Source organism: Prosthecobacter sp. Pr1, from assembly GCF_057652315.1.
Genome location: NZ_JBYFBS010000020.1, coordinates 1 through 57,671, shown reverse-complemented (window position 1 = coordinate 57,671; position 57,671 = coordinate 1). Strand labels below are relative to the sequence as shown.

At 61.3% G+C, this 57,671-nt stretch carries 41 protein-coding genes and 3 pseudogenes (1 of these 44 running past the window's edge); 34 read left to right on the top strand and 10 right to left on the bottom strand.

Annotation, left to right across the window (positions count from 1 at the left end; genetic code table 11):
* The 8 genes from AC24GY_RS24490 to AC24GY_RS24455 form a co-directional block, all read right to left on the bottom strand.
* Positions 1–9,718, bottom strand: the 5' portion of a protein-coding gene (locus tag AC24GY_RS24490) for a filamentous haemagglutinin family protein (RefSeq protein WP_487688298.1). The gene continues 1,715 nt to the left of window position 1, outside the view; only the first 9,718 of its 11,433 coding nucleotides appear in the window; the start codon lies at positions 9,716–9,718; the stop codon falls past the left edge of the window.
* 17 nt (positions 9,719–9,735) lie between these two features.
* A complete protein-coding gene (locus AC24GY_RS24485; RefSeq protein ID WP_487688296.1) occupies positions 9,736–10,569 on the bottom strand; it encodes a peptidylprolyl isomerase in 834 nt (277 codons plus the stop codon).
* Complete coding sequence (locus tag AC24GY_RS24480; protein ID WP_487688294.1) at positions 10,566–11,255, bottom strand: phage major capsid protein; 690 nt, start codon at positions 11,253–11,255, stop codon at positions 10,566–10,568. The genes AC24GY_RS24485 and AC24GY_RS24480 overlap by 4 nt, the downstream gene beginning before the upstream one ends.
* Positions 11,256–11,257: 2 nt before the next feature.
* Entirely contained in the window at positions 11,258–13,138 is a 1,881-nt protein-coding gene (locus AC24GY_RS24475; RefSeq protein ID WP_487688291.1) for a putative porin, read from the bottom strand.
* A 129-nt stretch (positions 13,139–13,267) separates the two neighbouring features.
* Complete coding sequence (locus tag AC24GY_RS24470; protein ID WP_487688288.1) at positions 13,268–13,975, bottom strand: TonB C-terminal domain-containing protein; 708 nt, start codon at positions 13,973–13,975, stop codon at positions 13,268–13,270.
* Between the two features lie 22 nt (positions 13,976–13,997).
* Positions 13,998–14,402: an ExbD/TolR family protein gene (locus tag AC24GY_RS24465; protein WP_422321003.1), complete on the bottom strand. Its 405-nt coding sequence runs from the start codon at positions 14,400–14,402 to the stop codon at positions 13,998–14,000.
* A gap of 12 nt (positions 14,403–14,414) precedes the next feature.
* Positions 14,415–16,262 (bottom strand): DUF2341 domain-containing protein, encoded by a 1,848-nt coding sequence (locus tag AC24GY_RS24460; RefSeq protein WP_487688285.1) that lies wholly within the window; start codon positions 16,260–16,262, stop codon positions 14,415–14,417.
* Between the two features lie 27 nt (positions 16,263–16,289).
* Entirely contained in the window at positions 16,290–17,891 is a 1,602-nt protein-coding gene (locus AC24GY_RS24455; RefSeq protein ID WP_487688283.1) for a ShlB/FhaC/HecB family hemolysin secretion/activation protein, read from the bottom strand.
* A gap of 326 nt (positions 17,892–18,217) precedes the next feature.
* Between AC24GY_RS24455 and AC24GY_RS24450 the strand changes: the two genes are divergently transcribed.
* The 18 genes and pseudogenes from AC24GY_RS24450 to AC24GY_RS24365 all read left to right on the top strand — a co-directional run bounded on the left by AC24GY_RS24450 (position 18,218) and on the right by AC24GY_RS24365 (position 41,469).
* A complete protein-coding gene (locus tag AC24GY_RS24450) occupies positions 18,218–18,400 on the top strand; it encodes a YezD family protein (RefSeq protein ID WP_487688280.1) in 183 nt (60 codons plus the stop codon).
* Positions 18,401–18,463: 63 nt separating this feature from the next.
* Positions 18,464–19,426, top strand: a complete 963-nt coding sequence (cysK, locus tag AC24GY_RS24445; protein WP_487688277.1) for a cysteine synthase A — start codon at positions 18,464–18,466, stop codon at positions 19,424–19,426.
* Between the two features lie 51 nt (positions 19,427–19,477).
* Positions 19,478–20,449 (top strand): ABC transporter substrate-binding protein, encoded by a 972-nt coding sequence (locus AC24GY_RS24440; protein ID WP_422320998.1) that lies wholly within the window; start codon positions 19,478–19,480, stop codon positions 20,447–20,449.
* A 15-nt stretch (positions 20,450–20,464) separates the two neighbouring features.
* Entirely contained in the window at positions 20,465–21,262 is a 798-nt protein-coding gene (locus AC24GY_RS24435) for an ABC transporter ATP-binding protein (RefSeq protein ID WP_487688273.1), read from the top strand.
* Entirely contained in the window at positions 21,259–22,020 is a 762-nt protein-coding gene (locus tag AC24GY_RS24430) for an ABC transporter permease (RefSeq protein WP_487688271.1), read from the top strand. The genes AC24GY_RS24435 and AC24GY_RS24430 overlap by 4 nt, the downstream gene beginning before the upstream one ends.
* Positions 22,021–22,031: 11 nt before the next feature.
* The gene (locus tag AC24GY_RS24425) at positions 22,032–23,000 is read left to right on the top strand and encodes a CNNM domain-containing protein (protein ID WP_487688269.1); all 969 of its coding nucleotides are present in this window, start codon (positions 22,032–22,034) and stop codon (positions 22,998–23,000) included.
* 220 nt (positions 23,001–23,220) lie between these two features.
* Positions 23,221–23,442, top strand: coding sequence for a hypothetical protein (locus AC24GY_RS24420; RefSeq protein ID WP_422320994.1), 222 nt, complete (start codon positions 23,221–23,223; stop codon positions 23,440–23,442).
* Between the two features lie 158 nt (positions 23,443–23,600).
* Positions 23,601–23,810, top strand: a complete 210-nt coding sequence (locus AC24GY_RS24415) for a transposase (protein WP_422320993.1) — start codon at positions 23,601–23,603, stop codon at positions 23,808–23,810.
* 522 nt (positions 23,811–24,332) lie between these two features.
* Positions 24,333–30,770, top strand: a complete 6,438-nt coding sequence (locus tag AC24GY_RS24410) for an autotransporter-associated beta strand repeat-containing protein (RefSeq protein WP_487688265.1) — start codon at positions 24,333–24,335, stop codon at positions 30,768–30,770.
* A 118-nt stretch (positions 30,771–30,888) separates the two neighbouring features.
* The gene (locus AC24GY_RS24405) at positions 30,889–31,014 is read left to right on the top strand and encodes a hypothetical protein (RefSeq protein ID WP_422320991.1); all 126 of its coding nucleotides are present in this window, start codon (positions 30,889–30,891) and stop codon (positions 31,012–31,014) included.
* A gap of 23 nt (positions 31,015–31,037) precedes the next feature.
* Positions 31,038–33,617, top strand: coding sequence for a PSD1 and planctomycete cytochrome C domain-containing protein (locus AC24GY_RS24400; RefSeq protein ID WP_487688262.1), 2,580 nt, complete (start codon positions 31,038–31,040; stop codon positions 33,615–33,617).
* 14 nt (positions 33,618–33,631) lie between these two features.
* Entirely contained in the window at positions 33,632–34,996 is a 1,365-nt protein-coding gene (locus tag AC24GY_RS24395) for a DUF1501 domain-containing protein (RefSeq protein ID WP_487688260.1), read from the top strand.
* Positions 34,997–35,200: 204 nt separating this feature from the next.
* Positions 35,201–35,674 (top strand): helix-turn-helix domain-containing protein, encoded by a 474-nt coding sequence (locus tag AC24GY_RS24390; RefSeq protein WP_422314970.1) that lies wholly within the window; start codon positions 35,201–35,203, stop codon positions 35,672–35,674.
* A 393-nt stretch (positions 35,675–36,067) separates the two neighbouring features.
* Positions 36,068–36,949 (top strand): annotated as a pseudogene (locus tag AC24GY_RS24385) (family 2A encapsulin nanocompartment shell protein); the annotation flags it as partial.
* Positions 36,930–38,702, top strand: a complete 1,773-nt coding sequence (locus tag AC24GY_RS24380) for a SufS family cysteine desulfurase (protein WP_487688257.1) — start codon at positions 36,930–36,932, stop codon at positions 38,700–38,702. The pseudogene AC24GY_RS24385 and the gene AC24GY_RS24380, both read left to right, overlap by 20 nt.
* Before the next feature lie 6 nt (positions 38,703–38,708).
* Positions 38,709–39,239, top strand: a complete 531-nt coding sequence (locus AC24GY_RS24375; RefSeq protein ID WP_487688255.1) for a rhodanese-like domain-containing protein — start codon at positions 38,709–38,711, stop codon at positions 39,237–39,239.
* A gap of 3 nt (positions 39,240–39,242) precedes the next feature.
* Positions 39,243–40,190, top strand: a complete 948-nt coding sequence (gene epsC, locus AC24GY_RS24370) for a serine O-acetyltransferase EpsC (protein WP_422320664.1) — start codon at positions 39,243–39,245, stop codon at positions 40,188–40,190.
* A 274-nt stretch (positions 40,191–40,464) separates the two neighbouring features.
* A complete protein-coding gene (locus AC24GY_RS24365; protein ID WP_487688252.1) occupies positions 40,465–41,469 on the top strand; it encodes a cysteine synthase A in 1,005 nt (334 codons plus the stop codon).
* 115 nt (positions 41,470–41,584) lie between these two features.
* Here AC24GY_RS24365 and AC24GY_RS24360 read toward each other — a convergent pair.
* Positions 41,585–42,112, bottom strand: a pseudogene (locus tag AC24GY_RS24360) (IS630 family transposase); the annotation flags it as partial.
* 114 nt (positions 42,113–42,226) lie between these two features.
* Here AC24GY_RS24360 and AC24GY_RS24355 point away from each other — a divergent pair.
* Entirely contained in the window at positions 42,227–42,442 is a 216-nt protein-coding gene (locus AC24GY_RS24355; RefSeq protein WP_487688248.1) for a helix-turn-helix domain-containing protein, read from the top strand.
* Positions 42,443–42,580: 138 nt separating this feature from the next.
* On the opposite strand, the pseudogene AC24GY_RS24350 reads toward AC24GY_RS24355, so the two are convergent.
* Positions 42,581–43,772 (bottom strand): annotated as a pseudogene (locus AC24GY_RS24350) (CobW family GTP-binding protein).
* 137 nt (positions 43,773–43,909) lie between these two features.
* On the opposite strand from AC24GY_RS24350, the gene AC24GY_RS24345 reads away from it, so the two are divergent.
* The 15 genes from AC24GY_RS24345 to AC24GY_RS24275 all read left to right on the top strand — a co-directional run.
* Entirely contained in the window at positions 43,910–44,137 is a 228-nt protein-coding gene (locus AC24GY_RS24345; RefSeq protein ID WP_422320666.1) for a hypothetical protein, read from the top strand.
* 105 nt (positions 44,138–44,242) lie between these two features.
* Complete coding sequence (locus AC24GY_RS24340; RefSeq protein WP_487688246.1) at positions 44,243–45,031, top strand: type II secretion system protein; 789 nt, start codon at positions 44,243–44,245, stop codon at positions 45,029–45,031.
* A gap of 128 nt (positions 45,032–45,159) precedes the next feature.
* On the top strand, positions 45,160–45,768 hold the full coding sequence (locus AC24GY_RS24335) for a hypothetical protein (RefSeq protein WP_487688243.1): 609 nt from the start codon (positions 45,160–45,162) through the stop codon (positions 45,766–45,768).
* Positions 45,765–46,814: a prepilin-type N-terminal cleavage/methylation domain-containing protein gene (locus AC24GY_RS24330; RefSeq protein ID WP_487688241.1), complete on the top strand. Its 1,050-nt coding sequence runs from the start codon at positions 45,765–45,767 to the stop codon at positions 46,812–46,814. Before AC24GY_RS24335 ends, AC24GY_RS24330 begins: the two co-directional genes overlap by 4 nt.
* Positions 46,811–48,148, top strand: coding sequence for a hypothetical protein (locus tag AC24GY_RS24325; protein WP_487688239.1), 1,338 nt, complete (start codon positions 46,811–46,813; stop codon positions 48,146–48,148). The genes AC24GY_RS24330 and AC24GY_RS24325 overlap by 4 nt, the downstream gene beginning before the upstream one ends.
* Positions 48,145–48,744, top strand: a complete 600-nt coding sequence (locus tag AC24GY_RS24320) for a hypothetical protein (RefSeq protein WP_487688236.1) — start codon at positions 48,145–48,147, stop codon at positions 48,742–48,744. The genes AC24GY_RS24325 and AC24GY_RS24320 overlap by 4 nt, the downstream gene beginning before the upstream one ends.
* A gap of 8 nt (positions 48,745–48,752) precedes the next feature.
* Positions 48,753–49,913, top strand: a complete 1,161-nt coding sequence (locus AC24GY_RS24315; protein ID WP_487688234.1) for a CobW family GTP-binding protein — start codon at positions 48,753–48,755, stop codon at positions 49,911–49,913.
* Positions 49,914–49,933: 20 nt separating this feature from the next.
* Complete coding sequence (locus tag AC24GY_RS24310; protein WP_487688231.1) at positions 49,934–50,608, top strand: hypothetical protein; 675 nt, start codon at positions 49,934–49,936, stop codon at positions 50,606–50,608.
* A 12-nt stretch (positions 50,609–50,620) separates the two neighbouring features.
* Positions 50,621–51,124: a Fur family transcriptional regulator gene (locus tag AC24GY_RS24305; protein ID WP_487688228.1), complete on the top strand. Its 504-nt coding sequence runs from the start codon at positions 50,621–50,623 to the stop codon at positions 51,122–51,124.
* Positions 51,121–52,260 (top strand): type IV pilus twitching motility protein PilT, encoded by a 1,140-nt coding sequence (locus tag AC24GY_RS24300; protein WP_487688226.1) that lies wholly within the window; start codon positions 51,121–51,123, stop codon positions 52,258–52,260. Before AC24GY_RS24305 ends, AC24GY_RS24300 begins: the two co-directional genes overlap by 4 nt.
* Positions 52,257–53,780: a GspE/PulE family protein gene (locus tag AC24GY_RS24295; protein WP_487688224.1), complete on the top strand. Its 1,524-nt coding sequence runs from the start codon at positions 52,257–52,259 to the stop codon at positions 53,778–53,780. Before AC24GY_RS24300 ends, AC24GY_RS24295 begins: the two co-directional genes overlap by 4 nt.
* Positions 53,781–53,787: 7 nt before the next feature.
* Positions 53,788–55,008: a type II secretion system F family protein gene (locus AC24GY_RS24290; protein WP_487688221.1), complete on the top strand. Its 1,221-nt coding sequence runs from the start codon at positions 53,788–53,790 to the stop codon at positions 55,006–55,008.
* A gap of 7 nt (positions 55,009–55,015) precedes the next feature.
* Complete coding sequence (locus AC24GY_RS24285; protein ID WP_422319036.1) at positions 55,016–55,387, top strand: hypothetical protein; 372 nt, start codon at positions 55,016–55,018, stop codon at positions 55,385–55,387.
* Positions 55,384–57,219: a hypothetical protein gene (locus AC24GY_RS24280; protein ID WP_487688219.1), complete on the top strand. Its 1,836-nt coding sequence runs from the start codon at positions 55,384–55,386 to the stop codon at positions 57,217–57,219. The genes AC24GY_RS24285 and AC24GY_RS24280 overlap by 4 nt, the downstream gene beginning before the upstream one ends.
* A gap of 211 nt (positions 57,220–57,430) precedes the next feature.
* The coding region (locus AC24GY_RS24275) for a transposase family protein (RefSeq protein ID WP_487688217.1) at positions 57,431–57,671 on the top strand (241 nt) is incomplete at its 3' end.

The window sequence follows — 57,671 nt, the reverse complement described above, 5'->3', positions numbered from 1 at the left end:
TCCTGGCCGTGCCCCAGGTGATGAGCCCGGTGCTGGTGTTCATGCCCAGCGGCTGCAGACCATTGACCGCGCCGCGTGCGAGGAGATCCAGCGTGCCGGTGGCGGAGGGAAAGAGGGTGACGTTGCCAGCCAGCTTGATGTCCCCATTGTAGGCGGTGGCGCGCAACGTCGGTGGCAGCAGGGAGACGATGGTGCTGAAGGGCGTCACGTCCGTCTCTGCCAGACGCAGCCAGGGCTGGGAGAAGCCGGAGGAAGTGGCAGCGACACCCAGCAACTGCTGCGTGCTGGCCCATGCCTGCAGGAGCGGAGTGACGGCCCCCTGCACATAGGCGCTCTGGCGCAGGGTCAGTGTGCCGCCGAGGCTGGAGACATTGACGTAACTGTTTGCCGCATAGGTGGAGAAGTAGGTCTTGTTGTAGTAGCTGTTGCCCACGCCCTGTGGAAGGAGGAAGACATTGGCCACGGGCCCGAGCAGAAGATCGCCACGCGCTGTGACATCAAAGCCGCCTTTCCCCACAAACAAGGTGGTGGGCAGCCAGGCGTTGGAGTTCAGCACCGCATTGGCACCGGTGCTGGTGTTGATGACGCCGAGAGAGCGTGTGGCATTGGTGGTGATCTGGCCGCCAGCGTCGAGCACGCCCTGCCCGCGCTCGACGTAGTAAACTCCGGCGTCGATGTTGTTCCCGGCGCTCACAGTGAGATTGCCTCCACCAAGTTCGAGCATGGTTTGATTCACTGCGAGAGCCTGGGGAGAGGTGGCTGGAAATGCGGAGCCGTTGCTCATGCGCGCATTGGTGGGGGCCACGGCATCGATGTTCACGATGTTGTTCCCTGCGGTGAGCGTGACGTTGCCGCCGCCCAGCGCGCCGACGCCTTCAAAGAAGTTGCTGTAATCGACCCACCAAGTGGTGGAGCCCACGATGGTGGTGCTGGCTCCGGTGGGGCGGAACAGGCCGGTGACGGGATCGACATAACCACGGCGGTAGAGCCAGTTGTTGGGCAGTTCGCGGGAGGAACTGACGCCGGTGCGTTCGATGTTGGCCCCGGCTTGAAGGGTGACATTGCCGCCTGCCGCGCTGTAGAAAGCGCCGTAGTTCTGCTGGGCGGCCCCCAGGGTGTCCGTGCCGCCGACCTGAGTGAGACCCTGCACCTGGAAGGTTCCGCCGAGCGTGGGATCGGTGACGCGGGTGCCGGCGCTGTAAATGGTGGCAAACTGATTGGCCAGCTGCACGCTGAGCCCCGCCGAGATGTCGATGTCTCCGCTGCCGGTTCGGATGACCTGGTACAGCCCGTTGCCGGAAGCGATGACGTTTCCGGTGAGCGCATTGTTGCCGCCGCTGGCGACCATGGTGCCGCCGCTCTTGCCGACCACGACCGAACGGCCAAAGGTGATGGTGGTATTGGCTGGCATGGCGGCGGTGACCGAAAGGCTGAGGGTGACTTGGTTGCCATTGATGGCGGTGACGACAGCGCCGGAGGGAATATTCAAGCCGACCACGCCCTGGCCGACGGCCACGCCCGTCACATCACTGACCGTGATGACATTGCTGCTGCCAGCACCGGTTTTGGTGATGTTTGGCAGAACGGCGCGGAAATTGGCCGCGGAAAAATCAGCTCCAGCGGTGATGCGGTAGCTCCAGCTCTGGGTGTTGAAGGGCAGCAGTGCGGAGGCGGTCATCGGACGGCCCTGCCACAACTGCTGGCCGGCGGGCGCGGTGGCAAATGGCGTGAAGCCATCGCTCAAGGCATTGAAGAAGGTAATGCCGCCTGAGGCACGCAAAGTGAGGACACCGGGGGCGCTGTTGGGGCCGAAACGGAAGGTGGAGAGATCCCAGTCAGAAACGGAAGTACTCGTGGCTGTGCCCAAGCTGATGCTGCCGACGGTGTTGCTGATTTCGATGCCGGGCACGATGACCGACACGCCCTGCAGCGAGGTGTTGTTGGCCAGCAGTGCATTGAACATGGTGGTGTAGTTCACATTGCCTGCGCCAAACCACGAGGTGGCCTGGGTCTGCAGCGTCGTCGTGTTGATGGCCTCCCCCGCGATGGTGGTCGTGCCGGCGCGGATGATGGCATTGGCGCTGGTGAAATTGTAGAGGCGGTAGCCCTCGATGACGATGCTCGAAGGATCAATGAGGGTGCCGTTGATCGGATTGATGAGCACGTTGTTGAATGTAGTGTTCTGCGGTGCACGAATGTGCAGCTTGCCGCTGTACTGGCCCTGGTAGGCGCTGGATCCCACGGTGGATTCGGAGCCTGCGACTTTGGCGGCGACGGAAAGATTCAGGGTGGAGCCTGTGCGAATGTCCACGCGGCCTGTGCCGACGACTCCGTTGAGCTGGGTGCCGGATTCCAAGTTGATCTGGCCGCCTTTGCCTGCGCTGTCGAATTTCTGGGCCGCCACGGTGAGAAGAGAGCCGTTTGTCAGGACGAGATCGCCACGCGAGGCGAGGCTGATGGTGCCGCCGGTGGTGCCGGAGGCATTGATGGTGCCGCTGACGGTGATGCCGCCCTGATCCGCCGCCAGACTGAAGCTGGAGGACTTCACGGTGCCGTCCACAGCGACATCGCCAGTGCGCACGCGAAGATTCTGGCTGTAGGTGAAGGACGCGGCGGTGAGCGCTGCGCTCAAGCTGGCAAGCGAGGGCAGTGCAGCGACATCGAGCACAAACATGCCGTTTTTTCCACCCGCGCCGCCCTGGCCGGACAAGGTGCCGCCGATGGTGAATGAGCCGGTGGGCGTGGCAACGGCGAGCGTGCCGGCATTGCCAGACAGCGGATTGGCAGAGACGTTGATGCTGCCCTGCGAGGTGATCACGACATTGCCGGTGTTTGAAGTGAGACTGACGGCTCCGGCATCTGTGTACTTGGTGACATCGAAGAAGGACTGAGCGGAACCGGACACATCCAGCGCTGCGGCCACCGTCACGTCTCCGGCGGTGGCGAGCGCGGAGAAGGAACCGCTGGGCAGCCACACCGGCGTGGCGATTTGCACACTGGCCCCAGTGATGCTGAGCGTTGATCCCAGACCGCCCGCAGGCACCACCACTCCGCCGGAAGAAAGCAGTGAGAGGCTGCCAGTGGCCGCCAGGGTGCGAACCGCGCCGGAGGCACCCACGACCAGCGGTGTGCGAGCCACCAGCGCGCCCTGCACGCTGAGTCCGCCGGCGCCCTGTCCCGTGAGGCTCTGCGCGGCGTTTAAATTCACCGTGGTAAACTGCTCGATGGAGAGCTGATTCACACCCAGACGCAGGGTCGTGGCTGCAAAGGTGAGCTGGCCCGTGGCCGCCGTCACCCCACCGGCAGCGACGGCATTGGCGGCGTTGTTGAGCAAGATGTCGCGGGCTTGAATCACCGCCGTGCCACCGGCCTGGTTGAAGCCGCGTATTTCGCCAGCGCTCAGATTCAGCGAGGCGAGAGCCGCACCGCCCATCGTGCCGGTGCCGTAGATGTCGATGGAGGAATAACTCAGCAAGGAAAGTGAGGTGGCACCGCCGAGGCTGCTGAGCAGCGCGGAATTCACCACGAGGCCGGGGGAAGACTGCAGCGCGCCGGGATTGTCAAACTGGAGGCTGATGCGCGCATTGTTGAGGGCGTAGCTGCCGGCACTGAGCGTCGCGGCGGGATCAAGCGTGGTGATGCCCGTGGTGTCCAGCACGATGCTGGAACCTGTGAGCTGGACGCCTGAGGCGATGTTCACCGCAGGCCCAGCGGCGTTGGTGGTGCCGGTGCGGATGACGGGAGCGGCCGTGCTCTGGGAGACACGCACGAGAGAGCCGTTGCCGCTGAGATTGAAAGTATCGGCGGTGCTGGAAGCCGTGCCGCTGGAAGAGATCTGAGCACTGGCGGCCAGATTCACGACTCCGGTGGTGGCCAGGGTGACATCCTTCGCACGGAGAGCCGCGCCTGCATTGTCCACCGTGACACTGGTGCTCTGCGTGGTGATGCTGAAGCCCGTGGCATCCCGCGTGCGGCGGCCACCGATGAGCAGGCTGTCTGCGGCGAAAGCGCTGAGCACGCCGGCATTGAGCGAGATGGTGCCTGGAACTGAAGCACCCACGCTGCTGGTGATGGAGATGTTCAGAGGCGCGGTGATGTCGATGGAGGCACCACGCGCCGCGGCATTGAGAGGCACGGAGGCCACGCTGCCGAGCAGGCTCATGGATTGCGCCGCCTGGAAGAGCAGGTAGCCGGAATCCTGCGGGAGTTGCGGCACAGTGACATTCAGGCTCAGGGCGCTGTTTTGGAGGAAGGTGTTGGCGGAGAAGAGATCGTAATCGGAGCGGGCATTGATGACGGACTGGCCGATGACTTCGTAGCGCGAGGCAAGCGTGGGCACCGTGCGCGAGGTGTTCAAATCATTGAACTGATAACCGGAGACGAGGCTGACGTTGCCCGGCAGCTCCTGGGTGCCCACGGGCGCGGCGCCCGCCTTGGGCGTGACAAGCACGGCACCTGGCAGCAGCGCGTAGCGCGCGGGCAGCAGAGTGTAAACACCCGCTGCCAGATTGTTGCTGGCAGTAAGGTAGATGCGGTCTCCGACATGAAGCGTGCTGTTGGCATACCCCTTGCCTGCGGGCAGGATGAGATTGGGCGTTTGCGTGCTGCCTTTCACATCGTTGTTGAAGGGGGCAAACGGGGCGTAGTCGGCCTGGTAGCCGGGGATCACGGCAAAGCTGCCTTCGGTGGCGAGGATGTCGAACGTGCCGCCGTTGCCTTGAATCCAGCGATAGGCCATCAAATCGCCACCGCCGCGCAGATCCACCAGTGATCCGGCATTCGTGGTGATGTTTTTGGCGGAAACATGGATGATCTTCTCCGGCAGTCCGCTGGCAGTGATGTCCACACCACGCGGGTCGATCCATGAGGTGCCGTCAAAACTCACGCCATAGGGAATGACCACGCCCTGGCCGCTGATGGGATCAATGGCGGAAACGGAGGTGACGCTGCCTGCCGCGAGCGTGAGCTGCGTGGTGACCGGCATGGACAGCGTGCCGCCGGTGAGCAGATCCACCGGAGCCGTGCCGGTGCCGTCCCAGCCGAGATTGATCGTGCCAAAAGGTGCACGCAATACGCCGCCTTGATTGATGGTGGTGGCATACAGGCTCAGGATGCTGCCGGCGGAAAGCGGAAGCTGCCGCGTGGTGCCGGAAAACAAGGTGGTGATGGAGGAACTCGCACCATAAGCCACGGCCGTGAACTGCGATGCCGTGGGTGCGTAAATCTGACCAGCAGTGAGCGTGAGTTGGCCGGCGATGGTCAGCACGCCATTGCCCACGATGTCCCCTGCATTTGCGGAGATGCTGGCGGTGCTGATATTGCGCAGCGCGAGTGAACCCACCTCCACATGCCCGGCATTCACATTCAGGCTGCCGGTGCCGGAGGTCGGCGGTGTACCGGTAAACGGCACCTGGGAGGCGGCATCTTCCGGCAGCACCGGCACCACGAAGGAAGCGCCCAGAATCACGGATGATGCATTGATTCCCACTGCCGCATCGGCGACGAGGAATCCTGCCGCGCCCACCGACACTGTGCCGCGCGCATTGATGGTGACGGCACCACTGAACTCAGTCTTGCCAGCGAGAATCAATGAATCCATGCCGCTGGAGTTGAACGAGTCGGCGGTGAAATACCCACGGCTGAAAAGGGCGGAGCCGCCCGCGCCTTGCAACGCACGGCCGATGGCGGTGGCGTTGTCAGGCAGCAGTGTCTGGATGGTGAGTCCGCCCTGCTTGACGATCAAGTTGGTGTCCAGCAGCGGCTGCGGATCCAGAGGGATGTAAAAGCGGCCGGATGAGACGGACAGCGTACCGCCCAGCGCGGTGGTCCCGCCTGCGAAGCCGCGCAGCGTGGCATCTGATGCCAGCAACTGCCCGCCTTCCAAGCTGATGCTGCCGCCGTCACTGTCCACCCGGACAGACACTGGCTGGATGGTAAAGAGAGGGGTGGTGAGGCCGCTGGTGGGTGGCACCAGATAGGTGATCTGTGGATTGGCGGCGGAGGGATGAAAGTCCAGCACGTCGCTGGAACCCGACACATCCATCACCGCGCCGGCAGCGGCAACGATGTTTCCGTGGATGGTGATGTCACCACCGGCGAGAACGGAGCCCACCTTGCGGCCAAACTCGTCCGGCACCAGCACCGTGGTGCCTTTGGCGGAGAGCACGCTTTGAGAGCCGATGTAAACGGTGGTCAGCGCGCGGGTCTGGTCAGGAAACAGCAGGGGGAAGGAATCGCTGCTGCCTTTGATGGTGATGTTGCCACCGGAGGCTTCGATCCTGCCGAGCACAGTCACCGTTTGTCCGTTCAAAGTCACTGAGGCGTGCGGGTCGGTGATGATGGCGGCATTTTGATCGAGGAGGATGTCACCACGCACATCGAGGCCTGCGACGCCGGACACACCGGGGGCGGCGAATTCAAGGCTCATCGCGCTGCGCAGTCCCACAGGCTGACGCACGAGGGTGGTGCCCAGAACCGGCCCCTGCGACAGGGTGAAGCTGTCTGCGACAGGCTGAATGACCGCACCGGAAGCGATGTAAACCGCCGGCAAAAACTGACCGGCTCCGCCGCCAGACGGCGCACCCAGTCCGGAAAGCTTGTAGTGTGAAAAGCCGCCGCGCGTGAAGAACTCCGGCTGCAGCACGAGCGAGTCGGCGCGCAGGGCTGCGCCCCCAACCTGCAGCAGCGGTGCCAGCACATCCAGCGTGCCTCCTTCCGCGCCGGAATAACCCAGCAGGGTGGAGCCAAACTGCGTGAAGCTTCCGCCGCGCACATATTGCACGATGGGGTCCTGGCCGACGTGGATGGTGATCGCTCCTGCATCACCAAACGAAACTTCGTCCTCTGCGTTTCGGTACACTCCGCCGGAAACATCCACCACGCTGCCGGTGGTGAGACTGGCGCTGTAGGCCTTGAGGCTGATCACACCACCGGTGGTGACATACGCGGAGCGCGTGACGTCCAGATTCGTGGTGCTGTCATCCGTTAAGGTGCCCGCCGTTGTGAGCCGAGCCTTTGCTCCTAGCAGCAGCACGCCGCGCCCTGGATTCGGCGGCGGCTCCACGGCCAGATCTCCGAGCAGGCTCAGATCAGCCGCCTGCGCGGGTGAGATGTTCAACGCCGTGAGATGGATGCTGCCACCCGGTGCGCTCAGGGAACCCAGGATGTCCAGATTCGCGCCGGTGAGAGTGATGTCTCCGTGCAGCGCGGCGGCAAGAGACACGCCTTCAGGAACGATGATGCGCCCTTCCCCGTTGCTCACGGTCAGGCTGCCAAAGCCGGACGTTGTCAGCAATTCCGGTGAGAGAAAAACATCCGCCAGACGAGCCGCGCTAAGGGCCAGCGGCCTGCCTGTGCCGTCCAGAGCAAAGGCGGCGGCAGGTGCCTGCACCACGCCGGATTGGAAAGTGACCGTGGGTGGTGTGGGCGAAAACACCGGATAGCTGCTGCGGGTGAGGCGCTGGGCTTCAAACTTCAGGCTGAACTCACCTGGCGCGGGCCCGATCCCACGCTGCGCAGGGCCGGAAATCGTGACGCCGAGAAAACGCCCGTCAAGCGCAGCCGATGCAGCCGTGATGTGGAGCCGTCCTCCGTCCGCGCCCTGCACATTGCCCGGGTCCAGGTAGGACGTGGAGGGAATGATGGAGTGATTGAAGGTGGTGGAGACGGCCCAGGTGAGATCATTCACCATCGTGGCGCTGTCGAGGATGCCATCATATACCAGATTGGGAGTGGCATCCGAAATGTCGATGATGAGGCCGCCGGTGATGACCTTCGTGGTCTGGACGGTGCCGCCGGTGAAGTTGATCCAGCCAGCCGAGGTGTTGATCTCCGCCCCGTTCTGCACCACCACCGAACCACCGGCGTGCAGATTGACCGTGCCGCCTGCGGTGGTGAGTTCACCCACGGTACGCTGGATGAGGTTCACATACCCGGACACATCCGCCAGCGGCGTGCCCACCCAGGCTTTTCCGTTGTAGATGCCGGTCTCGCGGATGTCCACCGTGATGGTCTGGCCGCGCAGCACGCCGTTGCGCTGCAGGGGTGAATTCGCAAGCTCCGCCGCGCGCAGCTGCAGCGTGATGAGATTTTGCGTCACGGGCACATTGACGTCAGACGAACCGGCCACGTTGATCACGGCTTCAGCATCCAGATAAATCTGACCGCCATTGTGGATGAAGAAGCTCTGCGGCGGAGTGCCGGGCACGTAGTCCCACACACCTGCCTCCACGCTGACGAGTGCATTGGGTGCCAGCACGGTGGCATTGGCTCCAAAGTAGGCGGTGAGGCCCTGGATGTTGATCTGGGAACGCAGCGCCAGCTCCGTGCCGACCACGGTCTCCGTGCTGGCCCACTCTGGCAGGATCTGCATCACACTGCCTGCGCCGATGGTGACGTGGCCGGAGTTGTTAAAGAGGAAGGGATTCGTCGCCTTCGTCTGTGCGTTGGTATTGGAGAGCGCGCCGTAATTGGCCAGCAGATCAATGCGTCCGTTCAGCGCGACGGAGGTGGTGCTGGTGATCGCGCCGGTCTGGTTCACTTCCTTGCCGGTGACGGTCACATTCCCGCGTGGTGTATCGACCACGCCGCTGTTGGTCGCTGTTCCGGCATAGGCCGGAATGAGCGAGGCCGGATCCACCACGGCACCGACATACACATCCAGTCCGCGCAGGCTGGCGTCCGTGCTGGCATGGGCGGTGAAACCCACCTGCAATCCGGCGGCGAGAATGGTCTGGCCGTCTGGCGTGGAAATGGAGCCGTTGTTTGTCACGTTCGGTCCCACCAGCATGACACGACCACCCACGTTGGCATCGGTGGTGGGAGCTTCGATCTGCGCGCCGGCCTGCACGGTTACATCGCCGATGCGCCCGCCCGCAGGCGCGGCAGGCGGCGTGAACGCGGGAGTGCCATCACCACCCGCGGGCAATGCCAGTGCGGTGAAGAGAAACTGCGCGTCGGGATTGTTGAGCAGACCACGGCTGATGAGGTTTGTGTTGATGGGCAGTGAGGAGGCCACCAGCGTGTGGGTGTTCACCTGGCTGCTGCCGCCGAAGATGATGCCGTTTTGATTGATCACATACACCTGCCCTGCGGCCTCGATGGAACCTAGAATCTGCGTGGGATTGCCGGTGGGATCATTGATGAAATTGAAGGCGATCCACTGACCGACGTTGGCTCCGCCGGCGCTTTGATCAAACTTCAGCGTGGTGTCCTTGCCGATGTTGAAGGTCTGCCATTGCAGCAGGGCCTGCTGCGCCGTCTGCTGCACCGTGACGGTGGTGTGGCCTGCACTGGTCGCTTGAGTGGGCTGGTTGGCACCGGACCACAGGGCTGCATTGGCAGCCACTGCAGGATCTACGACAAGGCCGCCGGTGGTGAGGCCATTGGGGACGTCCGGCAGCGTGGGGGCAAGATGATTCGGACCGCTGACCGCCAGCGCACGCGCGGCCTCCTGCATGAGCTGCATGGAGTGAGCAGCCTCTGCGGCGCGCACGAGGATGTCGCTGGCATTGGCGCGCCCGGCATTCACCGCCTCGGCAGTGGCTACGGGATCCACGCCCGGCGTAGTCACTGCGGGCGAGGCCCCTGCCCCGCCGCCACGCAGAATATCCGCCTGCACCGGCTGCAAGGCCACGAGCATTGAGATGATGAAAACGCCGACCGTGTGAGACACGGCATGGCGCTTCCTGAGACGTCGGAAAGTGGCAAAAGGTGTCATGACAAAAAATGGGAAGTTCAGTTCGCCTGAGCCGGCAGCACGCGCTGGAGCGCCGCCTGATCGAGAACGATGGGGGTTTCTTTGAGCAGCCGGGCCAGATAGGCCTGGGTGTTTTCGCGGAGGCGCTCGTTGCGTAACGTCACGCGTAACTGGGCGCGAACCTGATCCAGTGTGGGGGTATAGGATTCGCGCGTTTCCAGCACCTTCAGCAGGTGCCAGCCGTCATCGAGCCGGATGGGCTGAGACGTGATGTTCGACTTCAGCACGGGCATCTTCGTTCGAATTTCGGGCTGGATTTGATTTTCCGTGAGCCAGCCAATCTCCACGAAATTTTTTCCGTCACGCACTGAGCGCTCTGCGGCCTTGATTTTTTCCTTCGCCTGCTGCTGCGCGTTTGCATCCGCATTGGGAGCCACCGGCACAAAGACCTGCGCCATGCAGTAGCTGCGCGGCACCAGTAGCGAGGGCTTGCGCAGTTCGTAGGCGGCTTTGAGTTCGTCCTCGTCAGGAAAGTGGGCGGGCGGCTGCGACACGGACTCCAGATAGCTCTGGGTCAGCGCGGTATCGCGCGCACGTTTCAGCCGTGCAACGACCTGAGGCTCTTCATCCCACTTCTTCTCCAAAGCCTGGTTCAAAACGAGATGCTGGGCGATGAATGAACGCACCACCTGCTCCAGCAGCACTTTGTCTTCGCGCACAGCGGCAAGCTGGCGCGCATCCAGCGTCTCCAATGAGGCGCGTATATCCTCGACCGAGATCTCCACACCGCCTGAACTCACCAGCAGTTTTGCTTCATCGGCCGGTGCAGCCGTGAATGCCAGCAGGAACAGGAGATGACGCGCGTGGGTCATGGCTTCGTGGCGGGTGGCGCGCCGGATTTGACGGCATCGTCATGAAAGGGGCTGTGCTTGTTGTCCTGCAGCTTGTCCGCGTAGTCCTGCACGAGGGCTTGCAGCTTCACCTTGTTGGTGCCGGTGAAGGGCTCGCGCGCCAGCAGGGCTTTGCCGAGGCCGTAGTTTTTGTAGCGTTCGAGGATCTCGCTGCCGATCAGGTAGAGTTCCAGATTTTTGCGTTCGCGGTCGGCCACTTTGTTTTGCAGATCGGTCACGCTGGCCACGGCTTTGGCGCGTTCGTCTTCCTTGGCACGGGCGATGATGGCGGCTTTGTTGAAGCCTTCTTTCCATTTCTCCAGGGCCTTTTTGTACTGGGCGTTTTCGTTTTCACGCACTTCCAGTTTGGCATTGAGTCCGTCGATGGATTTGCGCGCGGCATCCTGATCTGCCGCCGCCTGCTTCGTGGCGGCAGCGAGCTTTTTCTTCAGAGCTTCAATCTCATCGGCCTGCTGCTTGATGGTGATGTCGTTCTGCGACTGCACCGCCTGCAGATTGGCACGATCTGTCTCCACGGCGCGCAGACGCACGGCGATACCTTTCAAGGACTGGCTCAGGCGCTGCTCCGTGGGAGTGAGGTCTTCCGCATGCAGCAGGCCTGCGGCCCACAGCAACAAGACAGGGAGAATGAAGTGAGTGTGTTTCATGATCAAAACTTGGCGTTGATGTCGAACATAAGGATGTCGGCCTTGAACTGCGGACCGGCGATCTGATTGGCGCTCATCCAGCGCAGCGCGGCATTGACGCGAGGAGAGAGAGCGATGGCGCCGCCGATGGTGTAGCCTTCGAGATTGGTGCCGCCGCCGCCGAAGTTCTGGTCGTTGAAGCCGTCCACCACGGAGTCGGATTCGCGATGCGTGTAGCCAAGGTAGGTCATCCAGTCGCCGCGCTTGTGCATTTCTGGCGTGCCAAAGCGCAGGTGGATGTCCCATGCCTTGTTGCCACCGGCGAATCCGCCGGAACTGCGATTGTTGACCGCAATGGCATTCATGGCCGACCGGTTGAATGCGAGGTTTTGCAGATACTCGGCCATCAAAGAGACCTGGAAGGGCTCGAAGCCGTTGTAGTCGAGGCGGGCGGTGACGGCGGCCACACGGAACGGTGTTGCGAGGCCGTAGTACTGAAACTGATTCGTGGTGCCGAAGCCGTTGGTGGCATTGGCGACGATGTTGCGGATGGGGCGGTAGGTGTTTCCCTTCTGCGCAAAGGTGGGGCGGGAGCTGTCGGTGTTGCCCTGGTCTTCCGCATTCTGGGGTGCGTAAGGACTGGAGAGCACGCCTTCGATGTTTTGGAAGTGGTAGTAGGCGGCTGCGACTTTGGCATGCCAGTCCTTGCTGATCTTCCAGTCCACACCCACCTGGCCTGCGTGCAGCCATTTGTCCCGGCTTTGAAACTTGGAGGGCTGATTCGAGGCGAAGTTGAGATCGGTGTTGAAGATGGGGAAAGTTCCCAGCGTGAGGAAGGGCTCAAGGCCGTCATGCACGTTGTAGCGGCTCTTCAGCACGACGCCGTCGAAGCCGATGTCTTCGGACCAGATGGCGGCGGTGGAGAAGAAGGGATTGTCAAAGCGGCCGATGGTGAACGAAAAAGCGTCCACGGGCTCCCACTTCAGGAAAGCGCGATCAAGCCAGATGGCATACTTGGAGAACTGGCCGCCCTGCTGGCTGAAATTTCCCCCGGGCGCGGTGTTGGTGCTGCCAAGAGATTGATTGCCTGAGACCGGGGAATTGCTGTCACCGGTGCCGACACGCACGCCCATGGTGAAGTGATCCCCGAGATCAATTTCGGTGCCCAGACGCAGACGCAGACGCACGCGCTCGCGATCCTGGTCGGCATTGATCTGCGGAGCAAACTGCGTGCTGCTGGTGTCGTAAGGCGCCCCGGTGTTGATGATGTTGAAATTCGGGAAGGCCCCGCTCACATCATTGCCGGCAGGAAAGCTGTCATACTCATACCGCATGCGGAAGTCGACAAAGGGATGCCAGGCACTGACCCACTCCGGCAGAAGAGTGGGGGAAAGGATGCCGCCCTTTTTGGCTTCGAGCACGAGTTCATCTTTGATCTGCTCGCGCAGCTCATTCTTCACAAACTCCGGCACGTAGGTGACGCGGATCTTTTCACTGTCTGCGGCGATGGCTCCGGCTGCACCGCCTGCGGCAGCGGCTGCGGGGATGCCCGTGGCGCGCGCAAACTCCTGCTCGGCGGCTTTGCGCTCCCTGCGCTTCGCTTTGGCGGCGGCCACGTCTGCCTCGGCCACGCGGAAGAGATCCTGTGCATCCTCCTTGGTCATCATGCCGCGCTCCACCATGCGCTTGACCAGATTCACCGCGAGGCTTTCGGCCATGCTGGGTTCGTCTTCCTCTTCTTCCACGGGTGGTGGTGCAGCAGGCGCCTCAGTGGGGACGGGCATTCCACGGGGATCAAACAACTCATTCGGCGGCAGATCCTTGTAACTGGGTGCAGGAGGAGCGGCGGCGATTTGTTGGGGCAGCGGCAGAGAGGCTTCGACGAGTGCGGGGTCTGTCTGCACGGGGGCTGGTTTTGCGGGCGCCGCTGTTTGTGACCACGCTGTGGCAGCGAATGCGAACAAACCGGGAAGGACCAGATGATGGATGCGAGTGGGCAGCATTGGGAAAAGTTTTGCGCGTGGGTTCATGCCTCAGTTCGGTTTGCGGGCGGAGAGTCGGAGGCTGATGGGCATGGGCATGCCGTCGGGGGGCGGTTCGCTGAGCACGAGTCCGCGAAGAACTTCGTTTTCGATGGCGGCATCCACGGCTCTGTCTCCCGTGCTGCTGCTCAGCTTTACGCGGGTGATGCGTCCGGTGGCATCGCTCCAGACTTTGACCACGTTTGAGAATCCGGCCTGACGTGTCAGCGGATGAGCACGCAGGGCATCGGCGATGCGGTTTTGCACCGCGCCTGCGTACCAGCCCCATTTGCTGCCGCCTTTGCCACCACCACCGCCGAGCATGCCGCCGCCACCTCCGCCGCCGCCAAGACCGAGTCCGCTGCCATCGCCACCGCCAAGGGCTGTACCGAGAGGTTCATCCGAAGGCTTTTCGGCAGGTTTGTCATCGGGCTTTTGTTCGTCAGGCTTCACCTCCTCCTGCGCGATCATTTCCTCCTCCTTCTCAGGCGGCGGTTCTTCCTTGGGAGGAGGCGGCGGCGGTGGAGGTGGGGGCGGCGGCAGCACCGGCATCACCATGACCACGTCCACCTTCTTCCTGGGTGCGGACTTGGACGGCTTGTGATTGACCGCAAAGTAAACACCGCCAGCCAGCACGAGCCCGCCGAGAATCAGCAGCACGAAGTAGCGCCGGATGAATCCGGGCTCTTCGTCTTCGTCATCTATGTGAGGTGATGCCATGGCGTGGTAGATCTGTGCGGGATTATTTCTTTGCCGCCTGCGTGGCCAGACCGATGTTGGTGATGCCTGAGCGGCCCACGGCGGTGAGCACGTCCATGATGGTCTGGTACTGAGTGGCGCTGTCGCCTCGGATGACGACGGGCACGTCCGGGGTCGCGGCCTTGATGGCTTCCAGCTTGCCGGAGAGTTCATCGATGGTGACGGCGGTGGCGTTGAGCTTGATGTTGCCCTGGTTGTCCACGGTGATGGCCTGCATCTTTGGCCCTTCGATGGGCTTGGAGGTGGAGGGGCCGCCGCGCGGCAGATTCACCTTCACGCCCTGCACGCCTGCGGTGGTCATGATGATGAAGATCAGCAGCAGCACGAGGTAGAGGTCCACCATCGGCGTGACGTTGATGTCATCGTAGGATTTGTTGTCGGCCTGCATGGTGGTGCGCGGTTATTCCTTGTAGTGTTCGGCCATCTTGGTGACGAACTCGTCGATGAAGGTCTCCATGTTGGAGACGACATCCTTGATGCGTGAGCTGAGGTAGCTGTAGATGAACAGGGCTGGAATGGCGACGGCGAGGCCGGCCACGGTGGCGAGCAGCGCGCCTGCAATGCCGGGGGCGATGGAGTTCACCTCCACCTCGCCGGATTTCGCAATGACGGCGAAGGTGATCATGACCCCGATGACGGTGCCGAGGAGGCCGAGGTAAGGACCACCCGCGATGCCGATGGTGAGGAAGACGAGCTTGCCATTGAGCTTCTGCACCTCGCGCACCATGCCGCCGTGCAGCACCGCCTTGATGGCCTGGATGGAACGGCCCGAGAGGCTGAGCACCTGGAGCTCCTTCTTTTCAGCAGGATTGAAGGTCACCTGGCGGAAGGATTTCATGCGGTTGCTGATCTCCTGCGAGCCCAAGTGATAGAGCTGATACAGCGGCGACTGGCGCATGAGCTTCTGCATCCTGGCGCTCATGCTGCCCCCGATGTTTTTGATGCTCTCCTCATCCTCGGTGTCGATGGCGGTGAGATCTGAGGAGATCTTTTCCCAGCGCTTCATGAACTCCTTGGAGGCTTTCTCAATCGTGTTGAGGTACATGATCTTCCCGGCTGCAATGATCCAGCCGACGATGGCCAGCACTGTGCAGAGGAAAATCACCACCCAGCCGTCGAAGGTGAGGTCCTTGGAGATGTCCGTGATGAGGGAGAGATGCTTCATGATCTCCCCTTCCTCTTCGTGATCCGAAGCCTCGTCTGCGCCGATGGTGATCAGCTTGTCCTTGTCCGCCGAGGTGCCCTGATTCACGGCGGCAAAGCGGATGAAGCCGGCAGGCCGTGCTGTTTTGGCGATCTGAAATTCATCAATTTCTCCCGTGAAACCGACAGCACCCGATGAGGTGTCCTTGTCGATCTCGGCAGGTGTTTTGAGGCTCGGCAGGGCGGCGGTCAAAGCGCCATAAGATTTGCCATCAAGATACAAGGTGACCGTTCCTGCATCCGCCACTGCAGCCACATGATGCCAGCCACCGGCGACGATGGGCGCACCTTCGCTGCTGCGCTGCTTGTTGAGTTCCACAAACGGAATCCCGTTGTTGAGACCGAGGATGAAGGCATTCGCGCCATCGCGGCGGCTGAAGATGACGGCATTGGGCTGCAAGGCGCTGGGCTTGATCCAAGCGGAAACGGTCAGCGGTGCTCCGGGTGCAAACTCCGGCAGCGGTGGCGCTGGCACTTTGATGGGGGCCTGTCCGAACACGCGCAGACCGCCGCCAATGAGCGAGCCGGTGGCGGGTGGTGGTGTGCCTTCGGCATTCGCCCCCGTGGCGGATGAGTCTGCGCCAGCTTTGGAGGTGTCGGCAAAGTGATACACCAGCGTGGTGTTTGCCTCATAGGTTTCCTTGGCCGGCTCACCTGCCGCTGCTTCGGTGTTGCCGTAGTAGAGCCAGATGCTGGTGGCGCTGGCGGGCTTAAGCTCTGGCACCTGCACCCAGACGTAGGCTTCATTGAGCAGCGCGTCCCATTTCTCGATGTGGTGTTTGAGCAGCGTCTTGTGATCATCCGCCACGAAGCGCAGATCACTGCCATCTTCCTTGGCGGAGAGGAAACTGAACACGCCCTCATGCAGGCGCACGAGCACGGCCGTGGTGCCGATGGGTTCGGCGATGGCCACGCCCTTGCCGGTGGTGTCGATGTCGATCTTCTTGCGAGTGGTCCACTTCGCATCCCACCAGGCGGTGTCAGCAGACGATGCGGTCGCGGCAAAGAGCAGCAGGGCAAGTGATTGAAGCAGAGGTTTGATCATGCGCGTTGGTTTGGAAGAAATGGAAAATTAAAATTCCGCCCAGAAGCGGAGCGTCACGAGGACTTCGCCGACTCGCGTGATGCCCTGGGTGGTCAGCGGAATGCCCACGTCGGCGGAGCCGTTGAGATGATTCAGCACGCGGAAGCGGCTGCCGGCCCCGACGCTGAAAAGATCGAAGGTGGACTCCTGCCCGGGCAGCACATTGCGTAACTTGAGACGGCCACCATCGGCAAAGACGTAGAAGCGCCACTGGTTGGCTTTAGCATCGCTGTCAGACAGCAGCGAGGGCGAGCGCAGCTCTGCTGAACCAAAGACACCGCCATCTCCCAGCGCAGTGGATTCAAGGTAGCCGCGCACCGTGGCCAGGCCACCGCCTGCGAGCTGTTCGTTGTTGATCAGCGGGCCGGAACTGAGCTGGCCTTGAATCTTGCCATAGGCTTCAAAACCGCCTGGCAGCTTTTGCGTGTGCGCCAGATCTCCGCGGTAGTAGATGAAACCGTCGTCCGCATTGAAACGACGACGATTGAAATTGGACTGGTCCGTCCCCATCCGGCGCAGGCTGAAGACGATGGCGGTGTTCAACTCGGTGGTGTGTGCGGTCTCCGTCCACGTGGCCGCATGGCTCAGGCTGAATGGAAAGTAGGTGACGGGTGCGGAGGTTTTGGCACCGGCCACGGTGATGTCCTGGTCAAAGCGCTTGTAGTCCATGCCGAAGCTCAGCGACTGGTAGAATCCCTCCTTTTGTGGCAGGGTGAAGAGCAGGCGCATGCCGACCACCTGACCACGACCCGCCACTGCGGCCCCGCCAAGAGTGGAAACATCACTGTCCTGCTTTGATCCCTGCAGCAGCAGGCTGACGCCCTCGACGTCGGGGATGCGTGCGAGATAAAAAGCGGAGAAGACGCGCGCGTCATTGAGGCGCTCCGGCGCGATCTGATAACTCACGCCCAGCGAGTGGCCGAGCTGCCAAAGGTTGTCATAGCGGAGGGAGCCGTTGACGCGCCAGGGCGTCGTGTTGTTGTTGTGGCGGTTGTTGACCTCCAGGCTGCCATGCAGCGGGCACTTGTCTTTGACATCCAGATCGATGTCCACCGTTCCCGGACGCACACCGGCGCGCAGGGCCGGCGACACACGCAGATCCGCCTGGCGGTTCAGCGCGATGATGTCCTTGTTGATGTTGTTAAAATTCGGCAGGCTTCCCTCCGCCAGCGAGGGCGCCTTTTCCTTGATCTTGTCGATGTCGTAATAGCGCGAGCCATGCACCCGGAGACGTCCCACGACGGTCTCCACGACGTGGAGCAGCACGATGCCGCTGCTGGCGTTTTGCCGCGGGATCTGCACGGACACGGTCTGGTAGCCTTTGTCCTTGTAAGCTTTCTCAAGCGCCGCACGCGCCTGCTCCACATCGTTTGCCGTGCGGCCCGGACCAAGAAAGGGATACACGGCCTTCTCCACTTCAAGACGAGGCAGATGCTTCACCCCGGTCACTTCGTACTCCTGGATGTACATCCTCTGCGGAGAAGCGGAAGCCTCCTGTGCTGGCAGTCGCGCAGTCGACACCGACAAGAACCAGGCAACGCCGATGAGGCGCAGCAAAGCAGGCATGATGGATGTAGAAGCATGGGACATGATGTGACGGGCTCCGTTGAAGGCGGTCGCCAGTTCAGCACACCTCTGCCATTCAGCGGGAAGTGCCTTCCTGGGCCGTATGAACTGCGGGCCTCAGGCCCGCGACCGCTGGATTCGTGTCCTCACGGTGTTTTCATACTCTGTAGATGTAGATTAGGAGCACGTGGATTTTGAATGTCGAGAAATAATTGACAAATACTGACATGAAAAAATTCTTTATTCCTACTTGCCCTGTGTATATTCGCATATAATACATGTTAATTGAAAGCAATCAGGATCCACTCCTAATCCGGCATACCGCAACACGAATCCTCACCTCACACACCATGTCTCAGCCAACCGCAGAAATTGAAGTCGAGTCCTGGGTCGACATCGTCAAACAGAAGGTCTCCGCCCTGCGATTCGGATCTGTGCAGATCATCGTGCATGAAGGACGTGTGACGCAGGTCGAAAGCACCGAGAAGACCCGTCTGGCCAGCGAGCCGCTGGCCACGCAAAGCCGGAAGTAACGCCGCTTCGCCGCTGAACTTCTTTTCTCTCCCCACCCATCAACCATAACTCCGATTCAAGCCATGTCCTACCATAACAGCATCATTGAAGCCATCGGCCACACCCCTCTGATCAAGCTCAACCGCATCGCAGCAGGGGTGAATGCCACGATTGCAGTCAAGGGAGAATTCAAGGAACCGCTTGGCAGCGTGAAGGACCGCATTGGCCGTGCCATGATCGAAGCGGCGGAAGCTGATGGCAGGCTGAAGCCAGGCACCACCATCATCGAGCCGACCTCCGGCAACACCGGCATCGCGCTGGCCTTTGTAGCCGCCGCCAAGGGCTACCGCATCATTTTGACCATGCCTGAAACGATGAGCCTGGAACGCCGCACGCTGCTGGCGCTGCTGGGTGCCGAGCTTGATCTCACTCCCGGCCCGAAGGGCATGAAGGGCGCCATTGAAAGAGCGAACGAACTGCACGCCTCGACGCCTAACTCCTGGATTCCCCAGCAGTTTGAAAATCCGGCCAATCCAGAGATCCACCGTAAAACCACGGCGGAAGAAATCTGGGCCGACACCGAGGGCAAGATCGACATCTTCGTCGCTGCCGTTGGCACGGGCGGAACGATCACGGGCGTGAGCGAAGTAATTAAATCGCGCAAGCCGGATTTCAAATCCATCGCGGTGGAGCCCGCGGCATCACCAGTGATCACGCAGACTCTGAATGGCGAACCGCTGGTGCCAGGCCCCCACAAAATTCAGGGCACCGGTGCCGGCTTCGTGCCGAAGAATCTCAACATTAAAATCCTCGATGAAGTCATCAAGGTCACCAATGAAGACGCGATCCACACGGCGCAGCGTCTTGCCCGTGAAGAGGGCCTGCTGGTGGGCATTTCCACCGGAGCCAACGTCTGGGCCGCGCTGCAAGTCGCGGCACGACCGGAGAATGCGGGCAAGCTGATCGTCACCGTGGGGTGCAGCACGGGAGAACGTTACCTCTCCACGGCACTCGCCGACGAAGCTCGCAACAAAGTCGGGGCCTGATGCTCCTGCTGCTGACCCACTCTCCCGATTTCCCGACAACACCCACCACCTATGAACAGACGCGACTTCCTCCAACTGAGCACTCTGTCCGCCGCCGGACTCACGGCCTGCGGCAAACAAAAAATCGATCCCAAGGCGCCGCTGCGCTTCGGCCACTTCCCAAACATCACGCACATTCAGGGACTCGTGGCCCATCAGCTCAGCCGTCAGGGCAAAGGCTGGTTTGAGCCGCGTCTCGGTGTGCCGGTGGAGTGGTTTGTGTACAATGCAGGCCCCTCCGCGACGGAGGCCATCTTTGCCCGTGCGCTGGATGTGACGTACATCGGCCCCAGCCCGGTGCTCAATGCCTACGCCAAATCCAAAGGCACGGAACTGCGCATTCTCTCCAGTGCCGCCACTGGTGGCAGCGCTCTGGTCGTGCGCCCGGCGGCCAACATCAACACACCCGCTGATTTCAAAGGCAAGCGCATCGCCACGCCCCAGCTTGGCAACACGCAGGACATCGAGCTTCGCGCCTGGCTTTCTGACAACGGCCTCAAAGTGACGCAGACCGGTGGCGATGCCTTCGTGCTCCCCACGCAGAATCCGGATCAACTTGCACTGTTCGTCAAAGGCGAGATCGACGCCGTCTGGACCGTGGAGCCCTGGGTCTCACGCCTCGAACTCGAAGCCGGTGGCAAGATCTTCGTGGAAGACAAAGGCACTTTTGCCACCCTGCTTGCCTCAAGCGCCGCCTTCGTGACGGAGCGTGCTGAGCTGGCGAAGAAACTCGTCGCTGCGCACATTGAACTCACCGAGTGGATCAAAAAGAATCCGGCTGAAGCCCGCGAATTGATCAAAGCTGAGCTGAAAGAACTCACCACCAAGGCCCCGGGCGATCCCCTGCTGGATCGTTCACTGCCGCGTGTGGTGCTGAACACTGAAGTCTCTCGTCCGGCGCTGGACGAGATGGTGGAATCCGCCAAGAAGGCCGGCTTCCTCCACGACATCCCTGCCCTCGACGCCCTGCTACCCAAGCTCTGATCCAGCGCCACCTGAATGACTTTAGACGAAGCACTCCACAATCCGCAGCCGGCCAAACTCCAGGTTCAAAACGTTTCCAAAACCTACCATGGCGCACGCCAGACGGTCGAGGCGCTGCAAGACATCAACCTGCAGGTGGCCGAGGGCGAGTTTGTCTGCCTGCTCGGTGCCAGCGGCTGCGGCAAAAGTACCCTGCTCAATCTCATCGCAGGTCTGGAAGCGCCGACCTCCGGCAGCATCCATGCCGATGGCCAGCCCGTCACCGGGCCGGGGCGTCAGCGCATGGTCATGTTTCAGGAGCACGCGCTGTTTCCCTGGCTGGATGTCATCAACAACGTCCTGTTTGGCCTGAACTTGAAACCGGGCCTGACAGATGCTGATCGCAAGCAGCTGGCGATGTACTATTTGAAACTCGTCGGCCTGGAAAACTTCGCGCATGCCAGCATCCATGAGCTGTCCGGTGGAATGAAGCAACGTGTCGCACTGGCACGCGCCCTGGCTCCCAATCCGCGCGTTCTGCTGATGGACGAACCCTTTGCCGCGCTCGACGCCATGACGCGCGAGCAGCTCTACGCCGACCTGCAGGACATCCAGCAGAAGCGCTGCAAGACCATCGTCTTCGTCACTCACAATGTGCGCGAAGCGGTCTGCCTCGGAGATCGCGTGGTGCTCTTCACGCCACGCCCCGGCCGCATTCATGCGGAGTATGTGGTGAAGCTGCCACGCCAGCGCGACATCAATGATGTCGCCGTCGCCCAGATCGCCAGCGCCATCACGGTGGAACTCAAAAAACACTCCCCTGCTGCGCTATGAAACGGTTTCTTCGCTCCTTCGCTTTTTTCGCCGTCGTCGTCGCCCTGTGGGAAGCCGCATCGCGCGCAGGCTGGTGGTCGCCCGTGCTGGTGCCATCCCCGCTTTCCATCGGCCAGTACCTTTGGACTGCCGCGCTGGATGGCACCCTGCTTGCCGCCGGGATGGTGACTATGACCCGGCTCATGATCGGTTACATCATCGGCCTGCTGGTGGGCATCCCGCTGGGCCTGCTCACGGCGCGCTTTCGTTTTGCCGAAGACACCATCGGTGTTCTCGCACTTGGACTGCAAACTCTGCCGAGCGTCTGCTGGGTGCCGCTGTCGCTGCTGTGGTTCGGGCAAACCGAAACCGCCATGCTCTTCATCGTCATCATGGGCACTCTGTGGGCGGTGCTGCTGGCCACGGATCATGGCATTCGCCAGATCCCGCCGATCTACCGCCGCGCTGCCACCACCATGGGCTCCAGCGGTTTTCATCTGCTGTGGAATGTGCTGCTGCCCGCCAGCCTGCCTCACCTTGTCAGTGGCATGAAGCAGGGCTGGGCCTTCGCCTGGCGCTCTCTCATGGCGGCTGAGATCTACGTCACGGTGCTCACCGGTTTTGGCCTCGGCCATCTGCTGCATTACGGGCGCGAGCTGCAGGCCATGGATCAGGTGGCCGCCATCATGCTGGTGATCCTTGTCGTTGGTTTTGTGGCGGACAAGGCATTGTTCAGTCCATGGGAACGCTTCCTGCGCAAGCGCTGGGGGCTGTCCTAGCCTGCCCCCCCATGCTGCTGTTCTTCCTGATCATCTGCGCCGCCAGCCTCGGTGTGTCGTTCTTCTGCTCGCTCACCGAGGCGGTGCTGCTCAGCCTCAATCCGCTGGATTTGAAGCTGCAGGAGAAGAAGGGCGTTGCGCATGCGGCGCGCTGGCTTCTGCTGAAGAACCGCATCGAGCGGCCGATTTCCGCCATCCTCGCCTTCAACACACTGGCGAACACCGGACTGGCCACTCTGGCCGGGGCGCTCTTCACCGGGATCTACGGGGCGGAGTGGCTGGGGCTGTTTTCCATCGTCATGAGCGTGGCCGTGCTCTTCGGCGGTGAGATGGCCCCCAAGATCATTGGCGTGCATCATGCCGCGCGCTTCGCCCCCCGGCTGATTGTTCCGCTCACGTGGATGATGTTTGTCTGCCATCCGCTCATCCTGCTGATGGAGAAATTTTGTGAGAAGCTCAAGAGCGGCGCGGGCGACGGCCGCGGCCAGAGCGACCACATCATGGACATCATCACTCTGGTGCAGTCAGCGCGGTCTGAGCAGCTGCTGCACAACCACGAGGAAATCATCATGATCCATGCGGCCACGCTGAGCGCCCGCCGCATCAAGACCGCCATGGTGCCGCATGGGGCGGTGAAAATCTTCGATGCGCGCAAATCCCTCTTGGAAAACGTACAGGCGCTCGGCCCCAAGCTTCACCGCAGCTACCCCGTGAGCCGCACGGGAGACGCGAGCCAAATCACCGGCTACATCCGCGTGCGCGAGCTGTTTTTGCAGAACCTCACCGAACCCGGCGCTGACTGGACCACGCTGATCCGCCCGGTGCTGCACATCCAAAGCATGGCGTCTCTGACTCAGCTGCTGACCTTGTTTCTGGAGCAGAGCGAAATCGCCTCCCTGGTAGATGATGCCAGCGGCAAAATGACCGGCTGGATCACCATGGATGATGTGATGAAGGTCCTCATGGGCGCGAGGGTCTGAGCTTTCATGCGCACGGTGGATCCAAATCAGCAGGACCTTGTTTTGAAGGTCAGGTCAGCAGCATTGCACGCCCGTCTCCTGGATATGAACGAAAAATATTCACAGGCAGATCTTATTCATATTGACATAGTATAGTTTAAAGCTCATCATCGTCTCCTTGACCGACTCATGACCTTGGGAGGTACCTGATAAAGCATGCAATCTCACACCCATTGTTCTCATGTCTTTCTTCAAACAGAAAACACCCGATCGTTCGGCATCCAAAGACCAGTTCGGCCGCATCCACCAGCCTGAAAGCAGAGGCCGTTTTTACTGGCGCTTCGTCCCCGGTTCCAAAGCCGCCCTTGAACTGGCCTATGACGCCGAGGCTTTCGACGACACCCATTTTTTGCCTGCCCCAGTGGTTGGAAGTGTGCGCCGCAAGGCGAAAAATAGCAGGTAAAAACGCAGAAAAGGCAGCTCCTCATTCATGGGGGATCTGAGGAGCTGCCTGACCCGCTGTTCCATCCTGCGCTCAATTACTCAGCGCCGCCGATTGTGACTGCCATCCCTGGCGGAAGATAATTTCAACCTCCTCACCTCACCAACACATCCACGATCATGCCTCCTCCTCCGCGTTATTCACCTGCTGAAAAGTCGGCTCTTGTAGCCGCAGCCCGTTCCCAAATCCGCCAAGGCATCAGCCGCAAAGAAGTTGCCCACAGGCTGGGCATCAACCCGCACTCCCTGGGTGGCTGGCTGCGCGAATCGACGATCAACATGCTCTACCCACCCTTGCCGCCATCGATGCCGCGGAATCGCTCTGCCTAGCCGATTCCATACTCCAGCAAGCACCACAGCCGCGCTTTGACACAACCACGTCGCATCGCTCCCGGCGAAAAAGTTTCTTATACCTACTGGACAAGAGTGATTTAGAGTTTAATAACCTACTATCACGATATGCTTTTAAAGCGGCGCCTCAAAAACGCCATCCTGCACCGATCCGGCAAACGGAAGGTTCCACCTCAAAAGCAATCCCCGCCCTGATCCTTCTTCATGGGAAAGACAGCGGGGTCCCTGGAAAGCCTTCATGAAAAACCCACAGCCATCTTCAATCATCCCAGCATCAGCTCCGGAAACGTTCCGGCTTTGTTGAGGCTTTTGAGAGCTTGCCAGGACGGCTGCACCATCCGTCCTGGCAGCACTGATGACCTGACCTGCTGACGCGACCATCGACGAGGTCCGCAGCACCCCGATCCGTTTGCACGGAAGGATTCTGCCACCATGCCCTGATCAGCTGATCGCGAAGACGAAGGCTGCGGGCGCACCTGAGACCAGAGGTTTCACAGCCCCATGTTTATTTCAAAGAACACATCTTCATTCAAGAACACACTTTCCGCTCTGTTCGCCCTGCTCCTGCCCCTTGCCGCTCTGTCACAGACGAGCTCATCATGGAACTCTGATGCCTTGGGCAACTGGAACGATGGCACAAAATGGCTGGGCGGCACACCTGCCAGCGGGGCCGATCAACTGGCCGACTTCAGCCTGCTCAACATCACCGCTGATCGCACGGTGACCGTCAATGCCGCGTTCACCATTGGGTCGCTCAAGTTTGCAGACACGACGCAAAGCAACATCTGGACGCTTGCCAGCAGCGGCACCAATGTGCTGACTCTGCAGACCACCACCGGGCTTCCCAGCATCAATGTGGTCGGCGGAGGAACAACGATCATTTCCGCCAGGCTGGGTGGAACGCAGGGCTTCGACTTCACCGGTGCAGGCATATTGCGCCTGAGTGGTGGGACCAACAATTCCTTCACCGGCAATGTCAATCTCGTCACCACGGGAGGCACTTTGCAGTTTACAACTGGTTCGCTCAACTCCGCGACAGGCGTGGTTTTTCAGGCGGATTCCGCCCTCTCCTGGCAGGCGAATCACACCAATGACCTCTCCGCGAAGATCAAGATCAACGACGGAGTGACAGCCACGCTGAATCTCGGCTCAGGCAACGTCACCTTTGCGTCCGCCTTGCAAACCGGCGCCTCCGCCACGGGCGGGATCATCAAGAATGGCGGCGGCACCCTGACCATCACCGCCGCAAACACCTTCACCGGACTCTTCCGTGCCCGTCAAGGCCGCACCGTGCTGTCAGGCGGTGACAATCGCCTTTCCGCCTCAGGCACCATTGCCATCGGTCAGGCAGCTCAGAGTGGCATTCTGCAACTCGGCGACAGCAGCGGCGCCAGCAACCAGACCACCCTGGGCCTGACCTCAGCCGGTGCGGGAAACACAGGGAACTATGTCGTCGGCGGCAATGCGGCCGTTTCCACCCTGACGATCAACAACGCCGATGCGAACACTTATGGTGGGCAGATCGGCGGTGCCGGGACGAATGAAAACAACATCGCCATCGTCAAGGGCGGCGCGGGAGTGCTCACGCTGTCCAGCACGGCGAGCACCTTCACCGGCGGCGTCACGATCAACACAGGCACAATCAGCTTTGCCTCCGGTGCACTGGGCAGCGCGGGCTTGATCACCTATGCAGGCACGTCATCGCTTCAGTGGGCCACAGGAAACACCAGCGACCTTTCCGCTCGAATCAAAATCAATGATGGCGTCGTCGCCACCATCGATACAAATGGCAACAATATCACTTTCGCCACCGCCTTGCAGACCGGCACGCTTGGCTCCGGCGCGCTCACGAAAGGCAGCACCGGCACGCTCACCATCACGGGGGCCAACACTTACACCGGCGCCACCCGCATCAATAACGGCCGGGTGATTCTCACCGGCGGCGATGGACGCCTCTCATCCTCCACGACGCTTCAACTGGGCAACGGAGCCAACAGCGGCGTCCTTCAGCTCGGCAATGCCACGGGAGCCAGCAACCAGACGGTGGTCGGCCTGGCTGTTTCTGGTAATGTTAACAGCCAGTCGAATGCAGTCGTCGGTGGCAATGCCGCGATCTCCACACTGACCATCAACAATGCCGGCACCGTGACCTGGGCGCAGATGCTTGGTGGCACGGGCACGAATGAGAACAATCTGGCGCTCGTCAAAAGCGGCGCAGGCACGCTCACACTTTCAGGGGCCTCCAACACTTTTGTCGGGGATGTCGGCATCACGGGTGGCATCCTGGCCATCACGAAATCCGGCGCACTGGGTGCAAGCCCGAAGACCATCACGATCAGCGGCACTACTGACGCCCCCACTTTGAAACTCGACGGCAGCAACGGTGACATCAGTTTGGCCTCAAATCTCAGTTTCATCACCAGCAATGACAGCGCCACGGCACCCGCCATCCTGAGCAGCGCAGGAAACAACCTCATCGCAGGAAACATCGCTCCGACAACGGGAGGCTTTGGCACAGGCAACACCCGCATCAAGGTGACGGCTGGTACGCTGACCTTGAACGGCGGCATCGCACCTGCCACAAGCGCCACAGGCCCGGTCAGTGTGATCTTCGATGTCACCACCAGCGGCAGCGCCAATGGCGTCATCTCCGACAATGGCAGCCATGTTCTTGGCGTGACCAAGGAAGGCGCGGGCACATGGTCTCTGACTGCTGCCAACAGCTACACGGGAGCCACCACGGTGGATGCAGGGCAGCTCAATATCACGACTTCGCAGACGGGCGGCGGTGCTATCACGGTGGCGGATGGCGCCGCATTGGGCCTCACCTTGAGTGCGGCAGGACAGACATTGAACACTTCAGCCCTCACCCTGGGAGCCAGCACCGGCAGCACGCTCCACCTGAACCTCGGCAGCTTCAGCAATCCAACCGCCGACTTGATCAGCGCCACAACCTTCAGCACCAACGGCAGCAATGTCCTCAACATCAGTGGCACGGGGCTCAGCGTCGGAACCATCAATCTGATCAGCTACACCGGCAGCATCGGCGGCGCAGGTTTCGGTGGTCTGATGCTCGGCACACTGCCAGCACGCGTCACCGCAAATCTCGTTGATAACGCCGGTGCTTCCAAAGTTCAGCTCAACATCAGTGCTTTTGATGTGCCCAAATGGACCGGAGCCACCAGCAGCGACTGGGACATCAACGACGGCCCCGACCCGACCACCGGCACGGGAACGTTGAACTGGAAGGAAACCACCAGCGGCACCGCCACCCGCTACCTCCAGTACGTTGGCGTCATCGACAGCGTGCGCTTTGATGACAGCGCCACAGGCTCCACCAATGTCAATCTGACAGCCCAGCTCACGCCCAACTCCATCCTGGTCGACAACACGATCAAGGACTACACCTTCAGCAGCACCGGCTATCTGAGCGGGACCACTACGCTGCTCAAGCAGGGGACCGGCAGCCTCACCATCATCAACAGCGGATTCAATGACTTCACCGGCGCCACAACCATCAGCGCGGGCACATTGATCCTCGGTGATGGTGTCACGGCAGGTATGGGCTCCTACGGCACTGGCGCCATCTTGAACAACGGAGCCATCGTGCTCAACCGCCCTGAAGACTTCTTCTTCTCCAACGTGCTCAGCGGCAGCGGCACACTGACCAAGCAAGGAGCAGGAACAGCGATCCTCTCTGGCAACAGCGCCACCTTCAGCGGTGCCATCACCGTGAGCGCCGGCACCCTCAAGCTCGGCAACGCCAACGCGCTGGGAGACACCACTGGCGGCACGCAGGTCTCCTCCGGTGCCACACTGGATGTCACGGGCTTCACCGCCATTGCGGAAAACATTCAGCTCAATGCCGGCACACTGAAAGTCACCAGCGCCACCACCAACAAAATCACCTCCTCAATTCTCCTGAATGGCGGCGGCACGGTGGATGCATCCAGCGGTGCGACGCTGACTTTGAGTGCAGCCCTGGCAGGCACAGGCGGTTTGACCAAGACCGGAGCAGGCACGCTCGCAATCACCGCAAACAGCACCTACACCGGCGGCACCACGATTCTCCAAGGCATCCTGCAGGTGGGGTCCACCATTGCCACCAGCACGGGCTCCCTGGGTGCTGGAGACATCACGCTGAATGCTGACGGCTCCAACACTGCCACGCTGAATTTTAGGCACTCCGACACTACGCTGAATATTTCCAGCAACATCGTCACCACCTCCGGCACAGGCACGAATGCCATCACCATCGACAACGGAGTGGCGGGTGTCATCACCTTCAGCGGCACCAACACATTCACCGGCAACGTGACCGTGAACACCGGCACGCTGACCATCACCAACGGCAGCGCACTCGGCATCGGCACCAAAACCATCCGCATTGCCGGGGGCAACATCCCCAGCCTGCAGCTGGACGGCTCGGCTGGAGACATCACCCTCAGCAGCGATCTCAGTTATGCACTCAGCAGCGACGGTTCCGTGAACACCGCAGGCGCGATCTCAAGCGTGGCGGGCAACAACATCATCAACGGCACGATTTCGCAGATCAATGGCGGCGGCGGCAATGCTCGTATCACCGTTTCGGCAGGGACTTTGACCATCAATGGCAGCATTGATGCCAATGGCGCGACGGGAAACCGCAACATTCTGCTCGGTGGCACGACCCTTGGCACGGTCAATGGCGTGATCAGCGACTTCAACAACAGCGCCATCTCCATCGTCGGTGTGACCAAGGACGGCACCGGCACCTGGGTGCTCAATGGAGCCAACAGCTTCACCGGTGCGGTGACTGTAAGCGCCGGCACGCTGAAAGTGAACGCCATCGCCGCAAATGGCACGGCGCAGCCGCTGGGCAGCGCCACCAGCGCGGTCTTGATCGGTGCGGCGACCACCACGGGCACGCTTGAATACACGGGAGTCACGGACGCCACGCTGGGCCGGGCCATCACGGTCAACGGCGTGGGCGGTGGCATCATCAAAAACAGCGGCGGCGCGGTGCTCACGCTCAGCGGCATTCTCACGCGTGTGGCAAACCGTGCGCTCACTTTCAGCGGCGGCACATTCATCGTCACCGGCCAGATAACCGGAGCCTCGTCGGTGAACAACATCGACGGCGTCACAGTCACTTTCTCAAACACCACCAACAACTTTGTAGGTTCCACCGACGTCTTCAACGGCGGTACTTTGAAGAACGGAGCCAGTGAAGTGCTGACTGACACCAGCACTCTCGTTCTGGGAGAAGCAACGGGAAACACCAATGGCACCTACGATCTCAATGGCTTCAATGAAACCCTCGCCGGACTCACGAGCTCCGGCACTGGGACTAAGATCGTCACCAGCAGTGCCGCCAGCGGCATCTCCACACTCACCATCAGTGGCACAGGCTCCTTTGATGGCGTGATTCAAGATGGAGCCACTGCGCAGGTCGCACTGACCAAGAGCACCACCGGCACACTGACACTCAGTGGTGCAAACACCTTCACGGGAGCCCTCGCCATCACGGGCGGCACGATTTCAGTCGGTCAGTTCAGCTCGCTGGGCGGCGGCATCTCTGCCATCACGCTCGGCTCCACTGCGGTGGGCACCCTTTCCTACACCGGTGGCACGGCCACACTCAGCCGTAATTTCACCATCAGCGGCACTGGCGGCGGCGTGATCAGCAACGCCGGCGGCGGCACGCTCACACTCACAGGCACGCTGACAAAGGACGGCACCAAGCTCACGCTCAGCGGCGGCACCTTCACCGTCAGCGGACAGATCACAGGTGCCTTGGCGAACTCCGACCTCATCGTGACCGGTGGAGCTGTCGTCACGCTGACCAATGCGACCAACGACTACAACGGCCCCACCCTCGTGAATGGCGGTGCCACTTTGAAAAACGGTGTCGCCAATGCGCTGCCGCTTACTTCCGTGCTCACGCTTGGAGCCGCCACAGACAACACTGCAGGCACGTATGATTTGAACGGTTTCAACGCCACTGTCGGTGGCCTGGACACAGCCGGAACGGGAGCCAACATCGTCACCAACAGCGCAGCCTCGGGCACGCAAACACTGACGGTGGCCGGTGCCGGCAGCTTTGCCGGAGTCATCCAAGATGGAGCCACGGCACATACCGCACTGACGAAAAGCGGCACAGGAACATTGACGCTGAGCGCAGCGGAAACCTACACAGGCAAGACCACCGTCAGCAGCGGCACCCTGGCCCTGAGCGAGGCGGGCTCGATCCAATCTTCCAACTGGGTGCAGGTGGATGCCGGTGCCACGCTAGACGTGACCGGTGTCTCCGGGGGATACGCCCAGAATGGAAGCTCAAGCAGTGGTGCCATAAGCGGCACCGGCACTGTCGCAGGACCCATCACGGTTGGGGGAGCCGTGGTCCTCAGTGCCGGTGCCAGCTCGGACCCTGCCAGCATCAGTACCGCCGGAGACGGCTTTGGCACGCTGGCTTTCACCAGCGATCTCACGCTGGCAGGCGGTGCCACCAGCCTGCTTCCGCGGGCGCTGTTTCAAATCGGTGCAGCTTCGGGCAACACCACGGATCCCACCCTCGCAGCGAATGTTCTCGCCTTCGGCAGCACCACTTCGACAAGCATTGACCTCATCAGCGTGGCCGGCACGCTCACTCTGAATTCCGGCAGCCTGCTCAAGATCACTCTGGACAACTACACCCCTGTCTATGGCGACGTGTTCAACCTGATCGACTGGTCAGCCGTCAATCTGAATGGCTTTGATGTCAGCACCGACTTCGAGCTCCCGACGCTGACCGACCCCTTGCTGCACTGGAACACCGACCAGTTCGCCGATGCAGGCATCCTCTACATCACCGGCTCAGTGCCCGAGCCTTCCCGCGCCCTTCTTTCTCTCGGCGGTGTGGCGGCACTCGTCATGCGCCGCCGTCGCTCCGCCCGAAGCTTTTCAACACACCAGTCGTGAGGCGATGAAGCCAGCGGCACCGGCTGATCCTCAAAGGGGAAGGTCATCCATCGCCAACAACGCAGGCTGTCACGACCTGAGGCATCAGGAATGGCGCTGCAAACACAGCACTCAAATCATGTCTTCACCCGCTTCCTTCAAAGTTCATTCCTTGATGGACACCCTGCTCCGTATCAGCGCAGTCGCTGGCCTCGTCGCCCTCTTCCTGAGTCTGCTCGGTCTGCTCACCTTCATCGCCCGCTGAACCTTTACCTCGCTGGAACCCCGATGAAAATCCGACCTCTCCTGTGGCTCACCTTCACACTCGCCAGCCCATGGCTGCATGCCGCCGATCCCGAGACGGCCAAGATCGAGTTCTTTGAAAAGAAGATCCGCCCCATCCTTGCGGACAACTGTTATACCTGCCATGCGGCAGACACCAAACCCTCTGGCAATCTGCGGGTGGATGATCGCAACGGCCTTCTCACCGGTGGAGACAGCGGCCCGGCCGTCGTCGCGGGAGATCCGTCCGCCAGCCTGCTGCTGCAGCGCATCGTTCACAGCGATCCGAAAAAGATCATGCCCAAGGAGGGCGACAAGCTCAGCGCCGCGCAGATCGCGGATCTCACCACGTGGATCAAAGACGGAGCCGTCTGGCCGCGTGAACGCATACCCGCCTCCCTCACGGCGCCCAATCCTGAAATGGAGGCTCTGAAAAAGAAGCACTGGGCCTGGCAGCCGCTCACGCAGCCCGCCGTGCCTGCGGTGAAGGATGCGCAGTGGCCTGAAGGTGATGTGGACCGCTTTGTCCTCGCCAAACTGGAGGACCAACAACTTCCGCCTGTGGCTGATGCGGACCGCATCACGCTCATCCGCCGCGTGACCTACGACCTGACCGGACTGCCGCCTGCACCGCAGGAAATCGAAGACTTCCTCCATGATCGATCATCGACGGCTTTTGCCCGCGTGGTGGACCGCCTGCTCGAAGCGCCGGCTTTCGGCGAGCGCTGGGGACGCCACTGGCTGGATGTAGCGCGCTATGGCGAATCCACCGGCCCCTCACGCAACATCCCGTATCCTCACGCCTGGAAGTATCGGGATTACGTCATCGACGCCGTGCGCCGTGATGTGCCGTTTGATCGCTTCCTTCAGGAGCAGATCGCCGGAGATCTGCTGCCGGCACAAGACAACCACGAACGTGACCGCCTGCTCACGGCCACCGGTTTCCTGGCACTCGGGGTCAAAGATGTGAACCAGCGCTTCAAGGTCCGCTTCATCATGGACAACGTGGACGAGCAGATCGATGCCGTGACTCGCTCCACGCTGGCTCTCACGGTTACTTGCGCGCGCTGCCACGATCACAAGTTTGATCCGATCCGCATGACGGATTACTACGCACTCGCGGGCATCTTCACCAGCACCGAGAATGGCGCAGGAGTGCGCAACAAGATGGGCGGCAGCGGACTCGACTACTACAACCCGGCCAACCTTGTGCGACTGTCCGGCAGCCCGCCTCCGGCACCGCCCGAGAAGGTGAAAGATATCGAGGCCAGACTCGCTGAAGCCAAGAAGGCCTGGGAAGGAATCCGTGGCACTCCGGAAGGACTCAAACCCGGCGCTGATGGCCGCCCGACGCAGCGCCCTTTCCGCATGCGCTTTGAGGCGCTGCAAAACGAACTGCATGATCTCACCGATCCTGCCGCTCAGGGTTTCGTCGTGCATGGCGTGCGTGATTCACAGCAGATCGCCGACACTGAAATTCGCATCCGCGGCGAGGCGGAGCGTCTTGGCCCGGCGATCCCGCGCGGCTACCTCACCACCTTCACCGTGCCGGATGCACCGCAGATTCCCAAGGAGCAGAGCGGCCGCCTCCAGCTGGCCCAGTGGCTCACGAGTCCGCAAAACCCGCTCACGGCGCGGGTGATCGTGAATCGCGTATGGCAGCACCTGTTTGGCACGGGCATCGTTTCCACCGTGGATAATTTCGGGATCAATGGCGACCTTCCTTCGCATCCCGAGCTGCTCGATCATCTTGCAGGTGAGTTCATCCGCCAGGGGTGGTCCACCAAGAAGCTCGTGCGTGAGCTCACGCTCTCCCACGCTTATCGTCTCGGCTCGTCAGCACCGGAGCGGCATCTGGAGGCGGATCCTGCCAATCGCTTCATCTGGCGCCACTCGCCGCGCCGGCTTTCGGCGGAAGAGCTGCGGGATTCGATGCTGGCCATCTCCGGCAAGCTGGTGCCCAAAGAAGAAGTCTCTCCGGTAACCAGGTTGCGCATGGTCGAGATGCGCGACAACGGCCCCGAGGCCGCCGGCATCCACATCGCGGCAGATTCCGGCCTGCAGCGCAGTGTTTATCTGCCGCTGCTGCGCGGCGTGACACCGAAGTCGCTCGAAGCCTTTGACCCCGTGGATCAAACACTCGTCTCCGGCGAGCGTGCGAACACCACCGTGCCCATGCAGGCTTTGTTCCTGCTCAATTCATCCTTTGTGCAGCATCAGTCGCTCGCCCTGGCGGAGCGTGTATTGAAGCTGCCCGCCGAGCAGCGGCTCTCGTACATCTGGCAGCTCACGCTGGGCCATGAACCAAGCGCGGCCGATGAGAAGCGCGCGGTGCGATTCGTCGCCGAGCAGGCTGCGAGCTACGTGCCGACGCCGAAGCCCCCTGCCTCCAAACCCGCAGCGGTGATCGCTGCCGCCACGGAGGCGGGTGCAGCCGTAGTCCCACCGGCGAATGCCGACGACGTGGACCGCAGCGCCGCCGCCATTCCCGAGCCTGAAGCCGTGCCAGCCGACGCCAAATCCGCCGCGTGGATGAGCCTGGCCCAGGCGCTGTACGCCTCCGCTGAATTCCGCTTCATCCGCTAACATCTCCTACCATCATGCACCACAGACCCCTTTTCTCCCGCCGCACCGCGCTGCAGACCACCGCAGCCGGATTTGGATACATGGCTTTCAACGGCCTCATGGCCGCCGAGGCCATCCGCAATGGCAGGCCGCTGAAGCCGCTCGCCCCCCATGAGCCGCATTTTACCGCCAAGGCCAAGCGCATCATCTTCATCTTCATGGAAGGCTCCATGTCCCAGCACGACACCTTTGAGTACAAGCCCGAGCTGATCAAACACGATGGCAAAGCAGGCCCCGGCGGCGGCACGCTCACGAAATCAAAATTCCAGTTCAGCCAGCACGGACAGACCGGCTCGTGGTTCTCCGAGCTGCTGCCAAACATCGCCAAACACGCGGACAAGCTCACCTGGCTGCGCGGCTTGCACACGGACACGCCCGCGCATCCGCAGGCCGTGGTGCAGCTGCACACCGGCAGCGCCAATGCGGCCCTGACACGGCCCAGCCTGGGAGCATGGCTGCTCTACGGCCTCGGCACGCCCAATCAGGATCTGCCCGGCTACATCACCGTCAATCCGCCGCCGAACTTCGGTGGGGCGGTGAATTACGGCAGCGCCTTTCTGCCCGCGCACTATCAAGGCACGCGCATCACCGATCAGGGATACCTGCCCAATTTGAAGCCAGCCACGAACTCACCCCAGCAGCGCCGTCAGCTGGATCTCATTCAGTCATTCAATCGTGATTTCGCCGCCCAATCCGGCGCACCAGATCCGGTGGAGGCCATCATCGACTCGTATGAACTCGCCTTCCGCATGCAGGGCAAGGTTGCCGAACTGCTCGACATCTCGAAGGAGCCTCTGAAGATCCAGAAAGCCTATGGCGTGAACGATAAAGGACCAAAGGCGGCCTTCGCGCGGCAGTGCCTCATGGCACGTCGCCTCAGCGAGGCGGGCGTGCGTTTTGTGGAAATCTGCCAGGGTGGGTGGGACCACCACAACAACCTCCACAAGGGCCTGATCGACCGCACCGGCTCCGTGGACCAGCCCACCGCCGCGCTGCTCTCTGATCTGGAACAGCGCGGGCTGCTCGATGAAACACTCGTGCTCTTCGGCTCGGAATTCGGGCGGCTGCCCACCATGCAGGGGCCGGATGGCCGCGATCACAACATCACCGGCTACCCGATGTTCCTCACCGGGGCAGGATTGAAAAAAGGCTACGTGCACGGCAGCACGGATGATCTCGGCATCAAGGCGGTGTCAGGCCGCATGCACACCAATGATCTCCACGCCACGATCCTGGCCCTCATGGGGCTGGACCACGAACGCCTCACCTACCGCTATGCCGGACGCGACTTCCGCCTCACGGATGTGGCGGGGGAGGTCGCGCGGGAAATTTTTGCGTGAACTGCAGAGGGCGCAGGGGCGGTGCAGGACTGTGACAAAATAACAACAGAACCATTTTTGTTTGTTAACTGTCCCTGCTGCTGCGCCGGCGGCGCGCGGTGTGAGAAAGCTGCACGAGAAATTTATTCCCATTTGACGAGTAGGAATAAAGCAGCAACATAACTCACACTTATACAGTAGGACTAAACAATCATGTATTACGCCATGAAAACCATCGCCCGTCGTGCCGCTGCCAGCCTGCTGGAGACGCTGAACTTCACCGGCCTCTCGGGAGAGCAGGCTCTGCTGGCCACCATCGTCAGTGAAAATCCCGCCACGGATGCCCGCGTGCGCAAGCGCGCTAAATCACTTCTGCTGCTCGACGAAGGCGCGACGGTCTCCGAAGTGCGCCGCAGCACGGCGATCAGCCACCGCAGCCTCACGGAACTCGTCCAGCGCTTTCGCACTGGCGGGCTGTGCGCCGCGCTTCTGGGCCTGCATGCCTCCGCAGCCAGCCGTGCATGGCTTACCCTCAGCCCTTCATCGGCATTCCGCGTGCAGTTCCAGCCCGCCTCTTCAGCCAAGAAACGCGCAGCTGCATCATCCCTGCCTGCGCTGGTCAGCGCTCAGCCGGAGAAAGTGGCGGGCGCAGGCCGATGTACCACCAGGACCGCCCGCTCGTCTTGCGCGACAGCTTGATCGCTGTGCATTTCTGGATCTGCCGCATTCACCGCCTTCCCTGCCCTGTCAGAATGGCAGACCCCGGCGATTGGAAAAACACCTGCATCGTCTCGAACTTTCCGAGCGCAATTCCTACCAAAAAGCATCTTATTTGACACATTTCATATTCTTCGCTAAATCGAATTCACACAGGGAACGCAGACAATTATCAAGAGATGCTTTCCCAAGTGTTTCTGAGCCGACTGGACTACCGGAGGCAAAGCCCGTTCCCACTTGAAGGATCGCCGAGCCACTCACGCAGGCGATGCTCATCCACGCAGGCGTTCCATTTCCTCAAACCATCATCTCTCCATGAGTACTACCGACAATCCCTTCCCGGCTCTCAATGCCAAGGCCGCGCGCAATCTGGCCACCGCCACCGTCACCGCCCCGCAGTGGGATGAAATCTCCCCGCGCTGGCTGCTGAAACTCCTGCCCTACGTCGATGTCGATGGCGGCGTTTACCGCGTGAACCGTGTGGTTTCCAAAGTGCCGGGGCCCACCGTCGAACTGCTGACCGTGGATGAAGGCGAGCCGAGACTGCCGAACACCTTTGTCGATTATGAAGAGAACCCGCGTGAGTACCACCTGAGCACGATCCAGACGATCCTGCACACGCACACGCGCATCACGGACCTTTACAGCAACCGCTTTGACCAGCTCCGCGAGCAGGTGCGCCTGACCGTGGAGGCGCTGAAGGAAAAGGAAGAGCGCGAGATCCTCACTCATCCGAAGTTCGGCATCCTGAACACCGTGGCTCCGCAGCAGAAAATCCAAACCCGCAAAGGCCCGCCCACGCCGGATGATCTCGACGAGCTGCTTTCGCTCGTGTGGAAGAAACCTGCATTCTTCCTCGCGCATCCGAAGGTCATCGCTGCGTTTGGTCGGGAGGCCACGCGCCGCGGCGTGCCACCGCCCACCGTTTCCATCTTTGGCTCCCCGTTCATCACCTGGCGTGGCATTCCGCTCATCCCGAGCGACAAACTGCCGCTGAGCAAGGAAGGCACCAGCAGCATCCTGCTTCTCCGTGTGGGTGAAAACCAGCGCGGTGTCGTGGGCCTGCAGAAAGCCGGTGTTACGGGCGAGATCGAGCCCGGTCTCTCTGTGCGCTACATGGGCACCAATGAAAACTCCATCGCCTCACATCTCGTGACCCGTTACTTCTCCGTCGCCGCCTTGGACGAGGACGCCATCGGCCTGCTGGAAAACGTTTCGGTGACCAACTACCACGAGTATGTCTATCCCAAGGCTTGATCTCACGTCGCCCTTTGCCACCGGCGATGCAGGCGTGGAAGACACCGCGCTCATCGCCCGGCTTGCAGGAGAACTCTTTCATGGCGGCCGGCCTCAGGCACCTGAGTCCCCCGCCACGCTGCCCACGACCATCGCGGGACTGCCCACGCAGCTCCCCGTGACGCCGCAGGCTGCGCCGCCATCGGCAGACTCGCGTGATGCGGGGCTGAACGGCGGCTTTCCCACCACCACTTCATCCGCGCCACCCGTGCACCCCACGGTGGTCGCGCCCAAGGAAGAGCCGCAGTCGAAACAGTCTGAGCAGCCGCCTTCCGGCGGGCATGCACGTGGCGACACGAACTCCTTTGAATACGGCGAGCCCAGCTACTACAGCGATCTGCTTGGCACGCGAAACCAGGATGTGCCGGTGGAAAACGACCTGCACACACTGAAGCGCGCGCCTTCCTTTCCGCAGACGATCCAGGTGTCCGATGATCAGGACTTTTACTTCCTGCAGCGGCTCAAAGGAGCCACGCTCCCTGCGCCACAGGCCTCTCTGAGTTCCTTTGATGTGGAAGGCGTGCGCCGTGACTTTCCCGCGCTGCACCAGCGTGTGAACGATCACCCGCTCATCTATCTGGACAACGCCGCCACCACGCACAAGCCGCAGGCCGTGCTGGATGCCACCGCGCAGTTTTACGGACGTGACAACTCCAACATCCACCGCGCCGCGCATGTGCTGGCAGAGCGCTCCACAAAGCTCTTCGAAGCCGGGCGTGAAAAAGTACGCCAGTTTCTCGGAGCAGGAGATGCCAAGGAAATCGTCTTCCTGCGCGGCACCACGGAAGCCATCAATCTCGTGGCGAACAGCTACGGCCGCAAAAACGTCGGCGCGGGCGATGAGATCCTGCTCACGCAGCTCGAGCATCACGCCAACATCGTGCCCTGGCAGCTTCTCGCGCAGCAAACGGGTGCCGTCATCCGCGTCGCGCCCATCAATGATCGCGGTGAGCTGATCCTCGAAGAATTTGCCAAACTGCTCAATGAGCGCACGAGGATCGTCAGCGTCACACATGTTTCCAATGCACTCGGCACGGTCAATCCCGTGGAGCAGATCATCCCGCTGGCGCATGCCGTCGGTGCGGTGGTGCTGGTCGATGGCGCGCAGTCCACGCCCCATATCCCGATCAATGTCACCGCGCTGGATGCCGACTTCTTCGTCTTCAGCGCGCATAAAATCTTCGGCCCCACCGGCATCGGTGCGCTGTATGGCAAGAAGCACCTGCTTAATGAAATGCCCCCGTGGCAGGGCGGCGGCCACATGATTCAGGACGTCACCTTTGAGAAGACGATCTACCGCCCGGTGCCTGAAAAATTCGAAGCAGGCACGCCCGACATCGCGGGCGTTGTCGGCCTCGGTGCCGCCATCGACTACCTCTTCCGCGTCGGCATTCCCGCCATCGCCGCGTATGAGCACTCGCTGCTGGAATACGCCCAGCATGCGCTCAGCACCGTGCCCGGATTGCGGCCCATCGGCACCGCCGCCAACAAGGCCAGCGTGCTCTCCTTCATCATCCCCGGAGTCTCAAATGACGCCATCGCCAAGCACCTGGACAAGCAGGGCATCGCCGTGCGTGCCGGACACCACTGCGCCCTGCCCGCGCAGCGTCATTTTGGCCAGGATACAACCGTCCGCCCTTCGCTGGCATTTTATAACACGTTCAGCGAGGTCGATGCCCTCGTCGCCGCGCTCCATCAACTCCCCAAACGCTGATTCGCCATGTCCACCATCACCGCCTCCGCGCTGCACGAACTGCTGCAGGACAATGCCTCGCAAAACGTCATTGACGTGCGCACGCCGGTCGAGTTCGCCGAGGTGCATGTCACTGTGGCCAAGAGCGTTCCCCTGGATTCCCTCGATCCCGCCACTTTGTACGAGACTCAAAACCTCAGCCTTGAGAAGCCCTTGTACATCCTCTGCCGCAGCGGCCAGCGCGCCACCAAGGCCGCCGATCGGCTCGCAAAGGCCGGCTTCCCAAACTCCGTCGTCGTCGAAGGCGGCACGCTCGCCTGGCTTGAGGCGGATCTGCCCGTGACCCGTGGCACCACGAAGGTCATCAGCCTGGAGCGCCAGGTGCGCATTGCGGCAGGTTCCATCGTGCTCACCGGCGTGCTGCTCTCACAGTTTGTCAATCCCTCCTCTGTCTGGCTCTCAGGCTTTGTGGGCGCAGGGCTCATCTTTGCCGGCATCACCGACTGGTGCGGCATGGGTTTGCTGCTTGCCAAAGCCCCGTGGAATCAGAAAGCATAGTTCATGTCTTCCCGCAAAACGAAGAACCCCGCGCTCGCCCTCGCCGACTGGCACATCCCCGAACTGCTCGCCTCGTATGAGCGCTTCGGCGGCTTCAACGAGAACAGCTCCAGCAACCTGCCATCCAAAGGCGCGGTAAACCAGGTCTGCGAAGACCTGCTGCAGCTTCTCTTCCCCGGCTTTCACGATCACGATGCCATCCCGGACGGCACGCTCGCGCAGGTCACGGTGGAGCGCATGCTCTCCGTGGTGCGCCGTCTGCAGGAGCAGGTGCGCAAGGCCGTGCGGATTGGTAATCCGGATCTTCCCACCGGCAAGACGGTGCCCATCATGAAACGATTCGTGAAGGCCATCCCCGCCGTGCGTGAACTGCTCAAGCATGATGTCGAAGCCGCCCTGGCGGGAGATCCCAGCGTGCGCATGCAGGAGGAGATCATTCTCTCCTTCCCCTTTCTTGAAGCCATCGCCATCCAGCGCCTCGCGCATCGTTTGTACAAAGAAGGTGCCCCCATCATTCCGCGGATGATGACGGAATGGGCGCACTCACGCACGGGCATCGACATCCACCCCGGCGCGAGCATCGGCACGCACTTCTTCATCGACCACGGCACCGGTGTCGTCATTGGCGAGACCTGCAAGATCGGCAATAATGTGAAGCTCTACCATGGCGTGACGCTCGGAGCCCGCAGCTTTGCCAAGGACGACAGCGGTCAGATCATTCGCGGCAGCAAACGCCACCCCGACGTGGAGGACAACGTGACCATCTACCCGAACTCCACCATTCTCGGCGGCGAGACCGTCATCGGTGAAGGCAGCACCATCGGTGCAAACGTCTTCCTCATGCACAGTGTCCCGGCCAACTCCCTGGTCGTCACCAAAGAAGCCGGGCTTGAGATCATGAACAAGAACGCCAGGAAGAACAAGAAGGAGATCGGCGAGTTCATCATTTGAGAGGGCAATCGGTCACCCCCAGAAGCTTCGCGAACATCCGCAGAATGAGTTCGTCGCAGACTTCCTCGATTGCGTGATGATTTGACGATGGTGCGGCAGGCCGTGGTGAAAAGGGCTCCGATGCACGTCCATCGAGTGTCCTTGGGCAGCATCCCTGACTCCTTGTCGGCGCAGCCACCTTGCCCCCTTGACTCTCCGCTCATCATCCTTAGCCTCTTTCCTTGATGCCTGACCGGACCACCGGAAGCCGTCCCCAAAACGCTTCCCCAAATCCATGAGTCCCAAAACTTATCACGGCATCGATCATCACGTGGGCAACACCCCGCTCATCCGTCTGAACCGCCTGTCCGAAATCACGGGCTGCGAGGTCCTCGGCAAAGCCGAGTTCATGAACCCCGGCGGCTCCGTCAAAGATCGCGCCGCCTACGGCATCATCACCGATGCGGAAAAGAAAGGCCTGCTCAAGCGGGGCGACACGATTGTTGAGGGCACCGCAGGCAACACCGGCATCGGCCTCACCGTCATCGGCCACGCCCGCGGCTACAAATCCGTCATCGTCATTCCAGAGACGCAGTCGCCAGAAAAGATCACCCTGCTGAGCACACTCGGCGCGGAGGTCCGTCCCGTGCCTGCGCAGCCCTACAGCGATCCTGGCAACTACAACCACGTCGCGCGCCGCCTGGCCGAAGAAAACGGCTGGTTTTGGGCCAATCAGTTCGACAACACTGCCAATCGCGATGCCCACTATCACAGCACCGGTCCGGAGATCTGGCGGCAGACCAAGGGTGAAGTCACTGCCTTCGTGGCCTCCATTGGCACCGGCGGCACCCTGGCAGGCACCAGCCAGTATTTGAAGGAGCAGAATGCCAAAGTCGCCGCTGTTTGCGCCGATCCCTACGGGGCCGCCATGTGGTCATGGTTCACGAATGGCAACACTGACACCGACGATGGCGATTCCTTCGCCGAAGGCATCGGCCAGATGCGTGTGACCAAAAACATCGAAGGCCTCAGTGTGGACAAAGCCTACCGCATCGACGACCAGACCGCGCTCAGCATCGTCTATCAGCTCCTGCACGAAGAGGGGCTTTTTCTGGGCCTCAGCAGCGGCATCAACATCGGCGGTGCCGTCCGCTTTGCCCAGGAGCACGGCCCCGGAGCCACCATTGTCACCATCCTCTGTGACTCCGGGCACAAGTATCAGTCAAAACTCTTCAACAAAGCCTGGCTGAAAGCCAACGGCCTGGACCCCGATTTTCCGATCGACAAAGCCGTCGGGTAGCAAGGTTCCAAACAAAAAACCAAAACCTCATTCATTACAGACTTAAATTCAGAAAAATTTCGACAGCTTCAGGTCATAATCCATTCACTATTGAGATTTGCATAATAGCCTGACATTAAGGCCAGAGTTCTGCCTGAGCGAAGCAAGCGGTGAGGATGCGGTGTCTGCGGCGCATTCTGCGCAGGGCCGCTGTCGCCTGCATGCTCAACTGCCAGGCCTCCCGCACGATCAGGTTGCCTATCTCATGCTGCTTGAGATGCGCCCACATGTATTCAACCGGATTGAGCTCCGGGGCATGGGCTGGCAGCCGCTCCACGGCAATACCTCCGTTGGTTGATGTGATGAACTCGCTGACCACCCGCGAACGATGGATGGGCGCACCGTCCCAGATGACCAGCAGCCTGGCACCTTTGAGATGGCGGTGCAGCGCCTTGAGGAACTCCACCACCTCTTCGCTCTTGATGCTGCCGGCATGGATGCGGAAGCAGAAGCTCCACAGGGTGATGCCTCCAATGATGGAGAGGCTCTTCCAGTTGAAGGTCTCATGCAGCACAGGGGTCTGTCCGCGTGGGGCCCAGGTGCGCACCCGGTGCGGGCGGGTGCTCAGCCCCGACTCGTCAACGAAGACGATGAGCAGCCTTAGTTTGGATTGCCTTCTTTGATCGGCGCATGCTTGCCCCGGTCATTTTGTGATGCAGGCGTAAAAGCGCCATTCCTGCCGCCGACAATTATGCCGCTTTAGTCATTAATCGCGTTCGTGGCACTCCGCATTCGGCAAATCCTTGAAAAAAACGTCAACCGGTTACGGATGGCGATGGGTTTGACGCAGGAAGAGCTTGCGGAGCAATCGCAAATTGACCGGCGGCAGCTTCAACGAATTGAGGCGGGAGCGGCCAACCCTGGGGTAGAGATGCTAGCTCGGCTACGCAAAGCGCTTGATTGTTCGTGGCCTGATTTGCTAGCTGGCATGTGACCAGGCTCTGGCCCCTCATGCTGCACGGGTTAGCAGGTCGAAGGCATGGAAGGGGGCTCCTGCGGTTTCGCCATCGAGGAGAAAGTCGCCTGCGTGTCTGCTCGCGTTTCTTTATTCCTCCGACTCATTCACTACAATTCAAGATGGGAATGGATCAGGCAGCTGTTGCCATGTATGCGGTCCACCCATCATTTCGGCGTCATTGAGCTGGCAGGCATCGAGCTGTGCTGTGAGTGCGGCTTGATCCATTTCACGCCCGATCAGTACGATTTCGATGCGGCGGTCTCCGTGGGGCTCTTGCAGATTTGGCTTCAATTTCTGCCTGTGCTGCGGGATCCTTGGGGCATTCATCACGACCCACGGCTGACCAGAACATGCCCATGGCGCGGGTGTCCCTCAGCACACCGGCCTGAGAGATGCAGCCTGCGAGTTCCATGCGTGTGGCAAGCCAGAACATGCCTTTGGCCCGGATGACGCCCTCCCATGCTGCACGCATGAAGGCGTCAAAACGCTGCAGATGAAATGGCCGCCGGGCACGGTAGATAAAGCTGCTGATGCCATACTCCTCCGTCTCCGGCGTGTGACTGTTCAAGGAATCCAGCCAGCCTTCAGCCTGCTCCGACTCCTCTTGTGCGTAGAGGCCGGTGCTCAGCACGGCATTCAGCGGCACTTCGGATTGACGAGTTTCATAGACCTTGGCCTTCGGATTCAAAGCCTGGATGACACCACGAATATCGCCGAGTTCCTCGGCGCTTACGACATCGGTTTTATTGATGAGGATGACGTTGGCGAATTCAATCTGATCCGTCAGCAAATGGACAATCGTACGTCCGTCTTCCTTGGACACCGCCTGCCCGCGCTGCTGAAGATCTTCGGTGCTGTAGTAGTCATTCAGGAAGTTGCGTGCATCGACCACGGTGACCATGGTGTCGAGTTGCGCGAGATCAGACAGCGACCGGCCCTCCTCATCCTGAAAGGTGAACGTTTCGGCCACGGGCATCGGTTCGGAGACTCCTGTGGACTCAATGAGCAGAGCGTCGAAGCGGCCTTCACGGGCCAGTTTTGAGACCTCCTTGAGCAGGTTTTCCCGCAGGGTACAGCAGATGCAGGCGTTGCTCATCTCCACCATTTTCTCCTCAGTACGGGAGAGCTGGGCATCGCCTGCTTTCACCAGCTGGGCATCCACATTGACCTCGCTCATGTCATTCACGATGAGGGCAACTCTGCGTCCCTCGCGGTTTCGCAGGATGTGATTGAGCAAGGTGGTCTTCCCAGCTCCGAGGAAGCCGGAGAGGACGGTGACTGGGAGTTTCGGAGTCAGTATGTGCATGAATGCGTGGAACCTTATAACGCAAATATGTTGCAATAGATATTGACATATTGCAACTTATATGCGTTATCGAATGGACACATCGGCCACTACTTCCGGCCTCTTTTCAGTTCATTTTTGAAATCCCTGCTCTGCACATGTCTCATGCTGGTTCTCCCAACACATCTCGAAAACCCGCCCCCCTCATCCTGTCGGTGGAGCGCGCGGACGGGACGATCTGTGAGCTTTCCGAAGGTGAGTTCCGCTCCGGCGCAGGCCGGCTGCTTTTCGTCCGGCGCGGGAACCGCATTGAGATTCGCTGCCCGCGCAGCAAGGAGCTTTTTTCCATCCATTTCGGTCCCATGCCGCTCACCGGCGCGCACTGAGGCACAGCCTTTCGGGCGGTGACAAACACCGCCGGAAAACAATCGAGGCCGGAGGTCGCAGAACCCGGAGCCCTTCACACACAAACCAACACACAGACAAAGAAAATGAAGGTATCCCATATTCTCGCGACACGCCTGGCGCGTCGTTACAACCAGCAAGGCCTGACGCTCATCGAGCTCCTGGTCGTCCTGGTCATCCTGATTGCCCTCGCCGGCATTCTCATCCCGCAGTTGCCAAACATGCTCACGCGTGCTCACACGGCGGCAGCGTCCACCAACATCCCGGAAGCGAACAAGCGCATCCAGGAGTTTGAGCAGATCTACTTCAAGCAGCCCGCGAACCTTGACAATCTTGTCAACGGCGTGGCACTGGTTGACTATCTGCCCGGCACGACTGGCCTCACCGCCACAGCGCTGACGGCAGGCACACGTGATGCTCTGTTCAATGCGGGAATCACGTCGCTTGCGGGGCTCTATGACACGAAGGCGAACCTTGATACGGCTGGTGGCAACACCACCTTCAACCCGTATGACGCTGCCGCTGACCTCGACCTCTCGGCAGGCACGCCTTCCGTCGCTGTTGCCACGGAAGCTACCGTCGAAGGGCTTCTGCGTCCTGATGGTGGCGCAGGTGATACCTACGTTGCCCTCGGCATCGGTCAGAAGAGCGAACTGATTGGCCGCACGACCAATGAGGCGCCGTATCACTTTGGTGATGTGGCAGGCTCGGGTCCTGACGTCGTCTATGCCCGCTATCTTGCCATCTACAAAGTGGCGAATGACGGCACAGCCTTGGACAAAGCTGTTTTCATCGGGGTGCTCGCCATGCATGACGACGGCCTCGCCAATGGTGGCGATCACGTCTCTGAGTTCTTCAACGCAAACCAGCTGTAATCTGACAGGCATCGTCTGATGCCAAAGTCTTCGGCACTTCGCTTTCTGCGGGATGCCTCATGGCCCCGCCCGGTCAAGCCGGGCGGGGTTCTTTAAACATCGCACGCCCTCTCAGCCAGTCCATGCACATGCACCGCGATCACAACAATGCCGGAGCCGCAGCACGCCATCACCGCGTGGCGGGCCTGACGTTGCTTGAGCTGCTCGTCGTGCTGATGGTGCTCATCGCCGTGGCTGGAATCATCGTGCCAAACGTGAGCGACCTGCGTCTTGGCTTTGCTGGCGACCGCAAGACAGCGCAACAAATTGCCACAGAGCAGACCCTGCTGCAGGTGCGCGCGGCGATCCTGGGCGTGAATGGTCAGAAAGGCTTGTGGCCCGACCTGGCGCAGCGCGATGCCGACCTGCCCCAGACCATGGCCGAGCTGTTTGTGCCACGTGCGGGCTGGCCTGACTTTGATCCCAGCACGCGCATCGGCTGGCGTGGCCCCTATCTGCTGGGCAGCGGTGCACGCTACGGTACCAATGACGCCTATGGCAGCGCCACCGACCCCGCCGTGCTGGATGCCTGGGGCAGCCCCATCGTGATCCAAACCCCGGATGCACAGCACATCCGCATCGTCTCCGGCGGCAAGGACGGCGTCATCGACACGCCCCCCATCGTGACCATGCCCGCCCTCGCTGATTGTGGCGATGACGTGCTTCTTTTTCTCCGCGTGGCGGACACCCGCTCATGAAAATCCACCGCCCATCTCTCCACCAAAGCGGCCTCACCCTGCTTGAGCTGCTGGTCGTGCTGACCATCCTCGTCGTGCTCTCCACCGTCGCCATCACCAGCACCAGCGGCGTGGCAGATCAGGCCCGCTACGAAGCCACCCAGCGCACGCTGGAAAACATCCGCGATGCAGTGATCGGGCCTGCCAACCTGCGCGACACAGATGGAACTCTGCTTTACACGGGGTTTGTCGCTGACACGGGACGCTTGCCGAAGGCGGTGGCTGAAGTGGTGGACGGAGGCACCGTTTTGACCCTGGCTGAACTCGTCCAGCAGCCTGCTGGTATGGCTGCATATCAAGTGCTCCCGGCGATCACCTCGAATTGCACTCCAGAGGAAGAAGCAGATGCTGAAGACCCCATGCCTCCTGCCAAAGTCAGTGCAGACACCATCCGGCTCGGCGTTGGCTGGCGTGGACCTTACCTCCGTTTGCCCCCTGGAAATTTCCTACCACGAGATGGCTGGGGAGCGCAGTTGGTGACACCCGTTGGTCTCGTTCCAGGTTTCCCCAACGATAGCCTTCTAAACGGCGGAGGGGCTGTTGGCGCAGGCGATCCGATTGATCAAATCATCAGCTATGGACGGGATGGGGCGGTTGGAGGTGTGGATGCGTATGATGCTGATCAGAGTATAGCGTTTGAAGCGACCTCCTATAACTCAGAATTAACCGTTCAAGTAGAGTTTCGGAATGCCACAGGCGTGATTTCGCCACCAGCTCCGAGTCGCAACATCTTTGTGCGACTGTTCGGCCCAGATCCTAACAGTGGCAATATTAGGGTGAAAAAATCGCTGGTACAGGCCACACCGGGTATGGCGTCAATCGTGACAATGTCATTTTCCTTCCCGGAAGATGGTTCAGGCATACCTGTCACTATTGGACCGTGCGCGGTGAGAGCCTACTTCGAAGACGACGCCAATCCATTGACGGATGACCCCAAGTCACCACCTGCATACCTCATGCTCCGCCCCGGCCAAAACAACCGGACACTCGTCATAACTGTCCCATGAGCCGCACGATCCTCCTCGTCACTCCCCACTTGATCGCGCGCGGTGATTTCAATTCGCGCGGTGTGCTGCGCGGCATGGGGCACGCGGTGCCGCCTGCGCATGGAGTGGATGTGGCTTCGCTCACGCTGGCGGCTCTTGGGCTGGTGAAGGCTGCTCCACGTCGTGTCTGGGTGCTGACGACTGCCGCCGCCACGGCCATCGTGGAGACTTCACCGGGGCGTTTGCTGGGCTTGAATGAAGCAGAGCTTTCCTCAGCGCTCGCGTTTGAAGCGGAGGCGCTGACCGGACTGCCTGCGATGACGAGCCAGACCGCTGCCTGTCGTATGGCGGCGGCAAGCGGCGCGGAGGCCTGGTGGGTGACCCAGATCAGCCAGCGGATGCGCGGCGAGATCGAGGCTGAAGTCTTGCGGCGGGGCGCGCGGCTGGAGGGCATCGCTCATCCGGGCGGCCTTGTCATCCAGCTTGGCACGGTGGCGGAGCGCTTCGAGCTCTGGCATGATTTGATCTTCATTCACCGGGCCAGTGGCGCGTTCGACATTCTGGCGGTCGATGAAAGCGCGCCGCTCACGTCGGTGCTGGCGCGTTTTCCCGCCACGGGCAGCGCGCGCATGATGCTGACTGCAAAGCCGCAGGCGCTCGTCACGGACTGCGAGGTGCACAGCCTGCATGAAGATGAAACGCTGCGCTCGTGGCTCACGTCATGGCATCAGGCTCTCAACGCGCCCACGCCCTCTGTCCCGGTGCTGCTGCCGCCGGCACAACCGATGAGCGCAGTGAAGCGTGTGTGGTTGTCCGTGAGCACGGCGGCCATCGCCCTTGCGCTGTGCTTTGCACACTGGTGGATCTCAGAGCGGCAGCTTCACCAGGTGCAGGAGGAGGTCAAAACACTCGGTGCTGTGGCCAAACAGCGTGCTGAGCTGAAGCAAGCTTCCGCAGACATCAGCAAGCTGCGCACCGAATTGGAATCCGCCCGCCGCCTGCAAAGCCAGGCCTTGCGCGGTTTTGGCGCGATGCTTGCCGCCGTGGGCGAGTTGCGGCCCTCCGGCCTGCTGGTGCGCAGCTTGAAGGAGCCCGCCGGTTCCGGCAGCCCGGCAGGCTCCCGCTACACCGGCATGGAGGCGCTGATCTCCGGCCTCTGCACGCATCAGGAACTTGCCGCCGAGTTCTCGCGCACGCTTGGCGCACGCCTCACGCCGTTAGGCTGGAGCGTGCGCCCGGCACGCACCACGGCACGGCTCGCGGGCGGCACGCCGACCTGGGATTTTGAGATTCCGCTGAGGCTTGATGGCAGCTCCCCAACCGGCTCAAACACTCAAGCCTCCAGCACACCATGAAGCCGAAGAACAAGCCCTCGCTCACCGCGCGTGAACGCTTCCTGCTCCTGGTGCTGCCGGGTGCGCTGGTGCTGGCGGTTTATGCTGTCTTCATCAATGGCGGTCATCTCAGCGCCCTGACCAAGGCCAGCCTGCAGCGCGACAAATTGCGTGAAGAAGTCGGTCCCATGAGGTTGAATCCGCAGGCGCTCGGCGCGGACCTGCAACGCCTGAAGACCGAGCAGGCGGACTTGAAGCGCAAACTGGCCGCCTTCGGCGAAGGCGGCAGCGATGCCATGCAACGCTCCGAAGCCGTCGTGATGATCGGCGCATTGCTGCGCAAGCACGGCATGACCATGGTGGATGAAGGCCCCTCCGCCAAACAATCCGCCCCCACCCCCGGCACCACACGTGGAGCTGCCGTCAAACAAAGCCATACCACGAATGCTGACAGTGTGTGGCAGGTGCGCTTTCTCGGCAGTTGGAGCGGCGTGCAGGCCACGCTGATGGCCCTGCCCGACTTTGAAGGCAGCGCCTGCCTGCCGCTGAGCCTGAGCATGGCGGAACCTCAAAACCAAAGCCCCGTGCGCGAGTGGACGCTGCGCCTTCGCCTGTGATGCACCTGATGAGCGACAGCCCCCACACCCTCCCGATCACCGTGCTCTCCGGCTTCCTGGGTTCAGGCAAAACCACACTGCTGCGCCGTCTCCTGCGTGAAGCCAAGGGAACGCGCCTCGGCGTGATCGTCAATGACCTCAGCGAGCTGGAAGTGGATGGCGACCTGGTGCGCGACCCCGAAGGATTCAATGAACAGCGCGGCAACTTCGCCAGCATCCACACCGGCAGCATCAGCGGCACGCAGCGCGGGGCGTTTTCAAACGTTCTTGATGCCTGGCGCGGGCGCGATGACCTGGATCACGTCATCATCGAAACCTCCGGCAGCACGCATCCCGGGCCTCTGATCCAGGAGATCAGCGCACGGCCTGAGTTCAAGCTCGACACTTTTGTCACGCTCATTGATGCGAAAGCATTCATGGAGGACTACGGCGGCGGGCGCATGCTCCGTGAGGCCACTCAGCCCCAGGCTCCTCTGCTGTCGGCACAGATCCGCCTGGCGAATGTGATCTTGATCACCAAGACCGAGAAAGTGATCCCCGAGGCCATCGAATGGATGGCCCAACACCTCACAACACTCAATCCCTCCGCAGCGCTTTACTCAGTCAACTACGGCAGGATCAAGCCTCAGTTGATCCTCGGCACCGGCAGCTTCGACATGGATCGGGCACAACATCTCGCCGCCGGCTGGCAGCATGATGACGTGGGTGATGCCGCCAGCTATGACCTCGGCAGCACCGTCATCACCGATCCTCGTCCGCTGCATCCACGTCGGCTTTGGACCCTGTTCCGCGAGCGACTCGGCGCAGGCATCCACCGCAGCAAAGGATTCATCTGGATGCCCTCACGGGATCGCGATGTCCTGCTGTGGAATCAAGCCGCCGGCAGCATCGAGATGGAGCTCATGGCCTACTGGAAAGCGGCGCTCGTGACCAATCCCGATGGCAAACTCGTGCCGGAGGAAATCGCCATTCTGCATGACATGCTCCAAGGCACCCACCCCGAATTCGGCGACCGCGCCTGCGAACTGACGGTGATCGGCACCGCGCACGACCGCGCCATCTTCGTGCAAGACCTCAAGACATGCTTCTGCACCGACGGCGAAACCACCGCATGGAAGCGCGGCGAGACCTTCGACGACCCATGGCCCAAAACCCTCCTGCGCGTGTGATGAGCCAGCCCCTTCCATCCATGTCACAAGACATCCCCATTTCCCGCCAGCGTGTACTCCTGAGCGACTTCAAAGCCGCGCTGCTTCAGCAGATGTTCTTCTGGGGCCGTGATGTGATGACGAGTGGCAATCTGCTTATACAGCACGGCTTCATCAAACTGCCATCCCCCGGATTGAAGGGCACGAGTTGTTATCGGCTCGATTACCGTGGAGGCATCATCGAGCTTCATGGTGCCTGCGCTGGCTGGTATCCCGGCGCTCATGATCCGCAGCCCGGCTTTCTCTTTGTGCGCACCTCAGGCCGCTGCACCTCGCATCATCTGCATGAGCCGGTGATCCCCGGCAGCTACCAGCCCGAGGTGCTCAGCCACGACACGGCCTCCACCATGAAAGGCGCGCAGGTCTTTGCCACCTGGCTGGCAGACTACGAAGACTGGATCCTCGCGTGCCAGGGTGCGGACTACCGCAGTCAGTGCCGCCACATGCTCGGCAGACTGCCAAAGGGCAGCCCCTGGCTGCCCGCACCACAGGCCACAAAATGGCTGCGCGCCCTTGCACAGCAGGGGGCTGCCGCACCGCGTGCCAAAAACATGTTTCATGGCACATCCGGCCACAATCCAACACACCATGCTTCTCAGCAGACGATCAGGCCATCCCGGCTTCGGCAGGAGAAAAGCCACGCCGCTCTGAACTGATCCCTCTTCCGCATGGACACTCATCATGACAGCGCAAATGCAGACGCCTCCGCCCGTACGGCTGAGGAGATTCTTGGCAGGCTTCATGAGCGCGGGGTCAGGCGCACCCCCGCCCTGCGCAGCCTGATTCACGCGATGACCGCGCACTCTGCCCCTGCCGCCATCGCCTACTGGGCAGACTTGACCAGCCTGAAGGAATTCAACCCCGTGACACTCTACCGCCTGATGTTGAAGCTGGAGCAGGCAGGCGTGGTGCGGCGCATGCATCTCGGCGAACGTGCGCAGTACTTTCAGATCATCCGGCCCGGCCCGCAGCCGGACTACCTCGTCTGTACGAACTGTGGTGAACTCCAGCCCGTGCAGACACCGCCCGAGCTATTCAGCATGGAGCAGCAGATCGCCGCAAACTCAGGCTGGAAAGCCGTGCGCCATGAACTGGAGTTTTTCGGCTTGTGCCCGCACTGCACGGAGGGCCATGACGTGCCGCAGGAACGCCGCACTCACCAAATACGATGAGCGTGCCTGCCCAACAACTTGAACCCCTGCTCGACCGTTGTCTCGACCTCGGTGCCTCGGACCTGCATCTCGCCAGTGATGCCCCGCCCTACTTCCGTGTGCAGGGTGTGCTCAGGTCAGATGAATCTTCGCCAGCCATCCCGGAATCTCAAATGGAGCGCTGGGCGCGCGAAATTACCGGCCAGTCAAGCGGTCCGGTGGTCCGTGACACCGGCAGCTACGATGGGGCCCTCACCAGCCGGCGCGGCGTGCGCTTCCGCATCAACATTTACAAGGTTCGCGGCCGCATCCATCTAGCACTGCGTCGTCTGGATGACCGCTTTCGCCCGCTGTCGGAGCTGGGGCTGCCGGAGTCGCTGAACCAGCTCTGCCTGCAGCCCTATGGCCTCGTTGTCATCGCAGGTCCGACGGGTTCCGGCAAGACGACCACGCTTGCCACGCTGCTGGATCACATCAATCAAACGCGGCGCTGCCATCTCATCACGATCGAAGACCCGGTGGAGTATGTGCATCACTCCAATCTCGCGCTGGTGAATCAGCGCCAGCTCGGGCTCGACACACCCAGCTTCAATGACGCGCTCGTCGCTGCCATGCGGCAGGACCCCGATGTCATCCTCGTCGGCGAAATTCGCGACCTCACCACCATCCGCACCGCCATCACCGCTGCGGAGACCGGACATCTCGTTTTCACCACCGTCCACGCGGGCGATTGCGTGGGAGCCATCGAGCGCATGGTGTCTGTGTTTCCTGCGGGCGAGCAGGACGGCATCCGCCGCCAGCTCGCCCTCGTGCTGCGTGCCGTCGTCGCCCAGCATCTCGTCGTCGCGGACGGTCCTGGACGAAAACAACGCGGCAGCGATACCGCAGAACCCAAGGGCCGTCGCGTCCTCGCGGCGGAGATTTTGATGGCCAGCCAGGCCGTGGCGAACCTCATTGCCACGGGCAAGAGCAACCAGATCTACTCTGCCATGGAGTCCGGCACGCAGCAGGGCATGCAGACCATGGAGCACAGCCTCGCCACGCTCTACCTGCGTGGAGACATCTCCGAGCAGACCATCAATGCCCTCGCCCGAAAGCCAGCTCAGGTGTTTGAGCGCGCCAGCCGCATGAGGACACGTTCCGCCGCATCCGCATGACCCCCGCACCTCACAAACCGCAGACATTGCTCGATCTCGATGCCGTGCGCATTGATTCGGTGCAGGCCTTGCGTCTGCCTGCGAGCATCGCCTTGAGACGAAGACTCCTGCCCTTTGCCGTGCATGAGGGGCATGTGTGGCTGGCCTGCCAGCATCAGGATGATGAAGCAGCACTCCGCACCTTGCAGCGTTACTTTGAGCACCCCCTGCGTGCGGTGGTGGCAGAGCCCGCATCACTCGGCCGCGCTCTTGACCGGCTTTACCGCGATGCCCCCCAGGCCGGGACCAGCACGCTCACACGCTACACAGAGCGCGGACAGGCCGCCGCCAGCCTGGATGCGGGAGACGGCGATTCCGACGCCACGCAGCTCGCCAATGAAATCCTCCGTGCTGGCATGCTGCGCCAGGCTTCCGACATCCATTTCAATCCGGGGGAAAAGGAGCTGCAGGTGCGCCTGCGCGTCGATGGTGTGCTGGAGGAGGCCTACCGCCTGCCCATGAGCGTGCATGGTGCTTTGCTCAACCGCTTCAAGATCATCGCCGGGCTGAACATCGCCGAACGTCGCGCCTCGCAGGATGGTGCTTTCCGTCATAGCGAAGCCGGAGCACGCGGCCTGGTGGTCGATGTGCGCGTGGCCACCATCCCCACCAGGCATGGCGAGCGCCTCACGCTGCGCCTGCTCGCCGTGGACAGCAGCCGCTTCAGTCTCGGTGCTCTGGGCATGAGCGCCACGCATCACGCCATGTTCAGCGAGGCCATCGCCAAGCCGCACGGCCTCATCCTGCTCACCGGTCCCACCGGCTCCGGCAAGACAACCACCCTCTATGCCGCGCTGCGTGAACTCATTGCCGCCGAGGTGCAGAACATCATCACCATCGAAGATCCCATCGAAAATGAAATCCCCGGCCTTGTGCAAGTGGAAGTGGACAGCGCCGACAAGGTCAACTTCGCCAGCGCCCTGCGCAGCGTGCTGCGGCATGATCCTGATGTCGTGATGATCGGTGAGATTCGTGATCGTGAGACGGCGGACATCGCCATCAAAGCCGCGCTCACCGGCCATCTGGTCTTCTCCACGCTGCACACAAACTCAGCCGCCGGAGCGGTGGTGCGTCTGGCCGAGATGGGTGTGGAGCGTTTCCTCATCGCCTCCACGCTGCGCCTTGCCGTGGCGCAGCGGCTGGTGCGCAAATGCTGCGGGCATTGCATTCAGCCGCGCGCGATCCGCACCGGAGAAGCGGCCCTGCTCGCGCAGCCGGAACTGGAGGGGCTGGATGGTTTTGAGCCGCAGGGCTGCCTCTACTGCGCCGGGCGCGGTTTCATCGGCCGCATGGGTCTGTTTGAAATGCTGCCGGTTGATGAGCAGTGGTCGCAGATGATCGCGCGTGGTGCGGATGAGGCGGCCCTGAATGAATCCATGCGCCTGCGCAACCTGCCGCTGCTCGTCCACGATGCCGCCGATAAACTGCGCGCCGGCAGCGTGACCATGAATGACGTGCGCAGCGCCGTGACCGTCTGGTAAACTCCCCATGCCCGCCTTCCTCTACAACGTTCTCGATGCCGCAGGTTCCCGTCTCTCGGGTGAACTGGAATCCGCCTCCAGCGCAGCTGCCGCAGCCGAACTGCGCGGACGTGGCCTGACGGTGATTGGTCTTGAGGAGGCGCAGCAGCCGGCCCACTCACGCGGCTGGAAGCCCTCCGAACTGCTGTGGATTCGCTCGCTCGACATCGAGATCAGCCTCTATCAGCTCGCCACGCTTTTGCGCAGCGGGCTCACCTTGCTGGGCGCACTTCGGCTTGTCGCGGAACAGTCGGAGCGTGGCCGTCTTCGCAGAGTGTGGGAGGAGGTGGTCACCGCCATCGAAAGCGGGCGCACCTTTGCAGATGCGCTGGCCCAGCATGCATGCTTCAACCGCCTCGTCGTGCAGCTCGTCAGCGTGGGCGAGCAGACCGGCCATCTCGGCCCCGTGCTGGAGCGTGCCGCCATGGCTCTGGAGAAAAAGCGCACGCTGCGCGCCAGCTTGCTCACCACGCTCATGTATCCGGCCATCGTCTTCCTGCTTGCCATCGGGCTGGCGGTTTACATGGTCATCGGAGTGCTGCCAAAGCTGCAGGTCTTCCTGCGGGCGATGGGCAAGAAGCTGCCGCCGATGACCCAGCGTCTGCTCGACATCAGCGACTGGATTCAAATCAACGGCGTCACCACGGTCATCATTGCCGTGTCATCCGTCCTCGCTCTCGTGATGCTCTTTCTCTGGCCGCCTGGACGTGCCGTCATTGATGCGCTCGCGCTGCGCATCCCCCTCCTCGGCAAAGCCTTCCGCACCGCAGGCACCGCCCTGTTTGCCACCAGCTTCTCGGCACTGCTCAGCAGCGGCGTCACCCTCATTGAGGCGCTGCGCGTCACTGAACGGCTCATGGGCAACCGCCGCCTCGCCGACATCGTGACCACCGCCCGGGAGCAGGTCATGCAAGGCGAGCCGCTGGCGCGGCACTTGAGCCGCCCGCACGGCTTCATGCCCATGCTCCCGCGCATGATCGCCGTGGGCGAATCCTCAGGCACTCTCGACAACGTCCTGGATGAAGTAGCACGCTTTCACGAGGCCCAGCTCGACCGCCTCATCAAGCGCCTCACCGCGCTCATCGAACCAGCCGTCATTGTCACCGTCGGCACCGTGGTGGGCTACGTCTACATCTCCTTCTTCATGGCCCTCTTCGCCGCCACCGGCCCTGGCAACAACATCCGCTAAATCATTGATGAAACACCTGCTTCTCACCGCGCTCCTGCTCGCCTCGCTGGCATCTGCGCAGACACCCTCACCACCCAGGACTGCCCCAGATCCCACGGTGCCAGATGCAGCGCTTCAGCAGCTGCTCATGGCCACCCTTCAGAACAAGGCCAGCGAGGCGAGCATCCCCGCCATCCTCATGCGCGGCAAGATCATCAATCAAACCGGCCATGGCCTCATCATCATCGAGGTGAACAAGCAGATATATACGCTCAAGCAGGGCGGCACGCTCAGCCTCTCCGGGGAATTCAGCCACATCAGTCTCCAGCTCAGCGAACTCACCAAAGAGAGCGCCACCATCGAAGTCCTGCCGCTCAAGCAAACCCTCCGACTCCAATGAAGCATTTTTTCATCCTCGCCCTCAGCCTGCTCTCCCTGACCGCTCATGCGCAGACCTCGCGCGTGGAGCTTATTGATCTCCGCCAGGTGCCGCTGGCAGATGCCGCCCGCATCCTGGCCGAAGCCAGCGGCCTGAATGTCGTGGCCTCCGTGGAGGCAGGCAAAACACCCGTCAGCCTCTACCTCACCAACGTCGAGCCTCGCTCTGCCATCGAAGCCCTCTGCCGCTCCCACAACCTTTGGTTCCGCGATGACGAAAAGGACGGCATCATTCGCATCCATACTCCCGAGGAATACAAGCGCGACCTTGGCAGCTTTCAGGAGGAGCTCACCGAGGTCTTCGACATGCGCTTTCCAAACGCGAACGACTTCGGCCGCTCCATTCGTGATCTCTTCGGCATTCGTGTGCGAATGAACCAGAACACCATGCAGCAGGAGTTCCAGACTACTCAGGAACTGCAGCAGCGCTTTCAGCGTTTTGATGTCGTGGACGGACGCAGCCAGCATCTCGGGACCTCCCAGAACGGCGGCAGCACAACCGCCGGAGGCTCAGGCAACATCAACGGCATGAGCGGCGGCCTTGGACGAAGCTCCATGAGCAGTTTGAATTCGCTCAGCTCCGCAGGCTTCGGCCTCCAAAATCAGAGCAATTCCATTGGAAACAATCCAAACCAGACGCAACTGCGCCCATTGGAGGGGCTCAGTGCTGAGCAGGTTCAGGCACTGGAGGCATCAGCCTCGGTCGAGCGTGATGCCGCCGTGCAGCAGTTGCTTGAAGACCGCGTGGACATCTACGTCACCGTCATCCAGCGCCTCAACAAAGTCATCGTCCGAACCAGCGACAGTCGCGCCATGGAGCAGATCAAGGCGCTCTTCATCAGCGTCGATGTGCCGACCCCGACCGTGCTCCTGGAGGTCAAGATTCTCCGGGTAAGCTTGAATCAGGGTTACAGCAGCGCCGTGGATTACCTGTTCGACAATGGACGCTTCCGTGCCGGCTTTGGAAGCAATCCAGTGCAGGCTGGAAATTTGACCTTTAGCTTTGCCAGCAGCAATTTCAGCGCCCGCATTCAGATCTTGGAGGAAAAGGGCCAGGTGCGCACCGTCTCCACCCCCACGCTGCTCATCGCCAATAACGAAGTCAGCCGTCTGTTCATCGGTGAGGAACGCCCGCTGAACCGCAGCTTCAATGGCGGCACCATTGTGCCCAGTGCAAACAACACCCTCGTCACAGGCGGCAGCACCAACATTGAATTTCGTCCCGTGGGGACAACGCTCCTCATCACGCCCAACATCAACGCTGACAAGACCGTCACCCTGCGTCTGCTGCAGGAGAACTCCAACATCAACGTCGGCGGCGCTTCCGTCCTCGTGCCCAGCAACACCGGCTTCACCAGCCAGACCGTCGACACCGTGCAGTCACGCACCGTCAGCGGCACTGTCGTTGCCCGAGACCAGGTGCCTGTCGTCATCGGCGGCCTCATTGACACCAACTTCAACGACACACGGGCGCAGGTGCCCTTTCTCGGCAACATCCCCGTCATCGGCGCGCTCTTCGGCAAGCGTCAGAACGCCAAGACGCGGGATGAACTCGTCCTGCTGATCTGTCCTCATCTCGTCGATCCCAAAGACGGCGGCGCCATCGTCAGCAAAGACGTACTCGACGCCAACAACGTGAGGGCCCTCCAGTCCTTCACCACCGAGAACGAAGTGAATGAACGCCTGCAAAAAAACCTCCAGCCACCCAATCCTCCACGCGCCCTTCCTGTGTCCGAAGAGCCACCAAAGCCCAAAAAGAGAACGCTGATGGACGTCATTCGAGGACGAAACTGATGCGATTACTTGACGCCAAGAACAAGATCAAGGCGGTATTATTAACAATCTGCCATCAATCAGGGCTTACGCATGAACAGAGAGAGAGAATGTGGAGAATAGAAAGAGTTGGGGGAGGAACAATCCGCTGTACAAATTTCCACAGCGGATGATGACAGTATGAATGCCACCCATTCCATTGTCCGATTGCCCCGAAGCGAGGCAGCAGCAGATGTTGAAGTCCCTTCAGGCGCGGTTCGCCGAGGTTCCTGACCTGCGTCAGCAGGGCAAGGTTTTGCACTGGCTTGACGAGGTGCTCATGGTGGCCTTTTGCGCGGTGCTCTGTGACTGCGACAGCTTCACCGACATGGAGGACTTTGCCCAGACACAGCTGGCCTGGCTGCGCGGTTTTCTGGTGCTGGAGAACGGCGCGTCCTCGCACGATGTCTTTCGCAACGTGCTGCTGGCGCTGC

Coding starts and splice junctions, on each gene's coding strand:
- AC24GY_RS24410 (WP_487688265.1), top strand. CDS start 24,333: ATGTTTATTTCAAAGAACACATCTTCATTCAAGAACACACTTTCCGCT.
- AC24GY_RS24425 (WP_487688269.1), top strand. CDS start 22,032: ATGCTGCTGTTCTTCCTGATCATCTGCGCCGCCAGCCTCGGTGTGTCG.
- AC24GY_RS24395 (WP_487688260.1), top strand. CDS start 33,632: ATGCACCACAGACCCCTTTTCTCCCGCCGCACCGCGCTGCAGACCACC.
- AC24GY_RS24480 (WP_487688294.1), bottom strand. CDS start 11,255: ATGAAACACACTCACTTCATTCTCCCTGTCTTGTTGCTGTGGGCCGCA.
- AC24GY_RS24380 (WP_487688257.1), top strand. CDS start 36,930: ATGTCTATCCCAAGGCTTGATCTCACGTCGCCCTTTGCCACCGGCGAT.
- AC24GY_RS24455 (WP_487688283.1), bottom strand. CDS start 17,891: ATGTCCCATGCTTCTACATCCATCATGCCTGCTTTGCTGCGCCTCATC.
- AC24GY_RS24465 (WP_422321003.1), bottom strand. CDS start 14,402: ATGCAGGCCGACAACAAATCCTACGATGACATCAACGTCACGCCGATG.
- AC24GY_RS24460 (WP_487688285.1), bottom strand. CDS start 16,262: ATGATCAAACCTCTGCTTCAATCACTTGCCCTGCTGCTCTTTGCCGCG.
- AC24GY_RS24470 (WP_487688288.1), bottom strand. CDS start 13,975: ATGGCATCACCTCACATAGATGACGAAGACGAAGAGCCCGGATTCATC.
- AC24GY_RS24325 (WP_487688239.1), top strand. CDS start 46,811: ATGAGCCGCACGATCCTCCTCGTCACTCCCCACTTGATCGCGCGCGGT.
- AC24GY_RS24280 (WP_487688219.1), top strand. CDS start 55,384: ATGAAGCATTTTTTCATCCTCGCCCTCAGCCTGCTCTCCCTGACCGCT.
- AC24GY_RS24300 (WP_487688226.1), top strand. CDS start 51,121: ATGAGCGTGCCTGCCCAACAACTTGAACCCCTGCTCGACCGTTGTCTC.
- epsC (WP_422320664.1), top strand. CDS start 39,243: ATGTCTTCCCGCAAAACGAAGAACCCCGCGCTCGCCCTCGCCGACTGG.
- AC24GY_RS24310 (WP_487688231.1), top strand. CDS start 49,934: ATGTCACAAGACATCCCCATTTCCCGCCAGCGTGTACTCCTGAGCGAC.
- cysK (WP_487688277.1), top strand. CDS start 18,464: ATGTCCTACCATAACAGCATCATTGAAGCCATCGGCCACACCCCTCTG.
- AC24GY_RS24435 (WP_487688273.1), top strand. CDS start 20,465: ATGACTTTAGACGAAGCACTCCACAATCCGCAGCCGGCCAAACTCCAG.
- AC24GY_RS24345 (WP_422320666.1), top strand. CDS start 43,910: ATGTCTCATGCTGGTTCTCCCAACACATCTCGAAAACCCGCCCCCCTC.
- AC24GY_RS24330 (WP_487688241.1), top strand. CDS start 45,765: ATGAAAATCCACCGCCCATCTCTCCACCAAAGCGGCCTCACCCTGCTT.
- AC24GY_RS24485 (WP_487688296.1), bottom strand. CDS start 10,569: ATGACCCACGCGCGTCATCTCCTGTTCCTGCTGGCATTCACGGCTGCA.
- AC24GY_RS24315 (WP_487688234.1), top strand. CDS start 48,753: ATGAGCGACAGCCCCCACACCCTCCCGATCACCGTGCTCTCCGGCTTC.
- AC24GY_RS24420 (WP_422320994.1), top strand. CDS start 23,221: ATGTCTTTCTTCAAACAGAAAACACCCGATCGTTCGGCATCCAAAGAC.
- AC24GY_RS24375 (WP_487688255.1), top strand. CDS start 38,709: ATGTCCACCATCACCGCCTCCGCGCTGCACGAACTGCTGCAGGACAAT.
- AC24GY_RS24320 (WP_487688236.1), top strand. CDS start 48,145: ATGAAGCCGAAGAACAAGCCCTCGCTCACCGCGCGTGAACGCTTCCTG.
- AC24GY_RS24415 (WP_422320993.1), top strand. CDS start 23,601: ATGCCTCCTCCTCCGCGTTATTCACCTGCTGAAAAGTCGGCTCTTGTA.
- AC24GY_RS24335 (WP_487688243.1), top strand. CDS start 45,160: ATGCACCGCGATCACAACAATGCCGGAGCCGCAGCACGCCATCACCGC.
- AC24GY_RS24405 (WP_422320991.1), top strand. CDS start 30,889: ATGTCTTCACCCGCTTCCTTCAAAGTTCATTCCTTGATGGACACCCTG.
- AC24GY_RS24450 (WP_487688280.1), top strand. CDS start 18,218: ATGTCTCAGCCAACCGCAGAAATTGAAGTCGAGTCCTGGGTCGACATC.
- AC24GY_RS24430 (WP_487688271.1), top strand. CDS start 21,259: ATGAAACGGTTTCTTCGCTCCTTCGCTTTTTTCGCCGTCGTCGTCGCC.
- AC24GY_RS24290 (WP_487688221.1), top strand. CDS start 53,788: ATGCCCGCCTTCCTCTACAACGTTCTCGATGCCGCAGGTTCCCGTCTC.
- AC24GY_RS24285 (WP_422319036.1), top strand. CDS start 55,016: ATGAAACACCTGCTTCTCACCGCGCTCCTGCTCGCCTCGCTGGCATCT.
- AC24GY_RS24295 (WP_487688224.1), top strand. CDS start 52,257: ATGACCCCCGCACCTCACAAACCGCAGACATTGCTCGATCTCGATGCC.
- AC24GY_RS24305 (WP_487688228.1), top strand. CDS start 50,621: ATGGACACTCATCATGACAGCGCAAATGCAGACGCCTCCGCCCGTACG.
- AC24GY_RS24400 (WP_487688262.1), top strand. CDS start 31,038: ATGAAAATCCGACCTCTCCTGTGGCTCACCTTCACACTCGCCAGCCCA.
- AC24GY_RS24340 (WP_487688246.1), top strand. CDS start 44,243: ATGAAGGTATCCCATATTCTCGCGACACGCCTGGCGCGTCGTTACAAC.
- AC24GY_RS24365 (WP_487688252.1), top strand. CDS start 40,465: ATGAGTCCCAAAACTTATCACGGCATCGATCATCACGTGGGCAACACC.
- AC24GY_RS24440 (WP_422320998.1), top strand. CDS start 19,478: ATGAACAGACGCGACTTCCTCCAACTGAGCACTCTGTCCGCCGCCGGA.
- AC24GY_RS24390 (WP_422314970.1), top strand. CDS start 35,201: ATGAAAACCATCGCCCGTCGTGCCGCTGCCAGCCTGCTGGAGACGCTG.